General features: G+C 60.8%; 31 protein-coding genes and 2 pseudogenes. 18 read left to right on the forward strand and 15 right to left on the reverse strand.

Translation table 11 applies throughout. The features are described 5' to 3' along the window. Positions 1-439 precede the first annotated feature (439 nt). The 7 genes from Q8X48_RS29095 to kynU form a co-directional block, all read right to left on the reverse strand. Positions 440-1,189, reverse strand: a complete 750-nt coding sequence (locus Q8X48_RS29095; RefSeq protein WP_407802002.1) for a hypothetical protein — start codon at positions 1,187-1,189, stop codon at positions 440-442. Between the two features lie 102 nt (positions 1,190-1,291). Further along, entirely contained in the window at positions 1,292-2,959 is a 1,668-nt protein-coding gene (locus Q8X48_RS29100; RefSeq protein WP_407802001.1) for a DUF5666 domain-containing protein, read from the reverse strand. Then, entirely contained in the window at positions 2,956-3,798 is an 843-nt protein-coding gene (locus tag Q8X48_RS29105) for a DUF6502 family protein (RefSeq protein WP_407802000.1), read from the reverse strand. The genes Q8X48_RS29100 and Q8X48_RS29105 overlap by 4 nt, the downstream gene beginning before the upstream one ends. 278 nt (positions 3,799-4,076) lie before the next feature. Next, complete coding sequence (locus Q8X48_RS29110) at positions 4,077-4,508, reverse strand: glycine zipper domain-containing protein (RefSeq protein ID WP_095967127.1); 432 nt, start codon at positions 4,506-4,508, stop codon at positions 4,077-4,079. A gap of 122 nt (positions 4,509-4,630) precedes the next feature. After that, positions 4,631-6,040: an amino acid permease gene (locus Q8X48_RS29115; RefSeq protein ID WP_407801999.1), complete on the reverse strand. Its 1,410-nt coding sequence runs from the start codon at positions 6,038-6,040 to the stop codon at positions 4,631-4,633. A gap of 85 nt (positions 6,041-6,125) precedes the next feature. After that, positions 6,126-7,439, reverse strand: coding sequence for an OprD family porin (locus tag Q8X48_RS29120; RefSeq protein WP_407801998.1), 1,314 nt, complete (start codon positions 7,437-7,439; stop codon positions 6,126-6,128). A gap of 102 nt (positions 7,440-7,541) precedes the next feature. Next, positions 7,542-8,792, reverse strand: coding sequence for a kynureninase (gene kynU / locus Q8X48_RS29125; RefSeq protein WP_102699918.1), 1,251 nt, complete (start codon positions 8,790-8,792; stop codon positions 7,542-7,544). A 209-nt stretch (positions 8,793-9,001) separates the two neighbouring features. On the opposite strand from kynU, the gene Q8X48_RS29130 reads away from it, so the two are divergent. After that, positions 9,002-9,475 (forward strand): Lrp/AsnC family transcriptional regulator, encoded by a 474-nt coding sequence (locus Q8X48_RS29130; RefSeq protein ID WP_007971266.1) that lies wholly within the window; start codon positions 9,002-9,004, stop codon positions 9,473-9,475. A gap of 14 nt (positions 9,476-9,489) precedes the next feature. Here Q8X48_RS29130 and Q8X48_RS29135 read toward each other — a convergent pair whose 3' ends face one another. Further along, the gene (locus Q8X48_RS29135) at positions 9,490-10,503 is read right to left on the reverse strand and encodes an AraC family transcriptional regulator (RefSeq protein WP_407802053.1); all 1,014 of its coding nucleotides are present in this window, start codon (positions 10,501-10,503) and stop codon (positions 9,490-9,492) included. A 374-nt stretch (positions 10,504-10,877) separates the two neighbouring features. Between Q8X48_RS29135 and antA the strand changes: the two genes are divergently transcribed. The 3 genes from antA to antC are packed head-to-tail and all read left to right on the forward strand — an operon-like array spanning position 10,878 to position 13,800. Then, the gene (gene antA, locus Q8X48_RS29140; protein WP_407801997.1) at positions 10,878-12,269 is read left to right on the forward strand and encodes an anthranilate 1,2-dioxygenase large subunit; all 1,392 of its coding nucleotides are present in this window, start codon (positions 10,878-10,880) and stop codon (positions 12,267-12,269) included. After that, positions 12,269-12,760 (forward strand): anthranilate 1,2-dioxygenase small subunit, encoded by a 492-nt coding sequence (gene antB, locus Q8X48_RS29145; RefSeq protein WP_102674744.1) that lies wholly within the window; start codon positions 12,269-12,271, stop codon positions 12,758-12,760. Before antA ends, antB begins: the two co-directional genes overlap by 1 nt. Positions 12,761-12,777: 17 nt before the next feature. Beyond that, positions 12,778-13,800 carry an anthranilate 1,2-dioxygenase electron transfer component AntC gene (antC, locus tag Q8X48_RS29150; protein WP_407801996.1) on the forward strand — a complete coding sequence of 341 codons (1,023 nt, stop codon included), beginning with the start codon at positions 12,778-12,780 and terminating at the stop codon, positions 13,798-13,800. A gap of 54 nt (positions 13,801-13,854) precedes the next feature. On the opposite strand, the gene kynB is transcribed toward antC, so the two are convergent. Then, on the reverse strand, positions 13,855-14,499 hold the full coding sequence (kynB, locus tag Q8X48_RS29155) for an arylformamidase (protein WP_407801994.1): 645 nt from the start codon (positions 14,497-14,499) through the stop codon (positions 13,855-13,857). 253 nt (positions 14,500-14,752) lie between these two features. Next, positions 14,753-15,343 (reverse strand): CGNR zinc finger domain-containing protein, encoded by a 591-nt coding sequence (locus Q8X48_RS29160; protein WP_407801993.1) that lies wholly within the window; start codon positions 15,341-15,343, stop codon positions 14,753-14,755. A gap of 129 nt (positions 15,344-15,472) precedes the next feature. Between Q8X48_RS29160 and Q8X48_RS29165 the strand changes: the two genes are divergently transcribed. The 7 genes and pseudogenes from Q8X48_RS29165 (at position 15,473) to Q8X48_RS29195 (ending at position 29,455) form a co-directional block, all read left to right on the forward strand. Then, a complete protein-coding gene (locus tag Q8X48_RS29165) occupies positions 15,473-16,354 on the forward strand; it encodes an alpha/beta fold hydrolase (RefSeq protein ID WP_407801992.1) in 882 nt (293 codons plus the stop codon). A gap of 15 nt (positions 16,355-16,369) precedes the next feature. Next, positions 16,370-16,453 (forward strand): annotated as a pseudogene (locus Q8X48_RS29170) (aldolase); the annotation flags it as partial. An 82-nt stretch (positions 16,454-16,535) separates the two neighbouring features. Continuing rightward, positions 16,536-17,339 carry a 2-oxo-tetronate isomerase gene (gene otnI, locus Q8X48_RS29175; protein ID WP_407801990.1) on the forward strand — a complete coding sequence of 268 codons (804 nt, stop codon included), beginning with the start codon at positions 16,536-16,538 and terminating at the stop codon, positions 17,337-17,339. A gap of 52 nt (positions 17,340-17,391) precedes the next feature. Next, positions 17,392-17,847, forward strand: a complete 456-nt coding sequence (locus Q8X48_RS29180; protein WP_407801989.1) for a VOC family protein — start codon at positions 17,392-17,394, stop codon at positions 17,845-17,847. Positions 17,848-18,053: 206 nt separating this feature from the next. Continuing rightward, positions 18,054-19,490, forward strand: coding sequence for an NAD(P)-binding protein (locus tag Q8X48_RS29185; protein ID WP_407801988.1), 1,437 nt, complete (start codon positions 18,054-18,056; stop codon positions 19,488-19,490). A gap of 224 nt (positions 19,491-19,714) precedes the next feature. After that, complete coding sequence (locus tag Q8X48_RS29190) at positions 19,715-28,378, forward strand: GH36-type glycosyl hydrolase domain-containing protein (protein ID WP_407801987.1); 8,664 nt, start codon at positions 19,715-19,717, stop codon at positions 28,376-28,378. A 354-nt stretch (positions 28,379-28,732) separates the two neighbouring features. Continuing rightward, entirely contained in the window at positions 28,733-29,455 is a 723-nt protein-coding gene (locus tag Q8X48_RS29195) for a Crp/Fnr family transcriptional regulator (RefSeq protein WP_407801986.1), read from the forward strand. 174 nt (positions 29,456-29,629) lie between these two features. On the opposite strand, the gene Q8X48_RS29200 is transcribed toward Q8X48_RS29195, so the two are convergent. After that, positions 29,630-30,277, reverse strand: coding sequence for a TetR/AcrR family transcriptional regulator (locus tag Q8X48_RS29200; protein ID WP_407801985.1), 648 nt, complete (start codon positions 30,275-30,277; stop codon positions 29,630-29,632). A gap of 107 nt (positions 30,278-30,384) precedes the next feature. On the opposite strand from Q8X48_RS29200, the gene Q8X48_RS29205 reads away from it, so the two are divergent. The 3 genes from Q8X48_RS29205 to Q8X48_RS29215 all read left to right on the forward strand — a co-directional run bounded on the left by Q8X48_RS29205 (position 30,385) and on the right by Q8X48_RS29215 (position 33,253). Then, entirely contained in the window at positions 30,385-31,278 is an 894-nt protein-coding gene (locus Q8X48_RS29205) for an NAD(P)/FAD-dependent oxidoreductase (protein WP_407801984.1), read from the forward strand. 190 nt (positions 31,279-31,468) lie between these two features. Then, positions 31,469-32,314: an alpha/beta fold hydrolase gene (locus tag Q8X48_RS29210; RefSeq protein ID WP_407801983.1), complete on the forward strand. Its 846-nt coding sequence runs from the start codon at positions 31,469-31,471 to the stop codon at positions 32,312-32,314. Positions 32,315-32,380: 66 nt separating this feature from the next. Continuing rightward, positions 32,381-33,253 carry a class I SAM-dependent methyltransferase gene (locus tag Q8X48_RS29215; RefSeq protein ID WP_407801982.1) on the forward strand — a complete coding sequence of 291 codons (873 nt, stop codon included), beginning with the start codon at positions 32,381-32,383 and terminating at the stop codon, positions 33,251-33,253. Positions 33,254-33,574: 321 nt separating this feature from the next. On the opposite strand, the gene Q8X48_RS29220 is transcribed toward Q8X48_RS29215, so the two are convergent. Both Q8X48_RS29220 and Q8X48_RS29225 read right to left on the reverse strand, forming a co-directional pair. Continuing rightward, a complete protein-coding gene (locus Q8X48_RS29220; protein ID WP_407801981.1) occupies positions 33,575-35,068 on the reverse strand; it encodes a DUF1254 domain-containing protein in 1,494 nt (497 codons plus the stop codon). Positions 35,069-35,116: 48 nt separating this feature from the next. Continuing rightward, the gene (locus Q8X48_RS29225; protein WP_407801980.1) at positions 35,117-36,571 is read right to left on the reverse strand and encodes a DUF1254 domain-containing protein; all 1,455 of its coding nucleotides are present in this window, start codon (positions 36,569-36,571) and stop codon (positions 35,117-35,119) included. Positions 36,572-37,099: 528 nt separating this feature from the next. Between Q8X48_RS29225 and Q8X48_RS29230 the strand changes: the two genes are divergently transcribed. Further along, positions 37,100-40,486 carry an Ig-like domain-containing protein gene (locus tag Q8X48_RS29230; RefSeq protein ID WP_407801979.1) on the forward strand — a complete coding sequence of 1,129 codons (3,387 nt, stop codon included), beginning with the start codon at positions 37,100-37,102 and terminating at the stop codon, positions 40,484-40,486. A gap of 333 nt (positions 40,487-40,819) precedes the next feature. Here Q8X48_RS29230 and Q8X48_RS29235 read toward each other — a convergent pair whose 3' ends face one another. Further along, positions 40,820-42,256 carry an IS1182 family transposase gene (locus tag Q8X48_RS29235; RefSeq protein ID WP_407801978.1) on the reverse strand — a complete coding sequence of 479 codons (1,437 nt, stop codon included), beginning with the start codon at positions 42,254-42,256 and terminating at the stop codon, positions 40,820-40,822. Positions 42,257-42,466: 210 nt separating this feature from the next. Further along, positions 42,467-43,054 carry a TetR/AcrR family transcriptional regulator gene (locus Q8X48_RS29240; RefSeq protein WP_407801977.1) on the reverse strand — a complete coding sequence of 196 codons (588 nt, stop codon included), beginning with the start codon at positions 43,052-43,054 and terminating at the stop codon, positions 42,467-42,469. 149 nt (positions 43,055-43,203) lie between these two features. Here Q8X48_RS29240 and Q8X48_RS29245 point away from each other — a divergent pair, with 149 nt between their 5' ends. From Q8X48_RS29245 to Q8X48_RS29255, 3 genes and pseudogenes are all read left to right on the forward strand, one after another. Next, complete coding sequence (locus Q8X48_RS29245; protein ID WP_407801976.1) at positions 43,204-44,304, forward strand: alkene reductase; 1,101 nt, start codon at positions 43,204-43,206, stop codon at positions 44,302-44,304. Between the two features lie 52 nt (positions 44,305-44,356). After that, a complete protein-coding gene (locus Q8X48_RS29250; protein ID WP_407801975.1) occupies positions 44,357-45,145 on the forward strand; it encodes an SDR family NAD(P)-dependent oxidoreductase in 789 nt (262 codons plus the stop codon). 177 nt (positions 45,146-45,322) lie between these two features. Further along, positions 45,323-45,436: pseudogene (locus Q8X48_RS29255) on the forward strand (alpha/beta fold hydrolase); the annotation flags it as partial. Between the last annotated feature and the right edge of the window lie 41 nt (positions 45,437-45,477).

Genomic DNA, 45,477 nt, shown 5'->3' on the forward strand with positions numbered 1-45,477 from the left:
GCTGCCGCCACCACCACCGCTGCCGCCATCTTTGGCATAAGCGCTGGAGAAGCTACCGATGTAATCGGGCACCAGCACAGTCGATGCAGACAGAACTGCGCCAATTGCCAGGGCCAACAAACATTTTTTTAGAAGCATGATGCACCTCCGCTTGGAGTTGCGTAGTCATGTCCGTATCGAACGCAATGTCCAGTGAGTTCCCGGCCGCCCATTGGAGCGGCCAGCCAACCGGCACGGCCATTAATTTGCAGCAATAACAAGCAACTGCGGTTTCCGAACGATCCTTCAGAGCCAGTCGGCATCCGTGCGTGGGAAATATTCCCACACTTTTAGATTAGGCCTGTCAGCCCGCGTGTCAACCACCGACCATCAGAACCGAAGCAGGCGAAGGCCTGGGTTGAGACGACGAAACCCATTGGGGCCGGGAAACTGGCGGGTATCAGTAGGTGTGGGTGAACACCAGCCCAGCCTCGCCATCCGGACTGGCGTCGGAAAACCCCTTGACGGCATATAACTGAAACTTCCAGTTCTGATTGAGCTTGTGCGTGAGGAAGAGGGTGAGTTCCTTGATCTGGTCGCCCGTGGATACGACCTTCTGCCGCCAGTCGTAGGACACCCCCGCCGAAGTGCGCGCGAACACGGGCATGGCGAAGCCGAGGCCGGCGAATATCGGGTTGTCGAAGTCGGAGCCCGACGGATCGCCGAATTTTTTCCAGCCCAGCGTGGCGAACCCGGTCACCCTGCCGAAGGCCTTGGCGACATCGACCTGGGCGGAATAGTCGGTTTTTCCGGTGCCCAGGCACTTGTCTTCGTCGGCTGTGGGCAACTTGACCTTGCCGATCAGATCCACGAACAGCCCGCCGACTATGCCGTCAAGCACGGCATAGTCGGCACCGGCAACAGTGTCGCCCAATCCGCTTTCCACTTTGTCGCAACCGCCGGGCAACGGCTCGCCGTCAGGGCCCACCGAAGGATTGGTGATCCGCAGCCAGGGCACCGTGAGCTTGTAGGTCATGGGACCGGTTTCGTATTTGCCCACCAGCGGGACGTACCAGGTTTCGGAAGTGGTGCCGGTGCCATAATCGCCCCGGGAGTAGTCGGTTCCGATCGAGGTCGAGAAGGTATCGGCCAGGGCCGGCAAGGCCAGGCTGGCCAGCCAACCGACGAGCAGGATGCGCTTGGGGTCCATGTTCACCTCGTGTCTTGCGTCATCGAAGTTCACACGCAGGCTTTGTTGCGTGACTTACACAGCCTAGTGACTTATGGCGCAAGTGCATCATGCCTTCACTGTTTAACCCGACTTGCCAGAGCGGTCGACTTTTTCAATGGTCTCGACTTTTTCTACTTTTTCGACCTTCTCGACTTTTTCTGGCCGATCAACCTTGTCTACTTTCTCAACCTTTTCTGGCCGATCGACTTTCTCGACTTTCTCCGGACGTTCAACTTTTTCAACTTTTTCGACTTTTTCGACTTTTTCGACTTTTTCGACTTTCTCTACCTTCTCTACCTTCTCTACCCTCTCCACTCTCTCGACTTTGCCGGATTGCTCGACCTTCTCGACACGCTCCGACTTGCCGGACTTGTCCACGTCCACGCGTTCGATCCTGTCGCCACCACCATGACTGTCATTGCCCCCGTGGCGAGTATCGTCGACGACGCTGCCACCGCTCTCGGAACGGCCGCTTCTGTCACTGCCCGAGTTCTCCGAATCCCGCGAGTTACCGGAGCTGTTGGAGCCGCTCGAGTCGCCGGCGCTGTTGAAATCGTCCGAGCTGCCCGAATTGCCCGAGCCGCTTGAGTCGTCCGTGTTTTGCTCGCTGTTTCGAATCCGCCCGTGCTGGTTGCCGGCTGGCGAATCGGAGCGCTCGCGGGGCAATTCGATACGCGTGGCCTGCACGTCCCGTGCGCCGCTGAAGACGCCGGTGATCCGCACGCGTCGATCCAGCGTCAGCTGCGATGACTGCACACCGACAAACACGGTTTCGCGCGCCATCGTCACGTTAAAGCCGCCCACCACCAGGCGACTGTCCTGCCGGCCCTGTACCAGGCCCTCGATCACCGCATTGTGTGCACGGCCAATGAAAGGCAGGCTCGGGTCGGGGCGACTTTGGCTCACCTCCAGCTCGCGGCCCGACCACTGGCCGCGCACCAGCATTTCCTGCGCCGGTCCCGGATGGTTGCCGAGTTTGAGGCCCTGCAGATAACCGCTGCGATCGACCGGGCCGATGGCGCTGGCCTCCTTGAGGCCGGGCGCGCGGTCGATGCGGCTGGCCACCACTTCACCCCGGGCATCGCGCAGCCCGCTGACCCGAACAGGATCACCTGCACGCAGACCGGGAGCGACTTGAGCACCGTTGGCCAGGCGTACCGGCTGGCCCATGACACGCATGGGCAGGGAGTCTCTGGGCAGGGCTGTCAAAGGGCCTTCATAGACATGCAGGATAGCAATGCGCCCGGCCTCCAGACCGCGCCGGGAATTGAACGCTTGCACGGCAACCACCTGGCCAACTGCCAGACGGGTGCTGGTGGCGGCAATGCCGTTCTCGCTGACAGGGACGTTTTTGTTGAAGTGCACTTCCATGCCATTGACGCAGATCGAGGCGAACCCGGTGATGGTGCCGACAATGCCGGTGCCGCCGATCCCGCCGTTGTCGTCGCTGATGCCCGTGCCACCCACGCCGCCGGCGACGGCACCGGTGCCGCCAATGCCGCCGGGGCGCTTGTTCAGCGGTGCGCCGGTACCGCCCACCCCGCCGTTGTCAGTGCTGATGCCAGTACCGCCCATGCCGCCAGGCGCCGCGCCCGTACCGCCGGTGCCACCCGGCGCCTGGATGAGCGGCACTTCACTGCTGCCCGCGTCATTCTGGCTGACACAGGCCGGCGCGGCTTGCAACACAATCGCAAACCCGAGGCCCAGAGCGAGGGCGGCGGCTCGAATCAGGCGCAAATGGATGGTCATGGCTTGGGAGCCGTCGGTGAGTTGGGGTCACAAGCCTCAGTGTAGAAGTACAGGCCGACCGTGATGCGCTGGCGCGGTTCGAGGCTGGGCAGGTCGCGAAATTCCAGCTCGGCGGCGAGTCGGTTGAAGCTCAACAGGGCCTGCATTCCCTCGCTGGCAACGGCCTCGCGCAGCGCCTCGACGCTCATCGGGGCCAGTGCGTCATAGTGGACGCTACGTTCAAAAAAGGCCGGGGCTTCGCCGCTCAAGTTGTGTACCGCAGCGCAGGCATGATCGTGCAGGTTATGCCCCAGGTAAGCCGCTTTCTCATCGAAGCCCTTTTGCGGCACGAAGGCCTGGGCTTCCAGGTGCACACGCTCCTGTTCGTCAAGGCGCACGACGCCCAGGCGCAGCCATTCGTCCAGTACCACCCGCGCCCGGATGTCCGTGCTGACCTTCGCCACCAGCGCATCAAAGGAACAGTCGCCGCCGACACTGGCCAAGCGAGGCAGCGGCAACGGCTGGCCGGCGTCGTTGCAGAAGGGTGCACTGGTCCAGGCGTTGACCAGTTGCGCACCGAAGGTGATGTTTTCCGGAAGCGTGGAAGTGGCGGGGTCGCCGCTGTTGCGCAAACGCCGTACGTCCTTGCGATGCACGCCGGTGAGCAGGCTGATGCGGCTGTCGGTCGGTGCCTTGTCGTCCAGACGGAACTCACGGTCCGCCACATCGACGAAAACCTCCTTGAGCAGGTCGGCGAAAACCAGGTACGTGACGCCTTTGCGCAGCATCAGGCGTACCAGCGGCCGCATGACATGGCGCAGGGCTTTGAGGAGCGAGGTGGGCAAGGTAGACGATTGCATTCAGCGCATTCCTGGACAGTTAACCCAAGTATAGCTGCGTGGGAAATATTCCCATGAATGCAGGCAGTATCTTTTGCGTGCTCCCTTGCAGAACCGGTTCCCCGGGTTTTGCATGGGGCATCAGGCCGCTTCAGGTCCGGCTGTCGTCGCCGCCGACGTGGACACCATGATCGTCCCCCGCTTCTGCATGGATACCCACTGCGACCTGTGGCGGGGGAGCAAGCTCCCTCACCACAGGTTCAGGGTCTCGGCTTAGTCTCGGCTCTCGGCACCCGCGATCAGTCGTGATGTTTGTGTTTATGTTTGTTCTTGTGTTTATTCTTTTGCTTGTAGCCGGAATCGTGGTGGTCGTCGTCATCGGCCAGATTGTTGCCGATCGCACCACCTGCTGCGCCGCCCAGACCCGCACCGATCAGGCCGCCGGTGGAACCACCGACACTGTTGCCGATGACCTGGCCACCCGCTGCACCGAGACCTCCGCCAATAGCGGACTCGGTCTTCTTGCCACTCTTGGCGGTCATTGCGCCCCCGGCCGCGCCACCGACGCCGGCTCCGATTGCAGCGCCAGTGCTACCTCCAACAGCCTGACCGACCACGCTGCCAAGGGCACCGCCGACACCGCCACCGATAGCCGTATTGGTGGTTTCGCCAGCGAGGGAGTACTGCGATACAAGAAGGCTTAATGCCACGACAGTGAATGACTTACGCATCAGACAGACCTTTAGGAATACACAAAAGACGGAAGTCTGTTGGTACGAAACAGTCCGGTCAACAGATATTCGGCCGGGCTTTACAAACAAAGGAGTCCCGCCACTGCGGGGCTCCCTTCGGTCTAGCCCCTGGGCTGCGGATTGAGCACCGTAACGGCCTTGGTTTTCCTGAAGAAAATGCCGTAGACAACCGACAGTACCAGCAAGAACGGCACACCGAACACCAGGGTCATCTTGAAGGCCTCAGTGAAGTAGGTCGTGACCATCACGGCCCCCATCAGGACCAACCCCAACAATGTGCTGTAGGGAAACAGACGCATGCGGAACGACAGTTTACGGTTGCCATTGCGTTCATGAAAACGACGGAAACAGTAGTGAGTGAGGAAGATCATGAACCAGGTAAAGATCGCGCCGAACATCGAGATTGCCATCATCAGGGTGAACGAACTTTCCGGGTACAGGATGTTGAGCAAGGTCGCCAGGGCGATCCCTGAACTGGAAAGCAACAGCGCGTTCAACGGGATCCCGGTCTTGCTCAATACCCCCATGGATTTTGGCGCGTAGCCGGCTCGAGACAGGCTGAACATCATGCGCGTAGTGATGTACAACTGGCTGTTCATCGCCGACAACGCCGCAATCAGGATCACGAAATTCATCACACCGGTGGCGCCGGGAATACCGATGGCCTGCATGACCGTGACGAACGGACTCTGGGCATGGCCAGCCTGGACCCAAGGCACGATCGCCAGCATCAATGCCAGGGTCAGCAGGTAGAACACCACCAGGCGCACGATAGTCCCGCGAAAGGCTTTCTTCACCGCTTGCTCCGGATCCTTCGCCTCACCGGCCGCCACCGCGATCATCTCCACGCTCAGGTAGCTGAAGATCGACACGATCACCGCGATCCACATCCCTTGCAGGCCATTGGGGAAGAAACCGCCGTGAGCGGTGTAATTGTGCACACCGTATTCCGGATTGCCGGAACCGAACACCACATACACCGCCAGGATAATGAAGCCGACAATCGCGCCGATTTTGATGGTCGAGAACCAGTACTCGAAGGTACCGAAGGTCTTCACGCTGATGGCATTGAGCACGATCAACACGCTGGAGAACGAGACGATCCAGATCCATTCCGGCACGTTGGCAAACCAGTACTTCATGTACATCGCCACCGCCGTCACTTCCGTACCGACCGCTAGCACAATCGCCGCCCAATAGGCATAGCGCACCAGGAACCCGGCCAGCGGGCTGACATAAAATTCGGCATAGGCGCCGAACGAACCCGAGGTCGAATGGGCCACGGTCATTTCCGCCAGACAGCCCATCAGCAGCAAGGTGATGATTGCGCCAATGGCATAGCTCAACAGCACGCTCGGCCCGGCATAACCAATGGCATAGGCGCTGCCCATGAACAGCCCGGTGCCGATTGCACCACCAATGGCGATCATGCTCATCTGCCCCGACGTCAGTTGACGCCGCAGGCCATGTTCACGGTTGGATATCGTTTCGAAACCGCAGTTATCGGTCATTTCTATGTCCTCTGGATTTTGTCTTTCTTGAAGAGCACGTCGTGGGTTTAACGGTGGGGATCAGCCACGCACAGCAGGACACGGATCAGAAAATACTCAGTGGATACTCGACGATCACCCGGATTTCGTTGTTGTCCGTGGTGTCGGCCCGGGCGACCTGTGCGGTGGAACGCACACTGGCCTGACGCACGCGTATTGATAGGTCCCTGGCCTTGCCCGACTGCACGACATAGCGCGCCTCGAGGTCGCGCTCCCAGCGCTTGCCGTCATCACCATAACGTCCATAGGCGCCATTGGGGCCGCCGTCGTAATGGCTGTCATCGATGTGGTCGCCACTGACGTAACGCGACATGAAGCTCAGCCCCGGCACACCGAAAGGCGCCATGTCCAGGTCATAGCGCAGTTGCCAGGAGCGTTCGTTGGGGGCGTTGAAGTCGAGGACCTGAATCGAGTTGGCGAGAAAAATCGACGTGCCCGGTTGCTGGTCGAAACCCAGGTAATCGAACGGTTCTTCGCCATCGACCCGCTGGTACGCCAGGGTCAACCGATGGGCGCCGAACCTGTACGCGGTGGCAAACGACCAGGTGGTGTTGTCGATCCTTCCAGCCAGGCTGTCGCCGTTATCGTTGGTGCGATAGAGATTGAAATCCAGGTTCAGTGACTGGTCTGGCGTCAGCACATAGGTGTAATTGACGTTGCCGTAGTACTGCCGCCAGATGTCGGTGAACTGCGAACCGTACAGGCTGACACTCAACTGATCGCCCAGCGCATAGCTGCCGCCCAGGTAATCGACACTGCGGGTTTCCACCCCGGCGTACAACGCTTTAAGGGCGCCATCGGCATTGGTCGAATTATTGTCGTTGCCGGCAGTGAAGTGGCCAATGTCCAGTTGCAATGCCTTGAGCTCATTGCTGGTCAGCTGGAAGCCGGTGGCACTGCTGGTGAACAGTCGCGCATTGCCGGTGCCGAACACCGGATTGAGCGGTGTCAGGTTGCCGTACTTGAGCTCGGTTTGCGAAACCCGCGCCTTCACCGCACCACCGGCTTCGGAGTACTCATCCTCGGGACGGCCATCGGAATCGACCGGCAACAACCCTGTGCCCGTGCGTCCCTTGCCACTGTCGAGCTTGATGCCCAACTGCGCGTAGGCATCGACCCCGAAACCCACCGTTCCCTGGGTGTAGCCGGAGCGGTAGTCGAGGATGATCCCGTGGGCCCACTCGTCCCGATAGTTCTGACCGCCGGGGTTGTTGAGGTTGTTGCGGTAGAAATAGAAGTTGCGGTTGGTCAGGGTCAGGCTGCTGTCTTCGACAAATCCGTTGTCAGAGGCGGCACAGGCCATTTGGCCAAGGCAACTGGAGATGGCGAGCGGCAAGGCAGGCCAGAGGGACAGTTTCATTCTGCGTGCTCCTTATTATTGTGATTGCAGAACTGGTTATTGCCGGCGACCGAACGCCCGCCGCGGGAAAATGCCCGCAGCTGGACAGGGACGCCGCAAGGTTCAAGTCACGCTGTGGCGAACCTGGTATCGCGCTTGCGACCAGGTGTTCCGGTCGAGGATCTCGCCGAGGATCTGCACCGCATCCCAGACCTCAGTGAAGGTTGTGTACAGCGGGGTGAAACCGAACCGCATGATGCGCGGCTCGCGATAGTCACCAATCACGCCACGGTCGATCAGGGCCTGGATCACCGCATAACCTTCGGGGTGTTCGAAGCTGACATGACTGCCGCGCCTGGCGTGTTCACGCGGCGTGATCAACTTCAGTTCGTGAGCCGCGCAACGCTGCTCGACCAGTTCGATGAACAGGTCCGTCAGGGCCAGGGATTTGCGGCGCAGGCTGGCCATGTCGGTCTGGGCGAACACGTCCAGGCCGCACTCGACCATCGCCAATGAGGTGATCGGTTGAGTGCCGCACAGGTAGCGCGCGATGCCGCTGCTTGGCTCGTAATGCGACTCCATGGCGAACTGCCGCGAGTGACCGAACCAGCCGGACAAGGGTTGTGGCACCAGATCGCACAATGACGGCGAAACCCAGACAAAAGCCTGCGATCCCGGCCCGCCATTGAGGTACTTGTAGGTGCAGCCGATGGCGTAGTCGGCACCTGCCTGGTGCAGATCGACCGGTACTGCGCCTGCGGAATGCGCCAGGTCCCAGATGGCCAGCGCGCCACATTCGTGGGTCAGCGCGGTCAGGGCCTGCATGTCGTGCATGTAGCCGGTCTTGTAATTGACGTGGGTGAGCATGACCACCGCCGTGTCCTGGTCAATGGCTTGCGGCAAGGCTTCAGGACTGTCGACCAGGCGCAGGGTATAACCCTGCTGCAGCATCTGCGCGAGGCCTTCGGCGATGTACAGGTCGGTGGGAAAATTGCTCGATTCGCTGACGATCACTCGCCGCTGCGGTGACCTTGTGGCCTGTACGCGCAAGGCAGCGCTCAGCACTTTGAACAGATTGATCGAGGTGGTATCGGTCACCACGACCTCCCCCGCCCCCGCGCCGATCAAACCCGCCAGGCGGTCGCCCAGGCGTTCGGACAGCTCGCGCCAGCCGGCGCTGTTCCAGCTGCGGATCAGGCCATTGCCCCATTCCTCGGCGACCACCGCTTGTGCCCGCGCCAATGCCGCGACCGGCCGCGCACCGAGGGAATTGCCGTCGAGATAGATAATCCCTTCGGGGAGCGCGAATTGCTGGCGCAGGGGCGCCAGAGCGTCCTGGGCATCAAGCGCCAGGCAACTGTTTCTTGTCGTCATCGGGTGTCCTGTTTTTTGTTTTGGGACGCCATCCGGGCGGGTTGCATCAGCCGGATCAGGCGCCCTGGTTCAAGGCGATCAACCTGCCTTTGGGTAGAGAGATAATGAACGAATCTTTGGAGAATTTTCGTGCAAAGTAACCAGCCATGTAGTAGTTATTTCGCAGATAATTCGAACCTGACCTCAATAAACGCGGATTTATTCAAACCATGAATCTTGACTCGACAGACCTGCGAATCCTGCATCAGCTGCAACAGGATGGCCGAATCAGCAATCAGGAACTGGCGGAGAAAGTCGCCTTGTCACCGTCGGCCTGTCTGCGTCGGTTGCGCCTGCTGGAAAGCGAAGGAATCATCACCGGCTATCGCGCGGTGCTGAATGCCGAGCGGTTGGGCATCGAGCTGGAAGCCATCGTCCATGTGTCGTTGCGACAGGACGTCGAGGACTGGCACGAGACCTTCATCAAGAAGGTCCAGCAGTGGCCGGAGGTGGTCACCGCCTATGTCATTACCGGGGCGAGCAACTATGTGTTGCGGGTCCAGGCCCGCAACCTCAAACACTTCTCGGATTTCATCGTCAATCACCTCAACCGCACCGCCGGCGTCACCGACATACGTTCGGAGATCGTCCTGCAGAAAATCAAGGAGCGCGAGCAGTTGCTTGATCTGGTGGTACGCAAGTAAGACCGCAGCGTTCTTCAGAGCCCGTGCAAGCGCCGTGCCTCCTTGCGCTGCAACGTCATGCTCGGGGTCTCGTCGAACAGTTTGCGGTACTCGGTGGAAAAACGGCCCAGGTGCATGAACCCCCAGCCCATGGCTATCCCGGAAATGTTGCGTGCCGAGCCGTGCTCGAGAATCTCCTGGCGTACGGCATTCAGGCGATACTTTTTCAGGTAAGCCATTGGCGACAAGGCGAAGTACTTCCTGAACGCGTCGAACAATTTGAAGCGTGAAACACCGGCCGCGGCTTCGATGTCCTCCAGGTGCAACGCTTCGCGGGCGTTGTCATGGATGTACTGTCGAGCCCTGACCAGGTAGTGCGGCAACTTCACGCCCAACGCGTCCCGCAGTTCCTGCGAATAGTTGTTGGGCTGGGCGAGGATCAAGCCTTTGATCAGCGAGCTTTCAATGTCCCGGGTGAAGGCCACCTGCTCGAAGAGTTCACTGTTTCGTTCCATCTCGTCGATGAAATAACGCGCCATGCGCCACCACGACGCCGATGCCCCTTCGATCGCATCCATCATCGGTTCGAAGCGCAGCGGCGCATCCAGCGGCCGTTGCAGCATCCCTTCCAGAGCCTCGCTCATCGCCACTCGGGTAATCACCACCTGGACCTTGCGACAGTCACCGGAAATTGCCAGCAGTTGGTGTTCATTGGGGGAAATGATGACCCCTTGATCGCGGTCGGACCTGACCACACTGCCCGCCTTGCTCAGCTCCTGTTCGCCCGACAACGGCAGGCTCAGGCTGTAGCTGCTGAAGTGCTCGGCGTCTTCGATATCGATGGTGACGTCGGTACCGTATTCGATGGTGCCCAGGGTGGTGGCCATCGATTTGAACATGTTGGCGTTGTGATGAAAGCGGATCCGTTCGGGGGTCGCGCTCACGAGTCGATGGGGTCCGCAGATACCGGACATCCAGCTTCTGGCAGCCTCCAGGTTATCGCTGTCGACACGAATGTCGCGAAACTGCGGATCCACTTTGCTACTCATCATGGTGCACTCACGGAGTTTGGTTCTGCGCGCTCTGGTGGCGCTTGTCAGGCGGGACAGGAGCAACTTCCACGCCATAAAACGTCGGCGCCGAATTAACGGATAGTGTTTGGCAACTAAGCGGACAAGACATGGCTGGCGAAGCCGCAAAAGCCCTCGATCCGCACTCGACGTCAGGCAAAACAGTATCTGATTGGCGCCATCAGGTGCAGCCGTTTATCACCTGGTGGCGGATTTGTGTCATCGCTGCCCAACCGACTGTTACCTGCCCCCCAATTTTACGGACTGCCTTCGCCAACTTATCGGATAGACCATCACCCGCCCCGCTTCTCTAATGAGCGCACCGATTAGCCGAATAAAAAAAGGTGCACACCATGAGTGGCGAAAGAAACGTCGAGCAATGGAAAACGTTTATCGAAAGCTGCCTGGACTTCCGTCCCGCAGAAGGCGTATTCCGCATCGCCCGGGAGATTTTCACCGAGCCGCAGCTGTTCGATCTGGAGATGGAACTGATCTTCGAGAAGAACTGGATCTATGCCTGCCACGAAAGCGAACTGGCCAACAACCACGACTTCGTAACAGTGCGCGCCGGCCGCCAGCCTATGATCATTACCCGCGACGGTGAAGGTCGGCTCAATGCACTGATCAATGCTTGCCAGCATCGCGGCACGACGCTGACCCGCGTGGGCAAGGGCAATCAATCGACCTTCACCTGCCCGTTCCATGCCTGGTGCTACAAAAGCGATGGCCGCCTGGTCAAGGTCAAGGCACCGGGCGAGTACCCGGAAGGCTTCGACAAAGCCACGCGCGGTCTGAAAAAAGCCCGCATCCAGAGCTACAAGGGTTTCGTCTTCATCAGCCTGGATGTGCACGCCGACAACAGCCTGGAAGACTTCCTCGGCGATGCCAAAGTGTTCTTCGACATGATGGTCGCCCAGTCGCCGACCGGTGAGCTGGAAGTACTGCCCGGCAAATCGGCCTACACCTACGACGGCAACTGGAAGCTGCAAAACGAAAACGGCCTCGACGGTTATCACGTCAGCACCGTCCACTACAACTACGTCGCCACGGTGCAACATCGCCAGCAGGTCAACAGCGAAAACGGCAACGCCGCCAGCAGCACCCTCGACTACAGCAAGCTCGGCGCCGGCGACGCCAATACCGATGATGGCTGGTTCGCGTTCAACAACGGTCACAGCCTGCTGTTCAGCGACATGCCCAACCCTTCGGTACGCTCCGGCTACGCGACGATCATGCCGCGGCTGATCGAAGAACATGGCCAGCAAAAGGCCGAGTGGATGATGCATCGCCTGCGCAACCTGAACATCTATCCAAGCCTGTTTTTCCTCGATCAGATCAGCTCGCAATTGCGCATCATCCGTCCGGTGGCGTGGAACAAGACCGAAATCATCAGCCAGTGCCTGGGGGTCAAGAACGAGTCGGACGCCGACCGCGAAAACCGCATTCGCCAGTTCGAGGATTTCTTCAACGTCTCGGGTTTGGGCACGCCGGATGACCTGGTGGAATTCCGTGAAGCCCAGCGTGGCTTCCAGGCGCGCCTGGAACGCTGGAGCGATATCTCCCGCGGCAGTCACCGCTGGGCCAGCGGCGCCACGCCCAACAGCGAAGCGATCGGCATTGCCCCGGCCATGACCGGCACCGAATTCACCCATGAAGGGCTTTACGTCAACCAGCACAGCAACTGGCAGAAATTCCTGCTCGACGGCCTGGACGCCAAATCCCTGAAACTCCGTGAGGTGCAATGATGAATGCGCAACTGCAGTACCGGATCGAACAGTTTTTCTATCGCAAATCCGAACTGTGCGACGCTCAGGACTGGGATGCCTATGTCCAGCTGTTCGCCGAGCACAGCGAGTTCCACTTGCCGCAATGGGACTCCGAACACGTCTACACCCGCGACCCCAAACGCGAAATGTCGCTGATCTATTACCCCAACCGTTCAGGCCTGGAAGACCGCGTGTTCCGCCTGCGCACGGGCAAGTCCGCGTCCTCTACGCCGATGCCGCGCACCTTGCATCAGATCAGCAACGTGCGGATCGCCCCCCTGGAAAACGATGAACTGCAAGTGCAGCTGAACTGGCACACCCTGTATTACCGCCTGGCCACGACCGAACAGTTTTTCGGCCGCGCGACCTACCGCCTCAAACCCCACGCCGATAGCTGGCTGATCGTTCGCAAGCATGTGTTGCTGCTCAACGACACCATCAATTCGGTACTCGACTTCTATCACCTCTGAACCCAGGGAGACCGGGCATGAACCATAAAGTCGCGTTCAGCTTTGCCGACGGCAAAACGCTGTTCTTCCCTGTGCAGGCCAATGAAATCCTGCTCGACGCCGCCCTGCGCAATGGCATCAACATCCCCCTGGACTGCCGCGAAGGCGTCTGCGGAACCTGCCAGGGGCGCTGCGAGTCGGGCGATTACAGCCAGGACTATGTGGATGAGGAAGCCCTCTCCAGCCAGGACCTGCAACAACGCAAAATGCTCACCTGCCAGACCCGGGTCAAATCCGACGCCGCGTTCTATTTCGACTTCGCTTCCAGTCTGTGCAACGCCGCTGGCCCCGATCAACTCACGGCAACGGTCACCGAGGTCAAACAGGTGTCGGCCAGCACGGCGATCCTGCATCTGGATCTGGGCGATGTGGGCCAGTCGCTGGATTACCTGCCCGGGCAGTACGCCCGGCTGCAGATTCCGGGGACCGAGAACAAGCGTTCCTACTCCTTCGCCAACCGGCCGGGCGTCAGCAATCGGCTGCAGTTTCTGATTCGCCTGCTGCCCGATGGCGCGATGAGCAACTACATCCGCGAACGCTGTCAGGTGGGTGACCCCATCGTTCTGGAGGCACCGCTGGGGGCTTTTTATCTGCGTCACGTCGCCCGGCCACTGATCCTGGTGGCCGGCGGCACCGGACTGTCTGCCTTGCTGGGCATGCTCGACGAACTGGCTGAACGCGGCTGCGAGCAACCCGTGCACTTGTACTACGGCGTGCGCGATGCGGCCGACCTGTGCGAACAGGCGCGCATCCAGGCGTATGCGCAACACCTCCCGGGGCTGCGATACACCGAGGTGGTCAGCGAACCGTCGCCGCACTGGACCGGCAAGCGCGGCTACATCGCCGAACACTTCGACGTCGCCGAACTGCGCGACGGCCCGGTCGACATGTACGTCTGCGGGCCGCCGCCGATGGTTGAATCGATCAAGACCTGGCTGCAGGCACAAGCACTGGACAGCGTGCAGTTGTACTACGAAAAATTCACCGAGAGTAACGCCTGACACCCGCTACCGGAACCGGCGCCCGGTTCCGGATTGCCGATTGGGTCACTCGTATTAATGAGTACCCAGCGGTCGCAAAATAGCCCGGACCGGGCTGGCGTCGAGGTTGGCAAAACGTAGCGGCAACGCGATCAACTCGTAATCCCCTTCCGGCACGTCGTCGAGCACGATCCCCTCAAGAATGGCCATGCCGTGACGGGCCACGGCACGGTGCGAATCCATCGTCTTGGATTGCTGCGGGTCCAGTGACGGCGTATCGATGCCGATCAACCTCACACCCAGGCTGGCCAACAAATCGATGGTTTCCCTGGTAACGGCCGTGAACGCCGGATCCCAGGCAGCCAGCGGTGCCTGGCGATAGGTCCGCAGCAGCACGCGCTCGGGCACATCGTGCAAACGCCCTTCCAGTTGCCCGGGCTGCACCAGGTCGCCGCTGTCCAGACAATGCAAAACGCGGCAAGGCCCGATATACACATCCAACGCGACCTCACCAATCGCCGCGCCGTCAGCGCTGTAATGCAGCGGCGCATCGACGTGGGCACCGGTGTGCGGTGACAGGGTGATGCGTCCGACATTCACCGGGCACTCGGGACCGTAGGTCCAGACCCGCTCTTCCAGAAAAGGCGTGTCCCCCGGCCAGGTCGGTGTTTCGCTACTCAAGGGTGGACTGATGTCCCACAGTGTCGTGTTTTTTGTCATCGCAAATGCTCAGCGTTTTTACCGAGTGAAATGATACGAGCGACAACGGTGCAGATTCGTGCAAAAACCCTGGGCAAACGAGCGGGTTTTCGCACAAACCGCTAGGGATGAGCGTGATGGCGGCAGGAAATTTCAAAGTGCAACCTTCGACGACGCGGTCCTCACAGGCAGCAACGCTCGATGAAAGATCGGATGACGGTGGTTCAGGCTGACCGGGGTGCTGCCCCGCCCATACCGCGCAGCGCTATGCCCTTCAGTCCGCGACACCCTGGCGTCGCTTGCGGAATTCGGCGACCTTATGCCGGTTTCCGCACAGCGCCATGCTGCACCAGCGTCGCTTGTGGGATTTGGTGCGGTCGTAAAACATCAATGAACATTCGGCGCTTTCGCATTTGCGTACCAGGCTGAAATCGCCTTCGGCCAGCAACTCCGCAGCGGCGTAAGCGAGCCTGCCCAGACGCTGGTGGCCGGCATCGCCCTGGTGCAAGCGATCCAGCACCGGCGCGCCCGCCTCCTCCCACACCAGTTGCGGCACGACCCGCAGCAGAAAGGCATTGAGCGCTGCCGGATCCGCCACGCGATTCTCTCGACGGGCAGCGAGCAGGCTCTCGATGCAGTCGCGCAGCTTGCGCAATCGGGCAAGCAACTGCCCGTCACCCACCGCCACGTCCGTCGCCAGACCGAAACCGATCTGCTCCAGCCAGCGCGCCGCGTCGGCATCGCTGTTGAGCAGGTCGCGCCGCTGGCCATCGACCATCATTCGGGTGTTCAGCAGATCCAGCGCCGGATGGTCGGCCAGCACCAGCGGTAGGGGCAAGTCAGGCGTGGCGACGGCGTCAGTCATGGAAATCTCCCGGGAATCGATGCACGCAGTGTAACCCACAAAAAAGATTTGACCAGTTACAAAGTCCGTGCAAAATGAAAATAGGTAACCCGTATAAATAACTTTAAACAGTTACAATGGAGATCCGTCATGACCACGCTCCCGCACACCACCATTGCCTGCAAATTCGTCGAAGCCGACGGCATCAGGGTTTTCTACCGCGAGGCCGGTGCTGCCGACGCTCCCGTACTCTTGCTGTTGCACGGCTTTCCCAGCTCGTCGCACCAATTCCGGGACCTGATCCCGCGGCTCGCCGACAAGTACCGCCTGATGGCGCCGGATCTGCCCGGTTTCGGTTTCACCGAGGTGCCCGCCGAACGCCACTACGTCTACACCTTCGATGCCATCGGCGAGACGATCCGCCAGTTCGTCGATGTGCTGGGCCTCAAGCGTTACGGGATGTACTTCTTCGACTATGGGGCGCCGGTCGGCCTGCGCCTGGCGCTGGCGTACCCGGAGCGGGTCAGCGCGATCGTTTCGCAGAACGGCAATGCCTATCTCGAAGGCCTGGGGGATGCCTGGGCGCCGATCCGCCGGTATTGGGACGAGCCGTCGCCCGCCAATCGCCAGGTGATCCACGATGCCATCCTGCACCTGGAAGGCACGCGCTGGCAGTATGTGGAAGGCGTGAGCAACCCCGATCTCATTGCACCCGAGGGTTATCATCTGGACGCGCTATTGCTGGAACGACCCGGCAACAAGGACATCCAGCTCGATCTGTTTTATGACTACCAGAACAACCTGAAGCTGTACCCGGCGTTCCAGCAATTCTTGCGCGATGCCCAGGTGCCGACGCTGGCGATCTGGGGCAAGGGCGATCCGTTTTTCATTCCACCAGGTGCCGAGGCCTACAAGCGTGACAACCCCAATGCGGTGGTCGAGATGCTCGATACCGGCCACTTCGCGCTGGAGACCCACGCCGTGCAGATTGCTCAACGGATAGTCGAGGTGGTGGGCAGTCATCTCGACTGAGAGGTGCAGGGACGAGGCGTGGTACACACCCACTCGACCTACCGGGTGGCATTGACGCTGGCCGGTGTCTGGCACGAGGATGACATCCTGTCGCCGCTGCCCCAGGCGCTGGATGAATTGCACGAAGCCGTTGGTGTGCAGGGGTAACCCACAGATTGATTTTTTGACCGCAGGAGTCTTCATGCCTCGTTTCGCTGCCAACCTCAGCATGCTCTACCCCGAACATGACTTTCTCGACCGTTTCGCCGCCGCCGCAGCCGATGGTTTTCAGGCAGTGGAGTACATGTCCCCCTACGACTACAGCCCACAGCAATTGAAACAGCGGCTCGACGACAATGGCCTGGTCCAGGCCCTGTTCAACGCACCGCCTGGCAATATCGCGGCCGGGGAAAAAGGCACGGTGTCCTTGCCAGGCCGTGAGTCGGAGTTCCGCGCCGGTTTCGACAAGGCCCTGGAATACGCCGCGGTACTGGGCAACGACCGCATCCATGTCATGGCCGGGCTGCTGGCCAACGAAGCGGATCGCGCCAGGCACCAGCAAACCTACCTGGAAAACCTCAGCCACGCAGCGACACAAGCCGCCAAGGCTGGCATCACTGTATTGCTGGAGCCGATCAATACCCGCGACATGCCGGGGTTTTTCCTCAACTACCAACATCAGGCCCAGGCTATCTGCAAAGCGGTCGGCCAGGCCAACCTCAAGGTCCAGTTCGACGTCTACCATTGCCAGATCGTCGAGGGTGACGTGGCGACGAAGCTGCGACGGGATATCGCCAACATCGGCCATATCCAGATCGCCGGTGTGCCGGATCGCCACGAACCGGACATGAACAACGAGCTGAACTATCCCTACCTGTTCGAGCTGATCGATCAACTGGGGTACAGCGGTTGGGTGGGTTGCGAGTACCGGCCACGCGGCGACACCTCCAAGGGCTTGCAATGGCTGCGCGATTGGCAGGGTCGGTCAAGCCAAGGCCCGGCATAGACGGCTTTTCATTCATGGGTCACCAGGACGCCGGGGCAGCAGGAGGCATGCAATGGAACTGAAGTTCAGTCACATCGATGTACTGGTCAAGAATCTCGACGAAGCCTGTGCCTACTACGCACAGATACTGAACGCCAGGATATCCAAGACGCTCGTCTGGGAACGAGGTGGCCTGCACGTGCGCTACGCGATTGCGCTGATCGGCCAAGAGCGTTTCATGCTGGTACAGCCGCTGGCCGGGAACCTGAGGGAGCTACTGGACGCCTCGGGTGAAGGGATGATTTATCGCCACTGCTATTCGACGCCGGACATCGAGAAGGCCTATGACGAACTGATGGCCGCCGGTGTTCAGCCAGAAGATGAAAACGGCAAGCCATTGGCCCGCGCGAACCTGCAATCCCCGTCCGGGACACGCATTATCTGGTTGCCCAAGCGCTTCGGGCACTTCTCTATCGAAATCCTGGAAGACAAGGCGCTAGAGGCATTTGTAGAGGCTGCATTTGCCTGAGTGATGCGGTGATGAACGTCTGCTTGCGGCCGTGGGTTCTTCCAATACGCCCCTTTGACCCGTAGGCAGATCAAGTGTCAGGGGTCCTGGAGAATCTTTAAATCTGTTGGCTATGTAGACAAGGAACAACGGTTCTTTTACGACGAGCGAAAAGAACTAGCCTGATTCGATGGAGGAATATTTTCAACCTTCATTAGGGCGTTCCAATGAACACAACCACCCTGGAGACGGACTATCTGGTTATCGGCGCGGGGGCTACAGCCATGGCCTTCGTCGATACATTGCTCGATCAATCGGATGCGCGTGTGCTGATGGTGGATCGACACGCTCAACCGGGTGGGCACTGGAATGATGCCTACTCGTTCGTCCGCCTGCACCAGCCGTCTGCCTTCTATGGCGTTAACTCCTGCGAGTTGGGCTCCGGGCAAAAGGACGAATCCGAATGGGGCGGTGGCTTATATGAATTGGCCTCGGGCAGCGAGATTGTCAGTTACTTCGATCAGCTTATGCAGCATCGATTCTTGCCGTCAGGTCGGGTGCACTATTTTCCGATGCACAACTACGAAGGTGATCGCAGCGATAGTCATTGCATCACCTCCTTGCTTACCGGCGAAAGCAAGGCTGTCCGGGTACGAAGGAAGCTGGTGGATGCGACTATGGCACAGACAGCCGTTCCTTCGACCCATCCACCGCATTACCGGGTCGAGCCCGGTATACGGTGCATACCGCTCAACGACTTGCCAAAGGTCGGACAGCCTTGCTCGCGTTACGTGGTGGTGGGGGGAGGAAAGACCGGCATCGATGCCTGCCTGTGGCTGCTGCAAAATGGCGTGGCACCTGGCAGGATTCAATGGATCGTTCCAAACGCCCCCTGGCTGTTGGATCGCGCCAACTTTCAACCCGGCCAGGAGAATGTTGTACGAACGATCGGCAGTCTCGCGAACCAGTTCGAAGCGATAGGTGCTGCAGATTCGATCCCGGACCTCTTCCTCAGACTCGAAAGTGCCGGCGAACTGTTGCGCATCGATCAAGCCGTCGAACCCACCGCCTTCCGCGCTGCGACCATTTCACAAGGGGAATTGCGTGCGCTACGGCGCATAAACAACGTAGTGCGCCTGGGGAGAGTCTGCGCGATTGGGGCCAGCCGAATATCCCTTGAGAAGGGCAGCATCGCTGCAGATCCCGACGCCCTTTACATCGACTGCAGCGCCAGCGCTGTCCCGATTATTCCTGAGGGAAGCGTGAAAACGTTTGATGGCAATCGTATCAACCTGGTGACAGTCAGCAGTTATCAGATCCTGTTCAGTGCCGCAGTCATCGCCTACGTGGAAAGCCACCTCGACGATCAGCTACAGATGAACACACTATGCGGGTTTGTCCCGCTGCCACGCTCACCGGTGGACTGGGTCAGGATGTGGGCCGCTTATCTTGGCAATCAACGGCAATGGAAGCAGCATGCGGGGTTGTCCAACTGGCTTGCGCAGTGTCACTTGCACCTTTTGCCAACCGTGTTGCGAAGCCTGCAGGAGGGGGATCCTGAAAAGCTTGCAGTGTTGAACCGGTTTACGGAAGCCAGAAAAAAAGCCCTGGAAAACATGCCCCGGCTCTTGCAGGCCGTAGCAGGTTTAGCGCGGGAGTCCTGAGCGACTGAATGGGGTCGGACAGCGACTGTACACCCTGAGTGACCCAGCCCCCGCGTTTGACATGGCCTATGTTCGCTAGCGAACAGACTTCGCCGCGATGAATCCTCCACACTCGTCGGTGGAATGCAGCGCCCGGCGGCGCAATGCCCCGCACACCTGGCCTGGCGTAGAACCGCCTTCATTCCACAAGCGACCTGCCCTGCGCGGGTCGTACGAAGGAATTCATGCAAAATATCCTGACTCGCACGCTGTCCAGCCTTTGGCGCTCACCGGCCATCTGGCTCAGGTGGAGTGCAGCACGGCACAAGTTCGAGTACGAGCCCATCCTGCGTGCCGACCTGTTCAATGCCCAGCAGATGGCAGACCACGGCATCGTGCTGGCACGCCAGCATTTGCTCGGGCGCCTTTCAAAAAAGGATGCCTTGCTTGGCCGCCTGACTGACAACCAACTGCTTCTGGAACGTAGCTGCGCAGCGCTCAAGACCGTTCAACTGTCCACCCGACGCCCAACCCCTGCGGCGGAATGGCTGCTGGACAACTTCTACCTGATCGAGGAAAACATCCGTACCGCCAGGACCCACCTGCCCGACGGCTATAGCCGCGAGCTGCCACGTCTGGCCGAAGGCCCTTCGGCAGGCCTGCCGCGGGTCTACGACATCGCCCTGGAAACCATCGCGCACGGCGATGGCCGGGTCGACGCGCCAAGCCTGAACTGTTTCATCGCCTCTTATCAGACCATCACGCCCCTGACCCTGGGCGAGCTATGGGCCATCCCGATCATGCTGCGCCTGGCGCTGATCGAGAACCTGCGGCGCGTGGCATCCCGGGTCATGGCCAACCGGGATGACCGTAACCTTGCCGATGACTGGGCCGATCGATTGATCGAAATGGCCGAGCGCGACGCCAAGAGCGTGGTATTGACCGTTGCCGACATGGCGCGATCGGCACCACCGATGACGCCACCCTTCGTTGCGGAACTGGCGCGCCGCCTGCACGGACAAAGCGCCGCGCTGATATTGCCCATGGCGTGGATAGAACAGACGCTCGGTGAGTCCGGCCTTACGGTCGAACGCCTGGTGCAGATGGATGCCCAGCAGCAATCCGGTGACCAGGTGTCCATCAGCAATAGCATCGCCAGCCTGCGGTTGCTGGCAGCGACCGACTGGCGCGAGTTCGTCGAGCTGCTCAGCCATGTCGAACAGGTATTGCGCACGGACCCGGCAGGCGTCTACGCGAACATGGACTTTGCCACCCGTGATCGTTACCGCCATGTGGTCGAACGCCTTGCCCGGCATTGCGTGCACTCCGAAACCAGGGTGGCACAAGCCACCATTGAACTGGCCGCGAGCACACAGCCCACGGCCGGTGTCACCGGCCACGTGGGTTATTACCTGGTGGCTGACGGGTTACTCAGACTGGAGCAGGCCCTGCATGCCAGCGTGCCGCTGCACGAGCGATGGAAGCGGCTGCTGCAGAGCGCCCCGTTGAAGTTCTACCTGTGCCCTTCCCTGCTGCTGACACTGCTGCTGGCCTGGCCATTCCTCGGCAGTGCCTATCACAGCGGCACACCACTGTGGTGCCTGGCCTTGCTCGCCGTGCCCGCGTTATTGATGACCAGCCGCCTGGCGATCGGGCTGGTCAACTGGCTGGTGACGCTCACGGTCGTCCCGTCGCTGCTGCCGCGCCTGGATTACAGCAAGGGCATACCGACCGAGGCGCGAACGCTGGTGGCGGTGCCGACGATGTTTGCCAACGCCGGCGACATCGAGGCCCTGGCGGAAGGCCTGGAAGTGCGATTCCTGGCCAATCGCGATGCCAACCTGCATTTTGCGCTGCTCAGTGACTTCATGGACGCCCCTGCCGAGGTGATGCCCGAGGATGCCGAATTGCTCGCCCTGGCGCGCCAACTGATCGAGGCGCTCAACCACAAGTATGCCGATGGCCAGGTCGACCGGTTCTTCCTGCTGCACAGGCCCAGGCACTGGAACGCGACCGAGCGGGTATGGATGGGGCATGAACGCAAGCGCGGCAAGCTCGCCGAGCTCAACGCGTTGCTGCGAGGTAAAGGACAGCAGCGCTTTGCATTGATCGTCGGTGATGTCGCGCCACTGGAGTCGGTGCGCTTCGTCATCACCCTGGACACCGATACCTTGCTGCCCCGGGATGTCGCACGTCAGTGCATCGGTGCGATGATGCACCCGCTGAACCAGCCGGTATTCGATGAGCAGAGCGGCAAGATCGTCAGCGGTTACGCAATTCTCCAGCCACGCGTGGGGATCAGCCTGCCCAGCACGGCACGCTCGACCTACGCCCGCCTGTTTGGCAGCGATGCGGGTGTCGATCCCTATACCCGTGCCGTCTCCGATGTTTATCAAGACCTGTTCCAGAGCGGTTCCTTCATCGGCAAGGGCATCTATGCCGTCGACGCCTTCGAACAGGCACTCGAGGGCTGTCTGCCCGATAACCGCATTCTCAGCCATGACCTGATCGAAGGCTGCTATGCCCGTTGCGGGCTGCTCAGCGATGTACAACTGTATGAGGAATACCCGTCTCGCTACAGCGCCGATGCCAAGCGCCGACACCGCTGGATTCGCGGAGACTGGCAAGTGCTGTACTGGGCCTCGCCGTGGGCACCGAAACCCCAGGGAGGATTTGCGCCCAACCTTCTTTGCAACCTTGCCCGCTGGAAGATTTTTGACAATCTGCGCCGCAGCCTGGAGCCAGGCGCCTTCCTGGCCATGCTGACATGGGGCTGGCTGGGTTCGAGCGAGGCCGTCTCCTGGACATTGGCGGTGGTCATCCTGGTATTTCTCCAGCCCTTGCTGCAATCGGTACTGGCGCTGGTACAGAAAGCTGCCGATATTCCATTGGGGCAACACCTGAGTGCGGCATTACGGACCTCGGGCCAGCATTTCATGCGCGCGCTGTTGTCGATTGTCTGGTTGCCCTCCGATGCGTTGTTGAGCTTCGATGCGATTGGCCGCTCACTGTGGCGCATGCTGATCAGCAAGCGCCGCCTGCTGCAATGGCAACCGTCTCGTGAGGTGGAGCGTTCCAGTGGCAATGATCTGTCCGGCATGTATAAAAGCATGTGGATTGCCCCTGCGCTGGCGCTGATTCTATTCGTGGCCCTGCTCCCCTCTCTTCATGTACTCGCACTGGCGGCACCCTTGCTGCTGGTGTGGCTGGTAAGTCCGGCGATTGCCTGGTGGATCAGCCTGCCGACAACCCCGGCGGGGTTTGACCCGTCAGTGCAAGAGCTGCGCTTCCTGCGCATGCTGTCACGCCGGACCTGGGCGTTCTTCGATCGGTACGTGGGGCCTGAGGACAACTGGTTGCCGCCGGACAACGTCCAGGAGATACCCAAGCCAACCATTGCCCATCGCACCTCACCGACCAACATGGGCATGGCCTTGCTCTCGCACCTGGCGGCCCACGATTTCGGTTACCTGAGTACCGGGCGCCTGCTTGAACGCGTCACTGCCACGCTTGAGTGCATGGCCGGTCTTGAGCGACACCATGGGCACTTCTACAACTGGTACGACACCCAGTCACTCCTGCCGCTGGCGCCTCGGTATGTGTCCACCGTGGACAGCGGCAACCTGGCGGGCCTGCTGCTCACCCTGCGGCCGGGATTGCTGGGGTTGATCGACACCCCTCTGTTCGATCAACGCATTCTCAGCGGTCTGGGCGACACCCTCGATGTGCTGCAGCAGGCGTTACAGGACGGCAGCCTCGATGACCGTGCCGTGCTTGAACTGCGCGCGGAGGTGGCGTCGGCGATTGTCCAGGACACCCCGGACAACCTCTTGCAAGTACTCGATCTGGCGGATGCCTTGGCAATCGACACCGCTGCTGAAGAAGCACACTACTGGCTGCAGGCATTGCAGGCGCAGTGTGCGGATCTGCGGGCAGAACGACTGCGCTTCGAGCTGCCATTGGCACCCGCCCGGGCACCAGCACCAGCACCAGCACCAGCACCAGCACTCAGCCTGCGGCAAATGGCCGAGCTCGATTGCACGCTGTGGCTGCCCGCCGATCAGGCGCAAGTGCAGGCCGTACAACATCTGGCGCGCGCACGAATCAGCCACCTTGAGCGTCTGGTCGAATTGTCCGCGTCACTGGCGAGCATGGACTTCACCTTCCTCTACGATGCTCAACGTGACCTGTTCTCGATAGGCTACAACGCCGACGAGCGCAGGCTGGACAACGGTTATTACGACCTGCTCGCGTCAGAGGTTCGCCTGACCAATTTCGTGGTCATCGCCCAGGGCCAGCTGCCGCAACAGGCCTGGTTCACCCTCGGACGCTTGCTCAGCAACAATCGGGGGGTACCGGTATTGCTTTCCTGGTCCGGATCGATGTTCGAGTACCTGATGCCCAACCTGGTCATGCCCAGCTATGAAGGGACGCTGCTGGAGCAGACATGCCGTGCGGCCGTGGCCTTGCAGATCGAGCATGGCAACCTGTTGGGTATCCCCTGGGGCGTGTCCGAGTCGGGTTACAACACCCTCGACGCCCACTTCAATTATCAGTATCGGGCGTTCGGTGTTCCAGGCCTTGGCCTCAAGCGCGGACTGGCCGACGATACCGTGATTGCGCCGTACGCCAGCGCCCTGGCGCTGATGGTCGAGCCGCAAGCGGCCTGCCGCAACCTGCAGCGCCTGGCGGCCCAAGGGTCGGCCGGCCGCTATGGCCTGTACGAAGCGGTCGACTACACCGAGGCACGCCTGCCACGCGGCCAGCGCTATGCGGTCGTGCGCTCGTTCATGGCACACCATCAGGGCATGAGCCTGCTGGCCTTGACCAGCCTGCTGCTGGACCGGCCGATGCAACGACGCTTCGAGTCGATCCCGGCCTTCCAGGCGACCATCCTGTTGCTGCAGGAACGCGTCCCCAAAACCGCCGCACCTTACCTGCATGCAACCCTGGCACCTGCCACAGATGAAAACGGACACGCGCAGGAAACCAGGCTGCGAGTGTTCGCCGATCCCGGGCGCAAGCGCCCCGCCGTCCAGCTACTGTCCAACGGCCGTTACCACGTCATGCTCAGCAGTGCCGGCGGTGGTTACAGCCGCTGCAACGACATCGCCGTGACCCGCTGGCATGAAGACGCGACCTGCGACAACTGGGGCATGTTCTGCTACCTGCGCGATGTCAGCAGCGGCGTGTTCTGGTCCTCCGCCCACCAGCCGACCCGGCACAAGCCAGAAAGCCATGAAGCGATTTTCAGCGATGCCCGGGCCGAGTTTCGTGTTCGCGAGCTCGACTTCGATACCCACACCGAGATCGTCGTGTCCCCCGAAGACGATATCGAGCTGCGCAGGCTGCACATCACCAACCGCAGTCGCGTGCGCCGTAGCGTGGAGCTCACCACCTACGCCGAGGTGGTCCTGGCCCCGGCAATCAGTGATGCCATGCACCCGGCCTTCAGCAACCTGTTCGTGCAGACCGAATTGTTACCGGCGCTGCAGGCCATCGTCTGCACCCGCAGGCGGCGCTCCAGTGAGGAAGCCGTCCCCTGGATGTGCCACCTGCTGGCCGCCCATGGCGTGGACATCGACGCCATTTCCTACGAGACCGATCGAGCGCGTTTCATTGGCCGCGGACGCAACGTTGCAGCACCGGCGGCGCTCGATGGCAATGTCGAGCAGTTGTCCGGCACCGCAGGCTCGGTGCTGGACCCGATCGTGGCCATCCGCTGCCGTATCACCCTGGAACCCGGACAAACGGCGACCATTGACCTGGTGACCGGCATCGCGGACAGCCGTGAGGACTGTCTGTACCTGATCAATAAATACCGCGACCGGCACCTCGCCGACCGCGTCTTCGACCTGGCATGGACCCACAGCCAGGTGTTGCTGCGTCAACTCAATGTCTCGCCGGAAGATGGGCGCCTGTTCGAACAGATGGCCTCTTCGATCCTCTACGCCAATGCTTCGTTACGCGCGGAAAACAGCGTCCTGATGGCCAACCGACGCAATCAATCGAGCCTCTGGGGCCAGGCGATTTCAGGGGACCTGCCCATCGTTCTGTTGCAGATCGCCACCGTCGACAACATCGAACTCGTGCACCAGATGGTCAAGGCCCATGCCTACTGGCGGCAAAAGGGGCTAATGGTGGACCTGGTCATCTGGAACGAAGACCAGGCCGGCTATCGCCAGCAACTCCAGGATTTGATCATGGGGGTGGTGACGTCCGGCAGCGAAGCTTCGCTGATCGACCGTCCCGGAGGCATTTTCGTGCGTCCCGCACAGCAGTTGTCGAACGAGGACCGTACGCTGATCCTGTCGGTGGCGCGCCTGGTGCTGAGCGAAGGCAATGGCAGCATTGCCGAGCAGGTCCATCGGCGTCACGCAAGCCCGGCCTACCCGGCATTCGTGCCCACGCTCAAGCGCCAGGTAAAAGCGGCCGCTACCCTGCCCGCCATCGAAGGTTTGCTCCTGGGCAACGCCTATGGCGGCTTCAGTGCCGATGGCAGCGAGTATGTCATGACCTTGCAGCCGGGAAGGCCGACGCCGGCGCCATGGGCCAACGTGTTGGCCAACCCGCACTTCGGTACGGTGATATCCGAAAGTGGGGGCGCTTACACCTGGACGGAAAACGCTCACGAATTTCGCCTGAGCCCCTGGCACAACGACCCGCTCACCGACGCCAGCGGTGAGGCGATCTACGTGCGCGACGAAGAAACCGGGCATTTCTGGTCGGTGACGCCACAGCCTTGTCCCGGTACCGGCGCGTACCGCACCCGGCACGGTTTCGGCTACAGCGTCTTCGAGCACGATGAAGACGGTATCCACACCGAGTTGTGGGTGTACGTGGCGCTGGATGCTTCGATCAAGTTCTCGCACTTGCAGATTCGCAACCGTTCAGGCCGCGCCCGGCGCCTGTCGACGACCTGCTATGTCGAGTGGGTGCTGGGCGACCTGCGCAGCAAATCGGCGATGCATGTGGTGACGGAAGCCGACCCCAGCAGCGGCGCATTCTTCGCCAGGAACGCCTATTCGATCGAGTTTTGCGAACGGGTGGCGTTCCTCGATACCGACTCGACCGCCACCAGCATCAGCGGTGATCGCACCGAGTTCATCGGCCGCAACGGCAGCCTCAAGGCGCCTGCCGGACTGCAGCAGGCACGCCTGTCAGGCCGTACCGGTGGGGGCATGGACCCCTGTGCGGCGATTCAGGTGGCCCTCGACCTCGACAACAGTGACGACCAGGACGTGGTCTTCCGCCTCGGTGCCGCCCGGGATACGACCTCAGCCCTGCGCCTGGTTCAACAGTACCGTGGCCTGGGGGCGGCCACCGCAGAACTCGAGGCGGTACGCGAGCATTGGCGTTCGCAGCTGGGCGTGATTCAGGTCCAGACCCCCGACCCGAGCATCGATGTCATGGTCAATGGCTGGTTGATGTACCAGGTCATCGCCTGTCGCTTCCAGGCCCGCAGTGGTTACTACCAGTCCGGCGGGGCCATCGGCTTTCGCGATCAACTGCAAGACAGCATGGCGATGATCCATGCCGATCCCGCCAGCGTACGTGGCCATTTGTTGCTGTGTGCAGCCCATCAATATGCCGAAGGCGACGTGCAACATTGGTGGCACCCGCCGCTCGATCGGGGCGTGCGCAGTGGCTGCTCGGACGATTACCTGTGGCTGGCGCTGGCGACCAGTCACTATGTCAGCGTCACCGGCGACCTCAGCGTGCTGGCCGAACCCGTGGGTTACCTTGAAGGCCGACCGCTCAATGCCGGGGAAGAGTCCTATTACGACCTGCCCGGCAAGTCGCACCTCGAAGAAAGCCTCTATCAGCATTGTGTACGCGCCATCGAACACGGCCTGCAGCGCGGCAGCCACGGCCTGCCCTTGATGGGCACGGGCGACTGGAACGACGGAATGAATCGGGTCGGCCATCTGGGTCATGGGGAAAGCGTGTGGCTAGGCTTCTTCAGCTTTGATGTTCTGCAGCAGTTTGCCGTCACCGCCCAATTGCAGGGCGACCCAGTTTTCGCACAGCGCTGTACCCGGCAGGCCGCCTTGCTGCAAGCCAGTCTGGAAGAGCATGCGTGGGACGGTTCATGGTACCGGCGCGCCTGGTTCGACGACGGCCAGGTCCTGGGCTCGGCCAACAATGACGAATGCCGCATCGACTCGATCTCGCAAAGCTGGTCGGTACTGTCGGGGGCTGCCTCGCCAACACGGCGCCGCACGGCCATGGCGTCATTCGAGCAGCATCTGGTACGCCCCGACACAGGCGCGGTCCTGCTGCTCGATCCACCCTTCGACACAGGCTCGCTCGAGCCCGGCTATATCAAGGGCTACGTGCCGGGCGTACGGGAAAATGGCGGCCAGTACACCCATGCCGCGGTCTGGGCCGGCATGGCGTTCGCCGAGCTTGGCGACAATGTCAGGGCCTGGCGGTTGCTCAACATGATCAACCCCGCCGGCCATGACGTCGCCAAGCGCCTCGAAACCTACAAGGTCGAGCCCTATGTCATGGCTGCCGACGTCTACGGCACGCCGCCCCATGCAGGCCGTGGGGGGTGGACCTGGTACACCGGGTCGGCCGGCTGGACGTACCGCTTCATCGTGGAGTCATTGCTCGGCGTGCGGCGGGTCGGGACTGCATTGCACATCGTACCGCTGCTGGCGCAGGGCTGGCCTGGCTACACGCTGCGCTACCGCTATGGGGCGACGCATTACCATATCCATGTACGCCCCGGCACGAGCACTGCAGCCTCGGTCACGCTGGACGGCGAGCTGCTGGGCAATGACGCGCTGGAATTGCTCGATGACGGCAGAGAACATCAGGTCGTGGTGACCTGCCCGGTAAAAGCGCAGCAACCCGAAACCCCTGGGTGGGATAGAACCGTCGAAACCGATCTTGAGCGCTGAGAAACAGCGCTCTAGGCGGGCCTGGATTCAGACTGGATGACTCGGGCCCTGGTGGTGCGTCTGCACGGCCTCACCCAGTTTGATGTGTACGGGCGGGTTGGCAGCCTGCCCGGGCTTGTCATGCAGGGGGACCGGCGTGCTCTGTGGCTGTTTCGCAGTGGGCTTGCCAGGGCCCTGGCGAAGATTCGGGTCAATGTGCTTGCTCATACAACCTCCAACGTTCGGCGCTGCAGAGGCAGCGTCGCTCCCTTGAGCATCGCAGATGGCAGCAACTGCTTCGGTGCGCTGCCACGCATAGCGCGCTTTGGAGTAACCTGTCCCCCTCAGGGAATTCTCCCTCGAAGGGTGGCTGATATGTTTGCTGTACCCAAGCCACAACAGAATTACCTGCTAGCGGCGCTTCCGGCGCCAGCGCTGGATCGCCTGCTCCCCCACCTCGAACTGGTCGAGCTGCCACTGGGCAAAGTGCTCTATGAGTCCGGTGGCGCCCTGCGGCATGTCTACTTCCCCACCGACTCCATCGTGTCGCTGTTGTATGTGATGGAGAACGGCGCCTCGGCCGAGATTTCAGTGGTCGGCAATGAAGGCCTGATCGGCGTTGCAGTCTTCATGGGCGGCGAAAGCACCCCCAGCCGCGCCGTTGTGCAAAGTGCCGGGCATGCCTACCGGTTACCCGGCCAGCAACTCAAGGACGAGTTCAACCGCCATGAAGAAATGCTGCTGCTGATGCTGCGCTACACCCAGGCCCTGATCACGCAAATGGCCCAGACGGCAGTGTGCAACCGCCACCACTCCATCGACCAGCAGCTGTGCCGCTGGTTGCTGTTGTCGCTCGATCGCCTGCAAGGCAATGAACTGACCATGACCCAGGAGCTGATCGCCAACATGCTGGGTGTACGCCGCGAAGGCGTGACCGACGCCGCCGGCAAGCTCCAGCGCCTGGGTGTCATCGAATACAGTCGGGGCCACATCAAGATCCTGGACAGGGCCCGGCTCGAGGCGCTGAGTTGCGAATGCTACGCCGTGGTCAGAAGGGAAACCGAACGATTGCTGCCCTACTTTCCCTGGGAGAGGTGACTGGTGAAGGTTTCTCGGGACGACCCCGGTCACGAAGTTGCCAGTTCGTGAAATGCTGAAGCTGATCCACCAAAGAAGCGTTTCGATACTGTCGCCATATTGGCGCGCGCCAGCCCAATATGACGAAGCGTCTGGACGACGCCCCAGGCCAAGCTGCCCGGAGCAATCAAATGCTTATTCGCCCGCGTGGTCATTGCCACCGTGCGCGGCGATGAACATGGCGACGGCCGACCGGCAATAGGATTCGATTTCGTTGTCGTCCTCTGCTCTCGCCTCATCGAAGCGCGCGATAATCAAGAGATCGGACCCTTTGAAAAGCGCGGCAAACAAGCGGGCGGACTGGAGAGGATCAGGCACGTTCAAAACCGCTTTCGCGTGCAACTGACACAACAGGGCCTCGATTTGGGCGATGACATAGGCGGGGCCGGCTTCGTATTGGCGCTTGCTTAACGACTTTTGATTCGTCTTGTCGGCCATGATCATGGCTTCGACACTGCGCACGTCCGGGCTCAACAGGGTGCGAAGCAGGGTTGATCCCACCGCCATGAGCTGATCTTCGGCCGAACCGTCGAAGCCTTCAAAAAGAGCCTGTGGTGCAAACTGCTGGCAGTGGGCCGCGATGGCCGCGCTGAACAGCGCCTCCTTGTTCTCGAAGTGCCGATAGATGCTTAGCTTGGAGATCTTCGCCCGCTGGGCGACCTTGTCCATGGTCGTCGCTTGAAAACCCAACTCCACAAAAAGTTCGCACGCGGCGTCGACGATTGTTTGACCAAGCGTCTCGTTAGCGGGCCGGCCTCGCCGGCCCTGGCTGTTTTCGGTCATAAAAATTCCAGTACTTGACAGTATTCTAATTCATGAATTAGGGTACTTCAAAGTATCTTAAAAGTACATGCCAATCTCCCTTCATCCACAACGCGGAGCCCATCACCATGAATGACGTCCTCATCATAGGCGGCAGCTTTGCCGGTCTTGCCGCCGCCCTGCAGCTCGGCCGTGCCCGCCGCAAGGTCACCGTTCTCGATACCGGCCTGCCGCGCAATCGCTTCGCCGACCACTCGCATGGCCTGCTCGGCCACGACCACAAGCCACCGCTGGAGATCCTGGCCGAGGCGCGGCAGCAGCTGGCGCGCTATCCCACGGTCAGGCTGGTCACTGCCCGGGCCGAGAGTATCTCCGGCGCCATCGACGATTTCTCCGTCCTCACTGGCGATGGCGAAAGCCTCAAGGCGCGCCGCCTGATCCTGAGCTATGGCATCGCCGACCAGATGCCTGAAGTTCCCGGCTTTGCCGAAGGCTGGGGCACCGCCATCGTGCCCTGCCCCTATTGCGACGGCTTTGAAGTTGCCGGCCGGCATTGGGGTCTCGTCTGGTCCGGCCCGCCGTCGCACAACTACGTCAGGCTATACCACGACTGGACCGACACATTGACGGTCTTCGCCAATGGTCACGACATTCCACCCGACATCCGGGCCGATCTGGTGCGCCGCGGCATCCCTGTCGTCGATGGCTGGATCACCGAAATCGACCATGACGAGAGCTATAACGCCACCGTCAGGCTCGACGCCGGCCGTTCTGTCGCGGTCGACATCCTGTTCGCGCATCCGCGCAACAAGCCGTCCGCCCCCCTGCATGAATCACTGGGCCTCGCGACGGTCGACACACCCCTGGGCATCGCCCTACAGGTCGACGAGCGCCGCGAAACCAGCATGCCCGGCGTCTACGCCGCCGGCGACCTCGCCAATCCCCTCATGGCCTCGGTCACCACGGCATCATGGCAAGGCGCGATGGCGGGTATCTTCGCCCAACAGTCGATGCTGGTTTGAGAGCACAGATTCCCTTCTCCGGTTGCCGCGGGCTATCCGACTCTGAAGGTTGCGGGCCGGTGTCAACGAAAACCGACTGGACGGCTGCCCCCGCAGTTCACCCGGTGCCTGAGGAGACGCACATGTCCAAAAACAGAGGCACCGAAGCCAGCATCTCTCGTCCGACCACTCCTGGAAAAGGCTGACACACATGGAGTTCGAACACGTTACCTTCGACCTGCCACACGGCACCTTTCACGCGCTGCAGTGTGGCGATCCCGATGGTCAACCGACGCTTGTCTTGCACGGGTTCCCGGACCATCCGCCGACCGCGAAGCCCTTCCTTGCCGAGCTCGGTCGCCGCGGACGTCGCGTCGTCGCCCCCTGGCTTCGTGGTTACGCGCCGTCCCCGACCGCGGGGCCGTTCGACTTCGCAGCCCTCACCAGCGACGTGCTCGCGCTGATCGACCGCTGGTCTCCGGGGCGAGCCGTGGAGTTGATTGGCCACGATTGGGGCGCCCTGATTACATATGATGCCTGCGTCACCGCACCAGAGAGGATCGAACGAGCGATCACGCTCGCAATCCCTCACCCACTGACGTTCATGAGCCGGCTGACGCACCCCGCTCAGCTACGCCGGAGCTGGTACATGGGGCTCTTTCAACTGCCAGGAAGCGGCTGGATGGTCACAGCCCGCGACTTCGCCCTCATCCACCGCCTCTGGCGTCAGTGGTCGCCCGGCCTCTCCCTCGATCCTGCTCTCCAGGCGGAGCTACGCGAGCACCTGCGGGCCAGCATGCCCGCGCCCCTAAAGTACTACCGGGCAATGCTGCGCCCCGGCATGCTTGGGGCGACGCGCCGTCTTTCGCAGCCGATCGCGGTGCCCCTGTTGCAGCTTCACGGTGCCAACGACGGCTGCATCCTTCCCCCGCAGGTCGACGACCGACATCGGTTCGCCGCCCCGCACGCGATGGAGGTCGTCCCCGGCGTCGGTCACTTCCTGCACATCGAGGCCCCTGAGGCGATCGCGGAACGGATCGCGGCATGGGCCAAGTAGCGTCCTTTCCCCCTTGCCTCGATTAAAGGGTAGCCAGTTACAAACGAATCAGAACAAGGAGATAGCATGAAAGAGCAAAATGCCTATCCAGTCGCCGACTGGAATGGTCAAAGCGGGGAGTACTGGGTCGCCAACCAGGCTCGGCTCGATGCCATGATGGCGGTGTTCGGCCAGGCCGCGATCGAAGCCGCCGCGCCCGCCACGGGCGAACGCGTACTGGACGTCGGCTGCGGCGCGGGGGCGTCTACTCTGGATCTGGCCGCCCGCGTCGGTGCGGGCGGCCATGTGCTCGGCGTGGATATATCCGAACCGCTGATCAGCAGAGCGCGCGCGCTAACGCCGCAGGATACGCCGGCCCTGTTCCAGGTGGCCGACGCCAGCAGCACCGAATTGCCCGAGGGCGCGTTCGACATCCTGTTCTCGCGCTTCGGAGTGATGTTCTTCGACGATCCGACGGCGGCGTTCGCTAATATGCGCCGTGCGCTCAAGCCGGGCGCGCGGGTCGCTTTCGTCTGCTGGCGCGGCATGGCCGAGAACGATTGGGTGCGCTTGCCGATGGGCGCGATCAAGGGGATCGTCCCGCCGATCACCCCACCCGATCCCGAAGCGCCCGGCCCATTCTCGTTCGGCGACCAGGAGCGGGTGGCACGCATTCTGACAGCAGCCGGCTTCACCGATGTCACTATCACGCCCTTCGATGCTTCCATCCCGTTCGGCGAGGGCGGGACGCGGGACGCGGCGATCGACGACGCGGTAAAGATGGCGTTCGAGGGTGGCCCGCTGTCGCTTGTGCTCGCTGATCAGCCTGACGACATCCGCGCCCGTGCCTCGACCGCGGTTCGCACAGCCTTCGCGGGCTTCCCCGGGGAGCGGTCTGTGATGATCAACGGCGCGGCGTGGATCGTCATGGCACTCAATACGGCAGCTAACAGGGATTAACAGGGTGAGAAGCCCCGCTCGGTGGATCGAGCGTCTTTGGCCGATCAGATTAATGCCACTTTTGGCTTGGTCATCCGTCCCCGGCAAAAGCGAGCACTCGCGAATGGTCCAAATCGGCCAATTGCGGACTATCAGTATCACGTCATTACCTGGCGTTGTTCAGCGACTGGTAAAGCAAACTGAACTGTCTGAGTCCCCTCAAATCGGACAATGGAAATGGATACTGATCGTCGCGCCGGTTAACGCACCGGCTAATTTCGCTCAGCAGTCTCTCCCTGGTTCGCCCTGCCCCGCTTCACAACGGGGCAAGGCAGTTCATCGTTACTGTTTGATCAAATCACTGGGCTTCCAGCTCTGATCGAAAAACGCTTGCTTGGGACCATACAAACGCACGATCACCAGGAAGCCTTTGCCCGGCACGGTACGTATCCAGTTCTTGCCCGTACCCGGTGATTCAGGGCCGAAGTAGATGTCGGTCGAGCCATCGCTGTTCTGCGCCGGTTTGTCCATCTGGTTGAGCGACGGGAACGGCTGGCCGTTGTCCAGACCCGAGGCGGTCAGGTTGTCGTAGGCCGTCACCGACCAGAACAACGCCGCCGGCACATTGGCGGGCAGGTTGAGCTTGTAGGTCTGGGCGCCGTCGAGGAACTTGCCGTCGGCATCGCGGGTGGTGGCGGGATACTTGGCGCCGGCGCCGACCATGTTCATCACCATGCCCGGGCTGTCCGAGTAGGCAGAGGTGAAGAACGCCACACGCTGTTCAAGGTTGGTGAATGTGCCGCTGGACTGGAACTCGGTGTTTTCCCCGGCGAAGGTGTTCACGTACTGGCGATCCGTGTAGTACAGGCCGCCCGGCTCTTTCATCAGCAGATGACTGGTGACCACCTTGCTCATCTTGAACGCGGTGCGCGCTGCGTCATCCAGCAGCTTGCGCCGCTCGGCATCCGGGGCGAAGGCCTTGCCCTTTTCGATGCCGATGGTGTGCAGGAAGCCGCGCATGTCCATGTCCGCCGGGTCGACCGCTTCGGCTTCAATGAAGCGCGACAGCAGATCGAAGTACCGGCCGTCCTCGGGGAACAGCATGTTGATCGGGGCACCGGTGGCATCGGGGAACTGCATTGGCAGCGCCGAATCCTTCTTGCCCAGCGGATAGATCTTCGTGCGCTCGACTTCGGCCACCGGCACGCTCAGGTCTTTCGGGTCCTTGAAGAAGGTGCGCCAGAACAGGAACACGTTGTTGGTGCGCGAGCGGTAGACGAAACCTTCGGTGGGCTCCGGGCCGGTGTAGCCCGGCGGCAACAGTACATAGGTGCCGCCCTTGCCCTTGTCGGGGCCGGCCAGGCCGACGTCGCCGCGCCAGGTCTTGCCGTCAATGGTCGGACCGACAATCGGCCGCTGGAAGAAATCGTCGAACATGCCCTGCACGCCGGGCGGTGCTTCGACCACCAGCGGACCGTACTTCGCCAGGTCCAGATAGCTCATGGCGTAGACCAGGTCGGAGTTCGGCGTGGTCACCAGCGTCTTGGCGTTGATGCGTTTTTTCCAGGTCGGCAGGATGTTGTAGCCGGCACCGAATTGTTTCTCCGACGCTTCCTTCATCGACCAGATGTTGATGGCTGGCAACGACCAGAGATACGACTGCACGGCGCGCTGGAAAATCAGCTCGTCAATCATGCTGCGTGCGGTGGCCTCGGTCGGGAAACCGTTTTCGAAGGGCTGGTTGGCCAGCTCTTCGTAACGCGTGGCGGCATCGGCGACGCCGCTCAGGGAGACCGCCACTGCCAGGGCGGTCAGGGTGTTACGCAAGCTGCTCATGGGATGTCCTTATGTGACGCAGTTTGAAGATAAAACATGGCATGGTTTTCAGTTGAGCTTGACCACCGCCGGCGGCGTCCACTGGCCGTTCAGCGCGGCGGGTTCAGGCCAATAGGCGCGTACGTACAGCGAGAAATCGGCGCCCTTGGGCGCGGGCAGCCAGTTGCTTTCCTTGTCGGCACCCGGGGATTCGCTCTGCACGTACAGCGTCAGCGAGCCGTCGGCATTGGGCTTGAGCGATTTGTTCTTGGTGCCCAGGGAATAACGGCCCAGCGGGTTATCTGCGAAGAAGTGCTGTTCGTTATACAAAGTCAGCGACCAGAAACCCTTGACCGGCGGCAAGGCATCTTTAGGGAAGGTCACGCTGTAGCGCTGGCCGCCATTGAGGCGCGTGCCGGACTGATCCAGGTCCTGGTAAAAGTACTTGGTCTCGATCTGCTTGTTGACGAAGATGTTCGAGCGGGCCACCGCCGTGCGCAGGAAGTAGTCGGTGCCGAACGCTGCGCCGTTGTCGATGGTGCTCCAGTGATTGGGCAACTGCTTGCCATAGTTACGGAACTGCAACAGCGGTTTGACCACTTCGACATCAGACTTTTGCGCCTCGTCGATCATGGCCTTTTTCAGCTCCGGATCACGCTGGGCGATCTGTGCCAGTACCGACAACTGCGCATAGCGTGCTTCTTCGCCGGGCAATGGCTTGGCGTCCTTCAGGAGTGCCGGCAGTTCATCGAAGAATTTTTCCGGGAGCACCCAGCGGGTTTCTTCGGCACCGGCCGCTTCTGCCGGGAATTTTGGCGACTTGCTCCAGTCACGCTGCTTGAGTTTGCCGTCGTATTTGGACACCGGGTACATATCGATGCCGGACAGGTATTGCTGGATCGCCTTGCGATCCTCGGTCGTATCGTCCTGGAACACCCGTGGAATCACGAAACCGGTGTTGGTCTTTGCGCGGAAAACCTGGGTGATGCCCTCCGGCACCTTGCCGTTCCAGTCCGGGCCAACCAGCAGATAGAAACCGGGTTTGGTGCCGTACATCTTGCCCAGTTCGGCGAAGCTGTCGGAGCGCAGATCCACCACCTGATACACCCAGAACCGGTCGCCGAAATCCGGTACCTGCAAGACCACCGGCTCCAGATCCAGCGCAATGCTGCCGGCGCCGTAGACCACATCCTGGTTCGGGCAGGCCACCAGGCGTTCACCCGGCGAGATGTAATCGGTGAGCATCGACAGATGATTGATCGGCGCCACGGGCACGATGCCGCCCATCAGGCCGGCCTGCGGCAGATCCTTGAACTTCAGCCGCCGGTTATAGATGTTGGCCATCGGCCAACCCCAGAAATAGGCTTCGCGCGCCATCATGCGCACATAGGTTTCGGTCACCTTCACATCGGCCTCAGGCCCGGACACCTGAGCCACCGGCTCACTCTGCGCCTGCACGGCAGTCGCGCCGAGCAACATCGCCGTCGCGAGCAGACCAAGGGTGAAAAGAGGGGGCTTTTTCATGAAGGTGCTTCCTTGCTTGGGAGTTTTCGTTAAACGTGTTTCTGGCAGTAAACACATCGGCAGAAAATCTAGCAGAGGAATCTGATTCGACAAAGGAAAGGCGTAAGACCAGGGGGCGCTGATTTCTTTTTTTTGCCAGGTCAGCGTTACTTTCTTTAATGGCAGCTATGGGGTGGATACAGCCCTTCGCGACAGGCAACAATCGGCCAAAAGCGGCCTTTCTCGACCAGTCATATCCATGTCGCCCCATGGCAGCAGCCCCTGCCAAAAACGGTCGGTGAAACCGGGCTGTTACTCTCTCCATAAATGGGGCACTACACCCACCCAGCCAAGCGTTTACCACCAAACCTGAGGAATATTCCCCACTCTCCCTTCTCTGGCTTAAAAACACACAGGAACAGCCTGTTAATTGCATTGAACTTTTTCTTCGCCCCAGGGTAGTGGCTCATTAGTTGCACACCCCCTGATACCCGCAACAGCTGTCGTCCCGGCTATTGAGACGACGGGACATCACGCGTGGGGTGAAACATGAAACGCGCGACTCCATCTTTCGACTCCTTCGGCTTACTGCGCAAATCAAGCCTGCCCTGTGCGATGTTCCTTACCTTGGCCATGGCAGATGCCGCGCCGCTGGATGATTTTGGCCCGCCACCACCGACAGACCCCTCGGCGTTTACCAACCCGCCGGCCGACCCCAAGGCCGCGCTGGAAGCCATAGAGGCCATGCCACCCGCCAACACGGGCGCCTTTGCCCTGCCCAATGGCGTTTTTGGCACTCGCACCACGCCAACGGTCGACAACGTGCTGCCGCCAAACCTGCAGACCTCCTTCAAGATCCCCACCAACGGCAAGCCCAGCCCGTTGTTCGGGGCCCAGCCGTACACTCAGCAATTGCTGCTGTTCGAAGAATTCGGCACGGAAAAACTCGACCCGACACTGCCGCCGCCCACCCTGACCTTCCCGCCTCCGACCGTCGGCCCGGCGCCCGTGCAGGACCCGAACAACATCGCCCGCAGCGGTCCTTCGGCCGCGGCGCTGGAAGCCTTCATGCGCCAGCCGGGGCTGTACCCGTTTCCGTCGCAGTTTTCCAACGTGCTGGACCGCAACCCGTGGAAAGCGCAGATCGAAGCCTTCCTCAACCGCCATCCGGTCGGCTCGCCGGCCGAGGGGCGTCCGCCAGGAAAAGGCTGGTCGCACCAGCGCTGGAACGAGTTCTACCCACAGGTCGCCTTCAAGACCGCGCAAGCAGGCGCCAAGCTCAACGGCGGCATGCGCGACCGTCGGCAATTGCACAACTATGCGGTCGGTGAGTTCGGGCCAGGCGGACTGTACAACCAGACCTCGGACAACCCGATCATCGCGGGCACCACCAAAGGCATCGACACGCGTTTCCACCCCAACATGCCGATCCAGAATCACAAGGCGCTCTGGACCTTCGACGGTACCTTTCCGCCAAAACTGTTGATGGTGCGCTACGGCCAAGCGGTGCTGATGCGTCACTACAACGCCCTGCCGATCGATCCATCGGCCAACATGGGGTTTGGCCTGCACACCCTCAGCACCCACGAACACAACGGCCACTCCCCCGCCGAAAGCGACGGCTTTGCCAATGCGTTTTTCTTTCCGGGGCAGTACTACGACTATCGCTGGCCGATCCAGCTGGCCGGTTACGACAGCATCAACACCAGCGCCCAGGATCCCCGCGCGGCTTTCCCCTGTTCCCCGGGCGAAACCTTGTATGTCAACGATGCCACGCCGGGCCTGAAGACCTGCAACAACGGCACCATCAAGATTCGTGGCGACTGGCGCGAAACCATGAGCACCCACTGGTTCCACGACCACATGCTCGATTTCACCGCGCAGAACGTCTACAAGGGCAGCGCGACGATGATGAACTACTACAGCGCCCTGGATCGCGGTAACGAAGCGTTTGTAGACGGCGTCAATCTGCGTCTGCCCAGCGGCTCGGCCTTGCCCTGGGGCAACCGCGACTACGATGTGAACCTGGTTGTGGCCGACAAGGCCTGGGATCAGAACGGCCAACTGTGGTTCAACCCCTTCAACACCGATGGTTTTCTCGGTGACCAGATGCTGGTCAACTGGCAGTACCAGCCGCGCCTGAATGTGCGCGCGCGCAGCTATCGCTTCCGCATCCTCAACGGCTCGGTGTCACGTTTCTTCAGGATCGCACTGGTGCGTGAAATCATCGGCACCGGTGGCGAATTCCCTGGCCCCACAGGTTCCGGCCTGTCTTACACCCGCGTGCCGTTCCACTTGATCGCCAACGACGGCAACATCATGGAACACGCCGTGCCGTTCGACGGCAGTATGGATCTGGACGCTGACGGCGACCTGCAGGACCACAACGCCATCCTGCCCTCCATGGGTATCGCCGAGCGTTTCGACATTATCGTCAACTTCTCGAAATACGGGATCAGGACCGGCGACAAGCTGTACTTCGTCAACCTGATGGAGCACCACGACGGCAAGGGGCCGGAAAGTCTGCCGCTGAGCCTGGCCGATGTCCTGTCCGGCAAGTACAAGGCGGTGCTCAAGCTGGGCAGTAACGGCTTGCAATGGGAGAACGGCGACCCGGCGGTGGGCAAGTTCATGCAGATGGTGGTCCAGCCTTATGCCGGCCAGGACGTGAGCATGAACCCCGCCGACTTCGAACCCGCCAAGCCGGGCAAGCCGACGGGTAAAAGCATGATCACGCTGCCCCTCAACCGTGACGACCCGGCGGTGCAGGCCAAGCTCAACGCCGCGCGGCATCGCGAGTTCATCTTCGGCCGTTCCGACGGTACCGACGAAGAACCCTGGACCATCAAGACCGACGGCGGTCTGGGCTTCCAGATGGACCCTCGAATCATCAGCGCCGCTCCGCAACTGGCCACCGGTCCGACCCCTGCCGGATTCTCCGGCGACGGCACCCTGGAAGTGTGGAAAATCAGGAACGGCGGCAACGGCTGGAGCCACCCGGTGCACGTGCATTTCGAAGAAGGCGTCATTCTTAACCGTGACGGCAAGGCGCCGCCGGAATGGGAAAAATGGGCGCGCAAGGACGTCTATCTCATCGGCGAAGGCATCGACAGTACGGAGGCCGTGGACATTGCGATCCGCTTCCGCGAGTTTGCCGGGACCTACCTGGAGCACTGCCACAACACCCAGCACGAGGACACCTCCATGCTGCTGCGCTGGGATGTCGAGCACCCCGGCCAGTTCCAGTTGATGCCAACCCCCCTGCCCGGATGGGACGGCGTCACCTACGTCAATTCCGCTGCGCTGCCGACCTTCCGCACTGGCGATAGACGTGAAGAGGACGGCGATAACCAAAAACCGATTGCCAACCCCGACAGCGCCATCAGCAACACCGGCCAACCGGTGATCATCAACGTGCTGGCCAACGACAGCGACCCTGACGGTAACGTGCCACTCAAAGTGGTGGGACTGGAGCAACCGGACTCCGGCAAGGGCGTGGTCAGCACCGACGGTCTGCGCGTGATCTACACACCACCGGCCACGGTCCCCGCGCCGTTCACCGCGACCTTCTCCTATAGGGCCAGCGATGCCAGGAACGCGGAATCGGCACCGGCAACGGTGTCCGTGGCGGTCTCGGCAGCGGTCGTCGAGAACCTGATCGTGACCAGCGCCACCGTCACCGCCCGCAGCAACAGCCGCTGGTATTGGGTCCTGTCCGGCACCACCTCCCGTGGCACGGGCAATAGCATCACGGCGACGGCCACGACCACAACCGGCACGGCGAACCTTGGCACCGCCACCCTGACCATTACGCCGACAGGCGCGCGCTGGAATATAGCGGTGACAACCGTCGGCAGCGGCCCGTCGGCTGCCCCGACAGCGACCATCAAGTCGGCCTTCGGCAAAACCGTGACGGTGCCGGTCGTGAAGAACTGAGTTTCAACCTGGCTTTAGCGACGAGGGCCTCCCTGAGGCCCTCGTCGCTAAAGCACATTGACAACTTACCTGGTTGTAAATCTCAAGAAGACCGATATTTCAAGCCGTAGCTCAGAGCTAGACCTTCCCATCGCTGGCGGACAATGACCGCTATGGGTCCAGGCTGTGTGAAAACGCACTGAGTACGTCGATAGCGGAGAGTTGCGTGCGTTGCCTGCGAAACAGCAGACGGAAGAGCGAATTGCCCTAGTCAGTTACATGGGTGTTCGTAAATGCGGTTTGGGCCGCGCCAGCGGCCCAAATCGCCGATCACGGCCGATCACGCGGCTGGATTCACGCCCTGATCGCTTCAAGCAATCCTGCGATGCCGAAGATGCTCATCATTCGCTTGAGGTTGTAGGCGAGCACATGAAGGCTCATCTCGGTGCTTACCCTCGGCAGGGTTTTGGTCAGGAAGTGGGTACTCCCCATCCAGTATTTGAGCGTTCCAAAAGGATGTTCAACGGTCTGCCGGCGACGCCTCATCATCGTTGGATCATGATCCAGCCGAGCCTGCATCGCATCGACTACGGCTTCATGTTCCCAGCGCTTTATCCGGCGCTCCTTACCCGTCGTACATTGCTTTTGTATTGAGCAGGATTGGCAGCCAGAGAAGTAGTAACAATGCAATAACATGCCGTCTTCCATCGACGAATGCCGCCTGGTCAGTAACTGCCCCGCAGGGCATCGATACTCGTCCGATGTAGCAACGTAGATGAAGTCCTGCTTACCAAATCGGCCTTCGGCTTTGCTGCCTGATGTCAGGGGTTTCGGTACGAAGGTGGTGATACCCGCCTGCTCGCAGGCAAGGATTTCCAACCCTTTGTAATAGCCTCGGTCGGCGACCACCGTCAGCGACTCAGCGCCGATCTCTTCACGCGCCTGGTTCGCCATATTGCTGAGTTGCGTCCGGTCATTGCCAACGTTGGTCACCTCATGGGCAATGATCAGATGGTGCTTGTCGTCGACGGCTGTTTGTACGTTATAGCCAACCGTTCCGGTACCTCGGCCGCTCGTGGCCATTGAGCGTGCATCTGGATCGGTAAGAGAGATTTGCTGGTCTGGACTGTCGTGAAGCTGCGCCTCGATGTCCTTGAGTTTCTGCATTTGCTTTTTCAGCGTTTCTATCTTTTCTTTCAACCGCTCGGCCTTCGCCTCGGCTACTTCGGGGGTTGCCCGATCCGCCGAATCCATCGCCGCCAGATAACGGTCAATGCTCTGTTCGATCTGCTGCATGCGTGCCTTCACTTTGCCCTGGGTGAAGTTACGGTCGCGATTATTGACGGCTTTGAATTTGCTGCCATCGATGGCAATGATTGATTGGGAGAAGAGGTCGAGGTTGCGGCAAAGCACTACGAATTGCCGACAGACGCTGCGAATGGCTTTGCCGTTGTCTTTGCGAAAGTCGGCAATGGTTTTGAAGTCCGGAGCCAAACGCCCCGTGAGCCACATCAACTCGACATTGCGCTCGGCCTCCCGTTCCAGCCGGCGGCTGGACTGAATCCGATTCAGGTAGCCGTAGATATAGATCTTCAGCAAGATCGCTGGATGGTAGGCCGGACGCCCCGTTGCAGCAGGATCAACACCTTCAAATCCAAGTGCACACAGGTCGAGTTCATCGACGAAAACGTCGACCACTCGCACTGGATTTTCTTCGGCTACGTAATCGTCCAAGCACTCAGGCAGCAACGTGACTTGCGTCCGCGCCTCACCTTCAATGAATCGCTTCATGATCGCCCCCAATACGATCTAGACGATCAGAAGGTTAGACAAACACTGGCGTTTTCACACAGCCTGGGTCGGTTTCAGCCCATCGCGACAGACCACAATCGGCCAAACGCCGTCATTCGTGAGCCGCAACTTTCGACCCCAAATTGACGTTCTGGTCCAAGCATAAAATCGAACTTCAACCGAAAACCACGCTTTGAATAATCCGCCCTTCTAAACCGCTTCCACATCATCGTTCGGCAACGAAGCAAACATTTCAGCGCGGCACACTTCAAGGATCTCATCCGCCAGCGAGGAATCATCCGGGCAAGCTCGCGACAAAATAATCGCGCCGACAGCACGTGACAGCAGGTCGATCATTTTCTTTCTCCCCTCTCCCTCCGAGGCATCCGGCCCCGTTGGATATCTCTCCCCCAGCGTTTGCAGGGTGTATTCGATCCCTTCGGCAAACGTCGTTTTCAAATCATCCGATTGACGCGCCGCGTCGCCACACAACGCGGCCATGGTGCAACCGCTGTCGCGTCCGTCCCGGTGTTCCCTCGTCACATAGACGTCGATGAAGCCGGGAACGTCGAGCGCTTTGGCACCTGCCAGCGACTTGGCAAGACTGCAGGCAGAGGCTTCGGCCATCAGGGCGGCCTTCGAACCGAAATGCTTGTAGAAACCTCCGTGGGTGAAGCCGGCAGCCGCCATGAGATCCGATACACCCACGCCGTCAAAGCCACGCTCACGGAACAGCCTGGATGCCGTCTCGACGATGTGTTCTCGATTGGCCTGCGCCTGGGCCTTGGTCACTCTCACGTGCAATACCTCATGTTCACTGGGAAATCATGCGGCCAAGCATACATAGATGCTGATCATAATCAAAGCCGTTGACAGTTTAGATTAAGATCATCATCCTAATTGCACACACCACCGATCTCCATCAACGGGCACGGAAGAAATACCAGATGACCGATCAGAATCTGTTCACCCCTTACACGCTTGGCGCCCTCACGCTGTCGAACCGCATCGTCCTGGCGCCGCTGACACGTAACCGCGCCGGTCAAGGCTTTGTCCCCAGCGAGTTCGCGGCCACTTATTACAGCCAACGCGCCAGCGCAGGCTTGCTGATCAGCGAAGCCACGCAGATTTCCCGGCAGGGCCAGGGCTATCAGGACACCCCCGGGATCTACACACAGGCGCAGATTGACGGCTGGCGCACAGTGACCGATGCCGTCCATGCCAAGGGCGGAAAGATCTTTCTGCAACTGTGGCATGTCGGCCGCGTGTCGCACGTTGATCTGCAAGAAAACGGCGCCGCACCCGTGGCCCCTTCTGCGCTGCGCGCTGCCACCAAAGTATTCGTCAACAACCGCTTTGAAGACGTCTCCGAGCCGCGCGCGCTGGACATCAGTGAGCTGTCGGGGATCGTCTCCGATTTCCGCCACGCCGCGGCAAACGCTGTCGCTGCCGGATTCGACGGAGTGGAGATTCACGGTGCAAACGGCTATTTGCTGGATCAATTCCTCAAGGACAGCGCCAATGTGCGTACTGATGCTTACGGCGGTTCAATTGAAAATCGAGCGCGTCTATTGCTCGAAGTGACGGCGGCGGTCGTCAATGAGATCGGTGCGGATCGCACGGGTGTGCGCTTGTCTCCGGTGTCGCCGGCCAATGGCGTATCCAGCAGTGATCCGCAGGCGCAATTCGATTACGTCGTGGAGCAACTCGACGCCCTCGGCGTGGTTTATCTGCACATGGTCGAAGGCGCGACCGGTGGTCCGCGTGACGTGGCGCCATTCGATTTCGGCGCCCTGCGCAAGCGCTTCAAAAACACCTACATCGCCAACAACGGCTACGACCTGGACCTGGCGACTTCAAGGCTCGCCGAAGACCAGGCCGATCTGATCGCATTCGGTCGCCCGTTCATTGGCAATCCGGATCTGGTAGAGCGCCTCAAAAGCGGCGCGCCGTTGTCCGCTCTCAATCCCGCCACGCTCTATGGCGGTGGTGCAGCAGGCTACATCGACTACCCGACGTTGGCTGAATCGAGCGCCCCCGCAAGCTGAGCAATCAGTGATCACGCTTTCTGTTTAACACATCCTCAAAGAGAGATAACCCATGAGCACTCGTCCCGCTGTTCTCATCACCGGCGCCTCCACCGGCATTGGCGCCGTCTACGCCGAGCGCTTCGCGCAACGCGGCCACGATCTGGTATTGGTCGCCCGAGACCAGGCACGTCTGGACGCACTTGCAGCCCGATTGCGCAACGCACACGGCGTCACCATCGAGGTGATTGCGGCGGACCTGACCCAACTCGGCGATCTGACAACCGTTGAAAGCCGCCTGCGCGACGACGCCCGTATCGGCATCCTCGTCAATAACGCCGGCGCCGCGCTGTCCGGTCACTTTATCGACCAAAGCACCGACAGCGTCGCGCAACTGGTTGCCCTCAACACCACAGCGCTGGTGCGCCTGGCCAGTGCCATCGCCCCACGCCTGGCCAAGGCAGGCGAAGGCGCGATCATCAATATCGGTTCGGTGGTGGGTCTTGCTCCGGAGTTCGGCATGTCGGTCTACGGTGCGACCAAGGCATTTGTGCTGTTCCTTTCCCAGGGCCTGAGCCTGGAACTTTCGCCTCAGGGCGTCTACGTGCAGGCCGTGCTGCCGGCCGCCACCCGCACGGAGATCTGGGATCGCTCCGGCGTCGACATCAACACCTTGAACGAAATCATGGAAGTGGACGATCTGGTGGATGCCGCACTGGTCGGTTTCGATCGTCGTGAACCGGTGACGATCCCGCCGCTGCACGAAGCTGAACGCTGGGATGACCTGCAGAGCGCACGTCAGGGCTTGCTGGGGCAAATCCGCCAGGCTGCGGTTGCCCAGCGCTACCAAACCCGACAGTGATCTTTTGGTAGCGAGCATTCGCGCCGGATTCGATGCAGGCGCGCCAGACACTGCATCGAGTCAGGCTCGCTGTGCGGAGTAGAAATGAATCCAACGAAGACGAATACCCCCTCGGGTTCGCAGACGTCGTTCATCAACGCGGCGAACCAGTCGATCACGGTCAACGGCATTCCCTTCGCCACCCGCGTCCCGAACGCACAGTTGGTTATTTATGAAGATGCCGGGCACGGCGGAATTTTCCAGAACTACGCTGACTTCGTGGGCAAGGCACTGGCATTCCTCGATGCCTGACAACGCGGCACATCAACACCGAAAACGTCCCGCCCACCCTC

The sequence above is a fragment of the Pseudomonas sp. QLc11A genome, from assembly GCF_052112305.1.
Taxonomy (GTDB): domain Bacteria; phylum Pseudomonadota; class Gammaproteobacteria; order Pseudomonadales; family Pseudomonadaceae; genus Aquipseudomonas; species Aquipseudomonas laurylsulfatiphila.

Excerpts from the sequence above, each read along its gene's own strand:
- Q8X48_RS29095 (WP_407802002.1), bottom strand. The coding sequence starts at position 1,189 with ATGGACCCCAAGCGCATCCTGCTCGTCGGTTGGCTGGCCAGCCTGGCC.
- Q8X48_RS29100 (WP_407802001.1), bottom strand. The coding sequence starts at position 2,959 with ATGACCATCCATTTGCGCCTGATTCGAGCCGCCGCCCTCGCTCTGGGC.
- Q8X48_RS29105 (WP_407802000.1), bottom strand. The coding sequence starts at position 3,798 with ATGCAATCGTCTACCTTGCCCACCTCGCTCCTCAAAGCCCTGCGCCAT.
- Q8X48_RS29110 (WP_095967127.1), bottom strand. The coding sequence starts at position 4,508 with ATGCGTAAGTCATTCACTGTCGTGGCATTAAGCCTTCTTGTATCGCAG.
- Q8X48_RS29115 (WP_407801999.1), bottom strand. The coding sequence starts at position 6,040 with ATGACCGATAACTGCGGTTTCGAAACGATATCCAACCGTGAACATGGC.
- Q8X48_RS29120 (WP_407801998.1), bottom strand. The coding sequence starts at position 7,439 with ATGAAACTGTCCCTCTGGCCTGCCTTGCCGCTCGCCATCTCCAGTTGC.
- kynU (WP_102699918.1), bottom strand. The coding sequence starts at position 8,792 with ATGACGACAAGAAACAGTTGCCTGGCGCTTGATGCCCAGGACGCTCTG.
- Q8X48_RS29130 (WP_007971266.1), top strand. The coding sequence starts at position 9,002 with ATGAATCTTGACTCGACAGACCTGCGAATCCTGCATCAGCTGCAACAG.
- Q8X48_RS29135 (WP_407802053.1), bottom strand. The coding sequence starts at position 10,503 with ATGAGTAGCAAAGTGGATCCGCAGTTTCGCGACATTCGTGTCGACAGC.
- antA (WP_407801997.1), top strand. The coding sequence starts at position 10,878 with ATGAGTGGCGAAAGAAACGTCGAGCAATGGAAAACGTTTATCGAAAGC.
- antB (WP_102674744.1), top strand. The coding sequence starts at position 12,269 with ATGAATGCGCAACTGCAGTACCGGATCGAACAGTTTTTCTATCGCAAA.
- antC (WP_407801996.1), top strand. The coding sequence starts at position 12,778 with ATGAACCATAAAGTCGCGTTCAGCTTTGCCGACGGCAAAACGCTGTTC.
- kynB (WP_407801994.1), bottom strand. The coding sequence starts at position 14,499 with ATGACAAAAAACACGACACTGTGGGACATCAGTCCACCCTTGAGTAGC.
- Q8X48_RS29160 (WP_407801993.1), bottom strand. The coding sequence starts at position 15,343 with ATGACTGACGCCGTCGCCACGCCTGACTTGCCCCTACCGCTGGTGCTG.
- Q8X48_RS29165 (WP_407801992.1), top strand. The coding sequence starts at position 15,473 with ATGACCACGCTCCCGCACACCACCATTGCCTGCAAATTCGTCGAAGCC.
- otnI (WP_407801990.1), top strand. The coding sequence starts at position 16,536 with ATGCCTCGTTTCGCTGCCAACCTCAGCATGCTCTACCCCGAACATGAC.
- Q8X48_RS29180 (WP_407801989.1), top strand. The coding sequence starts at position 17,392 with ATGGAACTGAAGTTCAGTCACATCGATGTACTGGTCAAGAATCTCGAC.
- Q8X48_RS29185 (WP_407801988.1), top strand. The coding sequence starts at position 18,054 with ATGAACACAACCACCCTGGAGACGGACTATCTGGTTATCGGCGCGGGG.
- Q8X48_RS29190 (WP_407801987.1), top strand. The coding sequence starts at position 19,715 with ATGCAAAATATCCTGACTCGCACGCTGTCCAGCCTTTGGCGCTCACCG.
- Q8X48_RS29195 (WP_407801986.1), top strand. The coding sequence starts at position 28,733 with ATGTTTGCTGTACCCAAGCCACAACAGAATTACCTGCTAGCGGCGCTT.
- Q8X48_RS29200 (WP_407801985.1), bottom strand. The coding sequence starts at position 30,277 with ATGACCGAAAACAGCCAGGGCCGGCGAGGCCGGCCCGCTAACGAGACG.
- Q8X48_RS29205 (WP_407801984.1), top strand. The coding sequence starts at position 30,385 with ATGAATGACGTCCTCATCATAGGCGGCAGCTTTGCCGGTCTTGCCGCC.
- Q8X48_RS29210 (WP_407801983.1), top strand. The coding sequence starts at position 31,469 with ATGGAGTTCGAACACGTTACCTTCGACCTGCCACACGGCACCTTTCAC.
- Q8X48_RS29215 (WP_407801982.1), top strand. The coding sequence starts at position 32,381 with ATGAAAGAGCAAAATGCCTATCCAGTCGCCGACTGGAATGGTCAAAGC.
- Q8X48_RS29220 (WP_407801981.1), bottom strand. The coding sequence starts at position 35,068 with ATGAGCAGCTTGCGTAACACCCTGACCGCCCTGGCAGTGGCGGTCTCC.
- Q8X48_RS29225 (WP_407801980.1), bottom strand. The coding sequence starts at position 36,571 with ATGAAAAAGCCCCCTCTTTTCACCCTTGGTCTGCTCGCGACGGCGATG.
- Q8X48_RS29230 (WP_407801979.1), top strand. The coding sequence starts at position 37,100 with ATGAAACGCGCGACTCCATCTTTCGACTCCTTCGGCTTACTGCGCAAA.
- Q8X48_RS29235 (WP_407801978.1), bottom strand. The coding sequence starts at position 42,256 with ATGAAGCGATTCATTGAAGGTGAGGCGCGGACGCAAGTCACGTTGCTG.
- Q8X48_RS29245 (WP_407801976.1), top strand. The coding sequence starts at position 43,204 with ATGACCGATCAGAATCTGTTCACCCCTTACACGCTTGGCGCCCTCACG.
- Q8X48_RS29250 (WP_407801975.1), top strand. The coding sequence starts at position 44,357 with ATGAGCACTCGTCCCGCTGTTCTCATCACCGGCGCCTCCACCGGCATT.